The following is a 57,671-nucleotide window of genomic DNA, read 5'->3' as shown; positions in this document are numbered from 1 at the left end:
GATCAAAGAAGAACGCTACAATCGTTTCCTTATGAAAAAAGAAGCGGTTGAAATGGAAAAGGAACGACTGAAATCAAACTTCATCAAACCGACCAAAGAGGTTCAAGAAGTCATTACTGCAAGCGGCGGCAGTGAGTTGAAGGATGGAATCCGTGCCTCCGATTTATTGAAACGGCCTGAAATGGATTATTCCCACATTCAGAAGTTGGCGCCAAGTGATGTCGAACTGAGCGATGAAGTGACGGAACAGGTCGAAATCCAGATCAAGTATGAAGGATATATCGAAAAATCCTTGCAGCAAGTCGATCGCCTGAAAAAAATGGAGAATAAAAAAATTCCAGAGAATATCGATTATGATGCAATTTCTGGTCTTGCAACGGAAGCACGCCAAAAATTAAAGCAGGTCCACCCGCTATCAGTAGCTCAGGCTTCAAGAATTTCAGGTGTGAATCCCGCTGATGTTTCCATTTTGCTTGTATATTTGGAACAAGGTAAGATCGCCAGAGTATCTCAGTAAGGGAAATACCCGAAAAGGATTGAAGCAAACATGAATATTGAACAGTTCCAACAAGCACTGCTGGAGAAAGGGATCGAGCTTTCTCCTCAGCAGCTTGATCAGTTTGACACTTATTATCGATTATTGGTGGAATGGAACGAAAAGATGAACTTAACAGCCATCACTGATAAAGAAGAAGTTTATCTGAAGCATTTTTATGATTCAATCAGTGCAGCCTTCTATTTTGACTTTAATAAATCATATCGAATTTGCGATGTTGGGGCTGGAGCTGGATTTCCGAGTATTCCATTGAAAATTTGTTTCCCTGATATCCACGTCTCGATTGTGGATTCCTTGAATAAGCGAATTTCCTTTTTGAATCACCTTGCGGATTCCTTGCAATTAAAGGGAGTTTCCTTCTACCATGACCGGGCTGAAACCTTCGCCCAAAAACCGGAGCATCGCGAATCCTATGATATTGTCATGGCAAGGGCGGTAGCCAGGATGTCTGTTTTAAGTGAACTATGTTTGCCGCTTGTTAAACCGGATGGGACGTTCATTGCCATGAAAGCGGCTAGTGCACAAGATGAAATGGACAATGGGAAGAAGGCCATTTTTACGTTAGGCGGAGAAATCGAAGAAATTCATCCTTTCACATTGCCAGAGGAAAATAGTGAAAGAAATATCATTACTGTAAAAAAAGTGAAGAAGACTCCTAAAAAATACCCGAGAAAACCAGGGACACCAAATAAACAGCCTATTGAATAATCTTATCAAGAGGAGTATGTTTTCATAGTAAGCGCAGATGATTCAGATATATGGCTGGTACTAGCCCTTCTTTTCTTTTACTATAAATGTATGAACTTATTATTTTCACTCAATACTGCATTTTAGGTACATGTTAAAACGTGTGCCCTGTGCTGGCTGATTCAGGGAAATAGTCTAGGACATGCCGGCCGATATCCTTAATAACTGGCCTTCCATTCCTCATTATTGCCTTGATGGCGCCAGTCGACATGATTTTTACAGTGAAGGGCCATATGTATAACCATGTCGGGAAATGTATGCAGGACTTGTCCTTTAAATAGAGAATATGTTATTTGGGAGTTTTAAAAGGTGGTGTAGGAAGATGAAGCATCCTTTTTCGCGGTTCTTTGGGTTTGGCGAAAAGGAAGAAGAGCAACTAGAGATGGAGACACCTAGCAATAATAATGAAGAGATAAGAAAAATTTCCATTTCTGATATTGTGCCTAATCGATTTCAACCAAGGACCGTTTTTAATGACGATAAAATTGCTGAATTGGCTCAAACGATTCATACACATGGGATCATTCAACCAATTGTAGTAAGGGCTTATGGTCAGGGAAAATATGAAATCATTGCAGGTGAGCGTCGTTTCCGGGCCATGCAAAAGCTTGGCTGGGAATTGGCACCTGCTATAATCAAGGATTTCACCGATACAGAAACGGCTTCCGTCGCGCTGATAGAAAACCTTCAGCGTGAAGAACTGACACCGATTGAAGAAGCTTTGGCTTACGGAAAACTATTGGAGCTGCATAGTTTAACCCAAGAAGCTCTGGCACAAAGACTGGGAATAGGTCAATCTACCGTGGCGAATAAGCTTCGGCTGCTTAAGCTGCCACAGGAGGTTCAGGATGCACTTCTTCAAAAGCAAATTACGGAACGCCATGCCCGCTCGTTGATACCGTTAAAGAGTCCTGAAAAGCAGCTTAAACTGCTTGTGGAAATCATCGAAAAAGGGTTGAACGTCAAGCAGACCGAAGAGCAGGTCGTCAAGCTCCTCACGGGTACTGTGCAGAAGCCGAAACCTAAGCGAAAAGCGTTTAGTAAAGACATGAGGATTGCCGTGAATACCATACGCCAATCACTCAATATGGTTACAGACAATGGAATAAATTTGGATGCAGAGGAAGAAGAATTCGAGGAGTATTATCAGTTCACGATAAAAATACCCAAGAAAAAAACTTGATTCCCTATCCTTAGCCCGCTTGGTAGTCTTCGATTACCAAGCTTTTTTATTTTCTCTCCAAAACTGGCATTTTCCGCCTTGAAAGCATTCAACTTTCCCCGGATTTTTAATGCTTTTAGGTGTATTTGAAATTTTAAGAGGAATTTCAGAAAACGATTTCTTCCAGTAATATTCATGATAAAATAGAAAGAAATAAATGGATTTACGGTACAAATCAATAGATATAGCGTGATGAAGATAGTTGAAAGCAGGTGAATTCGTGGGGAAGATTCTCGCCATTGCCAATCAAAAGGGCGGTGTTGGAAAAACGACAACTTCTGTCAGTCTAAGTGCTTGTCTTGCATATATAGGACAGAAAGTCTTGATGGTCGATATTGACCCGCAGGGAAATGCGACAAGCGGTGCAGGTATTGACAAAGCAGATGTGGAACAATGTATTTATGATGTATTGGTTGATGATGTCGAGGCCAGTACCGTTATCATGGAAACAAAGGTAGAAAACCTATATGCCATACCTGCGACAATTCAACTTGCAGGTGCAGAAATTGAACTTGTTCCAACCATCTCGAGGGAAGTCCGATTAAAAAGGGCGTTAGAAGAGGTGCAAAGCCAATATGATTACATTGTGATTGACTGCCCACCATCGCTGGGTTTGCTTACGCTTAATGCCTTAACGGCCGCTGATGCCGTTTTGATTCCGGTACAATGTGAATATTATGCATTGGAAGGTTTGAGTCAACTATTGAATACGGTCCGCCTCGTCCAAAAGCATTTGAACCATGATTTGAAAATCGAGGGTGTGCTCTTGACGATGTTGGATGCAAGAACAAATCTAGGTCTCCAGGTCATAGAAGAAGTAAAAAAATACTTTCAGGATAAAGTCTATCAAACCATCATTCCCCGCAATGTCCGTTTGAGTGAAGCACCAAGCCATGGAGAACCGATAATTATATATGATCCAAAGTCACGTGGGGCGGAGGTCTATCTAGAACTGGCAAAGGAAGTGGTATCAAATGGCTAAAGGACTTGGCAAAGGACTTAACGCACTTTTCAACAGTGGGGAGATCAGTAAAGATGAAATCGTGCGCGAAATCAAAGTACGGGAATTAAGGCCAAATCCTTATCAGCCCCGAAAGAACTTTCGGCTTGAAGCTATAGAGGAATTAAAACAATCCATCATGGAACACGGGATATTACAGCCGATTATTGCCCGGGAAAGCATTAAGGGATATGAGATCGTGGCTGGGGAAAGGCGTTATCGTGCTGCAAAGGAAGCTGGTTTAAAGACAGTTCCGGTCGTTGTGAGGAAATTGAGCGAACAGCAGATGATGGAACTGGCGATTTTGGAAAACCTGCAACGGGAGGATTTGAATCCGATCGAGGAAGCTGTCGCTTACCAAACGCTTCTTGAAAAATTGGAATTTACCCAGGAGCAGTTGGCCAATCGGCTAGGTAAAAGCCGGCCCCATATAGCAAACCATGTTAGATTACTTTCTTTGCCTGAAGGGATTAGGAGATATATCTCCGACGGGGAAATTTCCATGGGGCATGGACGGGCATTGCTAGGTTTAAAGAAAAAAGAGTTGCTTAAGCCGGTAGCGGATAAAATCCTCAAAGAAGGTATGAATGTCAGACAGCTAGAGCAATATATACATCAATTGAATGATACCGTTTCACGTGAAACCAAACCTAAGAAACAAGAGAAAAAAGATATATTCATAAAGCAACGGGAGACAAGTCTGCGTGAAAGACTAGGAACGAGCGTAACGATAAAGCAAAGCAAGAAAAAAGGAAAAATAGAAATAGAATTCTTTTCAAAAGAAGATTTAGAGAGAATTTTGAACTTGATCGATCAAGAGAACCTTTCCTCATAGATCGCCTTTATGAAAAGATCATGACGACTTATGCAGAAAATTAGGTGGATGAGATGGTATTATTAGGGGCCTTGGTGAATGGTGCCTGCATTTTAATCGGTTCGATTTTAGGAAGGTTTTTACAACATATACCTGAAAAGATAAAAGAAACGGTCATGAGCGGCATCGGTTTGGCTGTCATGGTCTTAGGGTTGCAGATGGGGTTTAAAAGCGATAACTTCCTTGTTGTCATTTTAAGTATTGTCGGAGGGGCTGTACTTGGTGAATGGATGAATCTTGAGGCCAGGCTTAATTCTTTAGGCAATTGGCTTGAACGCAGGATGAAAGCGAAGGAAGGAACTTCGATATCTCAGGGGTTTGTAACGGCTACACTCATATTCGGCATTGGGGCGATGGCCATCATCGGTGCCCTGGATAGCGGCATCCGGAATGATCATGACGTTTTGATAACAAAAGCGATCATCGATGGATTTACGGCATTGGTCCTTGCCAGCACGCTCGGCATAGGTGTACTTTTTTCAGCATTTCCAGTCATTCTTTATGAGGGATTATTGGCGATTTTTGCAAAGCAGGTCAATACGATGATCCCAACTGCTTTAATGGATTCCTTCATATTGGAAATGACGGCAACTGGGGGAGTCATGATTTTGGCAATTGGTTTGAACATTATCGGTCTGACCAAAATAAGGGTGGCGAATCTGCTTCCAGGCATAATGGTCACCGCCATTCTGGTTACTTTCATGTATTATGTATAAAAAAGAAGGAAGGGGATGAACCCTTCCTTCTTTTTTATCATAAGCAAAAATCGTTCAAAGGGTTTTTTCTTGCTTGAATGACCATGTGAAAGGAGTGATGGTAGGTTTTATTGGATAATGATTTTGTGCTTCATGAATCCCCTCGGCAATGGTTTTGGCCATTTTTAGCACAAGGTTAAGGCGAGTGTTCTGCAAGACCATGAATTCCATGAATCCACTTACATTCACGATTCCTGTAATATGGGCATTTCCGACGGAAGGAAGATCTTTATTGACCCCAGCACCTGGCTTCACTGGTCCCTGCCCGATTTGAACGATTCCGACGCTTTTCATTTTCCCTAAGCAAGCATCGATTCCGACTATAAATGGATTGTCATGCAGCTTTTTGATTTCATTTAATTTTTCCTGTAAATTCATCGCATGTATAGGGTCATCCAGAGTACCATAAACATGGAATGAAGAAGAACTGTTTTCAGCTTTTTCAATAAGCAGAGTGCCGACAAGTGGTCCGAGTGAATCGCCTGTGGAACGGTCTGTGCCTATACAGACGATGACGATGGGTTGAAGCTTTCCGGTAGGTAGGAGGTTGATCAATTCCTGGGAAATTTGTTTGGATGCATCCGTATCTTCATGCAGGATGCGACTCAATCTATTTTTATTATTATTAAATAGACTAGAATTCAGATTCATCGGCTCAACTCCTTTACTTTATTTGGTATTACAGTATACGGATAAAAAGAGGAAAATATACGGTATTTAACATAATGGATGAGGGAATTTTTTGTAGAACATGCAAACAGTTGCAGGGGATATGAATCGTCGCTTATCCTCTATCAATTCCTTTCATTTATACTTTCTAGTAAATAATTACTTGAATTTTTGGGAAAAAACTTCTAATTGTTTTACCTATATACCCATAATTTTTTTGTACAGAAACCATTATTTATTGATAAAATAGAGAAAATCTCTCTATTTCATGGTTATCTCCATGGATGAAGGGTAGAGGAATACGTCTAAATGGGTAAAAAACATATGGAAGATATAATAGTTTTGCTGTATTTGCATTAGGCAGGAGGAAAATATGGATCGCATTTATGAGAACGTTACAAAAGAGATATTGGATGAAAAGATATGGCTGCTGATGGGCGAGGGCATCATTAAAATCTTCCTTGTTCTGCTCTTATCGCGTATTATTATTAGAATAGGAAAGACTATTCTGAATAAATTTTTCAAAGCACGTTTAAGGAGTCCCCTTCGGGTATCGGAGCGCAGGGAAGCGACACTCATTAAATTGCTCGAAAATATCATTACCTATGTCTTCAATTTCATTGCCTTGATAATGATTCTGGAAATATTCGGACTTGAAGTAATGCCATTACTCGCTGGTGCCGGTGTTCTCGGTTTGGCCATTGGTTTTGGTGCTCAAAGTTTGGTCAAGGATATAATTACCGGGTTTTTCGTTATTTTTGAAGATCATTTCTCGGTTGGGGATTATATTAAAATCAATACTTTTGAAGGGGAAGTCATTGAGATCGGGCTTCGTACAACGAAAATCAAAAGCGGTGCAGGTGAATTGCACTTCATACCTAACGGCAGCATCATCCAGGTCACGAATTATTCCATTTTAAATAGTATGGCTGTTGTTGATGTGACCATACCTAACGATGGATCGGTCGAGCGTGCCGAGAAGGTGCTGATTTATCTGTTAAACAGTATGGAAGGCAAATATGAGGCCTTGATCAAAACACCTGAATTTTTGGGAATTGAAAAAATCAGTCCTGAAGAAGTCGTCTTTCGGATAAAAGCGGAAACAAAGCCGATGCATCACATTGAAATCAGCAGGATATTAAGAAATGAAATAAGTGCTGCGCTTGATTCATCTGGTATTAAATCTACGTACAATGGCAGCGAGTCATAGGAATTGGGGGGGCTCATGGTAATGGAAGAAAAGGAATTTGCACTTAAGGATATTGTGGAAATGAAGAAACCGCATCCCTGTGGAGTGAATAAGTGGAGAATTATACGGATCGGTATGGATATCCGGATAAAATGTGAAGGGTGCGGTCATAGCGTGATGCTGCCCCGACGTGAATTCGCAAAGAAAATGAAAAAAGTTCTGCAAAAGCATGAGGAGTGATCATGCTTTTTTTTGGGGAGTGAAAGTAGTCCTGCGTTTCTCATGATTTACTTGTCTTTTTAGGAAGCGAAATCTATAATTGGGAAAGGTTTAGGTAATTGGATGGTCTTTATAGAAGATCAGTTCTTTTCCCATATGTACGAATCATCTTGAAGGAGTGAAATATAAATGGCTTTAACAGCTGGTATAGTCGGTTTGCCTAACGTAGGTAAATCCACTTTATTTAATGCAATTACTCAGGCAGGTGCGGAATCTGCCAACTATCCTTTCTGTACGATCGACCCGAATGTCGGGATCGTGGAAGTGCCAGATCACCGTCTGCAAAAATTGACTGAATTGGTAAAACCGAAAAAGACGGTTCCGACAGCATTTGAATTCACGGATATCGCCGGGATTGTAAAAGGAGCAAGTAAAGGAGAGGGATTGGGTAATAAATTCCTTTCCCATATCCGTCAAGTGGATGCCATTTGTCAAGTCGTCCGTTGCTTTGCAGACGATAACATTACCCATGTTTCCGGAAAAGTGAATCCAATCGATGATATTGAAGTCATCAACCTTGAATTGATCCTTGCCGATTTGGAATCAGTTGTCAAACGCATCGACCGTGTCGGAAAAATGGCCAAGCAAAAAGATAAAGCGGCTGTGGCAGAACATGAAATCCTTGTGGCTTTAAAAGAAGCGTTGGAAGATGAAAAGCCTGCACGTTCCGTTGAGTTTACTGAAGAGCAGCAAAAAATCGTGAAGGGCATGCATTTACTTACAGCGAAGCCGACGCTTTACGTAGCGAACGTGAGCGAAGATGAAGTGGCGAATGCCGACGATAATGAATATGTACAGCAAGTTCGTGAATATGCTGCGAAGGAAAATGCCGAAGTAATCGTGATTTGTGCCAAAATCGAAGAAGAAATTGCAGAGCTTGAGGGTGAAGAAAAAGAAATGTTCCTTTCTGAACTTGGCATTGAGGAGTCAGGTCTTGATCAGTTGATCCGTGCTTCTTATAATCTGCTTGGATTGGCAACATATTTTACAGCTGGTGTACAGGAAGTGCGTGCTTGGACATTCCGCAAAGGAATGAAGGCCCCTCAATGTGCAGGCGTCATTCACACGGACTTCGAGCGTGGTTTCATCCGTGCCGAAACGGTTTCTTATACCGATTTACTTGAAGCGGGCAGTCATGGTGCCGCAAAAGAAGCAGGTAAAGTCCGTTTGGAAGGAAAAGAATACATCGTTAACGATGGCGATGTTATCCATTTCCGTTTTAACGTTTAAGTTTCCAAGACCCTACCGTTCCATATGTAGGGTCTTTTTTGAGACTTGAATCATCAGATTACAATTAATTGTAATAAGTCGAACCGTTCGTTGCAAAGCCTCTTTAACTATGCTATAATTTTATCTTGTGAGTAATTATAAATAATTGCTCCTTGCCCAATTGGGCCGCTTAGACCAAAAGGAGGTGACAGTGATGAGAAAATACGAAATTATGTATATCATCCGTCCAAACATTGAGGAAGAAGCTAAAAAAGCTTTAGTTGAACGTTTCAACACAATCCTTTCTGATAATGGTGCGGAAGTAGAAGCAAAAGAATGGGGTAAACGCCGTCTTGCATACGAAATCAATGATTTCCGTGATGGTTACTACATGCTTCTTAAAGTTAACGCTGAAAGTGCTGCGATTCAAGAATTCGATCGTCTTGCTAAAATCAGTGAAGACATTATTCGCCACATGGCTACTAGAGAAGAAGTTTAATTCAATATTTAATATAAATTCTAATCTTGTTTCACATGAAACAAGCTTGAAACCTAGGGGTTGATTCTGATGATGAATCGCGTAGTTTTGGTAGGACGCTTAACTAAAGATCCTGAATTACGATATACACCTAATGGAGTTCCCGTAGCTACCTTTACTTTGGCTGTGAACCGTAGTTTTACGAATCAGCAAGGTGAACGTGAAGCGGATTTCATTAACTGTGTAGTTTGGCGTAAACCGGCAGAAAATGTAGCTAACTTCTTGAAAAAGGGCAGTTTAGCTGGCGTGGATGGACGTGTCCAAACACGTAATTATGAAGGACAAGACGGCAAACGCGTATATGTGACGGAGATTCTGGCTGAGAGCGTTCAATTCCTTGAACCACGAAGCAGTTCAGCGGGTGAAAGAAATGAAGGCGGTTCTTACGGTGGAGGTCAAAGAAGTTATGGCAATAACGGAAATGACAACAATTCGTATGGACAAAATCCTAATCAGAATCAACGGAGCAACAACAACTACACTCGTGTAGATGATGATCCATTTGCAAATGACGGTAAAACAATCGACATTTCAGATGATGATCTTCCGTTTTAAACAGCCGTTTAAAATGAAAATTCAAAAAAGCAGGGAGGGAAATATATTATGGCAATGGGTGGACGTAAAGGACGCGGTAAGCGTAAAAAGGTTTGTTATTTCACATCTAACGGAATCACTAAAATTGATTACAAAGATACAGATCTTCTTAAAAAATTCGTCTCAGAACGCGGTAAAATTTTACCACGTCGTGTAACTGGCACAAGCGCTAAATATCAACGTAAATTAACGATTGCTATTAAACGCTCACGTACTATGGCATTACTACCATACGTATCTGGTGAATAATAAATTGGCACATTGAGGAGTTATCCTTAATGTGCCTTTTTTATAAGTTATCACTTATGCCTGAAAACTGCTGAATTGCGGTTTTTTTTTATTTCAGAAGGAAGTTACACGGGCGTTTTCCTCAGAAAAAATAATCATATCCTAAAAAAGAATGTGATGTTTGAAATATCCTGGCCGTAACGGATACAATATAAAGATGGAGATAAGACATCAATAATAACAGGGGGTGAAATAGAGATGAATAGCGGGAGACGAATTGCCGAGGGCGGAGCACTTCTGGCACTATATTGCATTTTATTGTTCATCACCATTCAAATCCCACCATTGGGTATTTTCACTACTTTCTTTTTACCCATTCCATTCATACTCGTCACAATCAAACAAAAGGTATCATGGAGTCTTGGTTACTTATTTGTAGCCTCGTTATTGTCGATCCTCATCGGGACGATATTGTCTGTTCCGCTGACCTTGCTCATGGGGGCAACAGGAATTGCGATCGGCTATTTTTTGAAAAAGGACAAACCGATGGCACCTATGTTCATAAGCGCAGTCCTTGTCTTTCTGGGGGGCATTTTATTAATGTATGCAGCTTCAGTTTTGATAATGGATGTTAATTACATAGAAGAATCGATGAACATTCTTGAGGGGTCCATAGAAAATTCAATCGGCATCATGGATTCTTTTGGACAGGCACCGACGGAACAAGTCGAAAAGCGGATATACGAATCAATTGATATGATGAACACACTGATGCCAAGTTTGTTCGTTTTGATGTCCGTCATCATGGTATTATTGATTTTCCTTGCGGCGCACCCCATTGTGAAGAGATTCAGTGATAAGGCGTTAAAATGGCCCCATTTTCGAGATCTGCGACTCCCGAAAAGCCTTTTATGGTATTATTTAATTACGATGCTTCTTGCTCTTTTTGTGAATACGGACAAGAACAGTTTTGTATATATGGCCATAACGAACCTATTTTTCATACTGCAGTTCTTCATATTATTACAAGGATATTCCCTGATATTCTATATTGCCCATGTTAAGTCATGGGTTAAGGCGATACCTGTTTTAATCGTGGTTTTTTCTTTGCTTATCCCGATTCCGATTATTACGACGGCCGTCCGATTTTTAGGTATAATAGATTTAGGCTTTCCATTTAGGGAGACAATCAAGAAAAAGGAATAGAAGACTTTTTTGTAAAACAGATGCTTTTAGGAGCTGAAACTATGCCATCTTATTTGAAAGAATACTCGATTAAGTCCCCATTGTATGGGGTGCTCGCCGCGGTCGTTTTACTTTTGGGCGTCTTGGCTTATTATAATTGGGTTATTGCACTTGTTGGATTATTGATTCTTGCTGGTTTATTTTATTTAACATTAAGAATGGTAGAAAAAAAGCAACGGAAGACAGAAGAGTATATAACGACTTTATCTTACCGTTTAAAGAAGGTAGGCGAAGAGGCGTTATTGGAAATGCCGATTGGGATCATGCTCTTTAATGAGGATTATTACATTGAATGGACCAATCCATTCCTGGCTTCTTGTTTTAGTGAAGACTCCTTGGCAGGAAGATCGCTATACGATGTTGCGGACTCGATAGTACCGTTAATCAAGCAAGAAATCGAGACAGAGACACTTACGCTCCACGATCGGAAATTCAAGGTGGTCCATAAGCGTGATGAAAGGCTTCTTTATTTTTTTGATGTGACGGAGCAAGTGGAAATCGAGAAATTATATGAAGATGAGCGAACGGCAATTGCGATCATTCTTCTTGATAACTATGATGATTTGACCCAGGGAATGGATGATCAGCGTAAAAGCAGCATTAATAGCTTGGTTACCTCACTTCTGGATAAATGGGCAAGGGATAATGGCGTTTTCTTTAAACGTGTTTCTTCGGAACGATTCATCGCTGTCTTTAATGAGCATATCCTTCAGCAGCTTGAAAAGGGAAAATTCTCGATTTTGGATGAAATCAGGGAAACGACGGCAAAGCAAAATGTACCATTGACCTTGAGCATCGGCGTCGGCTCGGCAGTGTCATCCTTGCCGGAACTAGGTACTCTTGCACAGTCCAGCTTGGATCTCGCTTTAGGACGTGGCGGTGACCAGGTAGCCATAAAGCAAGCGAATGGAAAAGTGAAATTCTATGGCGGCAAAACCAATCCGATGGAAAAACGCACGAGGGTCCGTGCCCGTGTTATTTCGCATGCATTAAAGGATATAGTACTTGATAGCGATAAAGTCATTGTCATGGGCCATAAAAACCCGGATATGGACGCAATCGGTTCAGCGATCGGCATTTTGAAGGTTGCCCAAATGAATGAGCGTGAAGGCTATATTGTCATCAACACCCAGCAGCTCGATAGCAGCGTCCTTCGTTTAATGGAAGAGATCAAAAATAAAGAAGAGCTGTATGCCCGGTTCATAACACCTGATGATGCATTTGAAATGATTACGGATGAGACCTTGCTGGTTGTGGTTGATACGCATAAACCTTCAATGGTAATTGAAGAGCGGTTATTGAATAGGATCGATAAGGTTGTGGTCATCGATCATCATCGCCGGGGTGAGGAGTTCATCAAAAACTCATTGCTCGTCTATATGGAGCCATATGCATCTTCAACCGCAGAACTTGTGACCGAACTGCTTGAATATCAGCCGAAACGCTCGAAGATTGACATGCTGGAGTCGACGGCGCTTCTTGCGGGTATCATCGTCGATACGAAAAGCTTCACTCTGAGAACGGGTTCACGCACTTTCGATGCGGCCTCTTATCTTAGGGCGCATGGAGCTGATACGGTGCTTGTCCAAAAATTCTTAAAAGAAGACGTGGACACATACATCAAACGTTCGAAGCTCATTGAAGAAGTCATCTTTTATAAAAAGGGTATTGCCATTGCCTCTGCAAAAACCGATCAGGTTCATAATCAGGTGCTCATTGCTCAGGCTGCGGACACCCTATTGACCATGGATGGCGTTGTCGCTTCCTTTGTAATGGCTAAGCGATCCGATGATACAGTTGGCATAAGTGCGCGCTCTCTCGGTGATATCAATGTACAGGTGATCATGGAAATGTTGAATGGAGGCGGACATCTAACAAATGCAGCCACTCAGCAGGTATGCTCCATTGATGAAGCCGAAAGTCGATTGAAAGCAGCTATTGATGAATATTTAGAAGGGGGACATAAAGAATGAAAGTAATATTTCTAAAAGACGTAAAAGGTAAAGGGAAAAAAGGGGAAGTTAAAAATGTTGCAGATGGTTATGCACATAATTTCCTGCTTAAACAAGGATTGGCGGTTGAAGCAAATAATTCAAATGTAAAAACTTTGGAAGCCCAGAAAAATAAAGAAGAATCACTTGCAGCAGAAGAGCTGCAGCAAGCTGAAGAATTAAAGGTGCAGCTGGAGAAGTTAACGGTTGAACTATCTGCCAAAGCCGGTGAGGGCGGGCGTTTATTCGGTTCAATCACGACTAAACAAATTGCCTCGGAGCTTCAGAAAAAACACGGTATCAAGATTGATAAACGTAAAATGGAGCTTGCCGACGGGATCCGTTCTTTAGGGCATACAAAGCTTCCAGTCAAGCTTCATCCTGAGGTCACTGCGACACTGACTGTGCATGTGAAAGAAATTAACTAATTTTAGCTGTTTCATATCTGTGAAAAATTGATAAAATAGAGATAGACGAAAAATGTGATTGGGCATGTTGTCCTTTCACTTTTTTCTTTTTTGCTAGAAACATATAAAAGGTATCCTCTTAGAATGGGAGGTTTTAAGATATGATAGAACAATTTCAGGATAGGATTCCCCCTCAAAATATAGAAGCAGAACAAGCTGTACTGGGAGCCATTTTTCTAGAGCCCTCTTCATTGACCGTTACATCGGAAGTTTTGATTCCAGAGGATTTTTACAGAAGCTCTCATCAAAAGATCTTTAATGTGATGCTTAAATTGAATGACGAAGGAAAAGCTGTCGATTTGATCACGGTGACGGAGGAACTGGCTGCGACAAAAAACCTTGAAGAAGTTGGCGGAGTTTCTTATTTAAGTGAATTGGCCGGATCGGTGCCGACAGCGGCCAATATTGAATATTATGCCCGCATCGTCGAGGAGAAGTCATTGCTGCGCCGTTTGATCAGGACAGCGACCAACATCGCTCAAGAAGGCTACAGTCGCGAGGACGAGGTCGAGGAGCTGCTCGGGGAAGCAGAAAAAACGATCATGGAAGTGGCCCAGCGTAAAAATTCCGGGTCCTTTCAAAATATTAAGGATGTATTGGTTGCGACGTACGATAATATAGAAGTTTTGACTACCCGTAAAGGGGATGTCACGGGAATACCGACAGGGTTTGCTGAACTGGATCGAATGACAGCAGGGTTCCAACGTAATGACCTCATTATAGTGGGTGCCCGTCCTTCGGTTGGTAAAACCGCTTTTGCATTGAATATCGCTCAAAACGTTGCGACCAAAACGGAGGAGAATGTAGCGATTTTCAGTCTTGAAATGGGTGCAGAGCAGCTCGTTATGCGTATGCTCTGTGCCGAAGGGAATATCAATGCCCAGAATTTACGGACAGGTTCTTTAACAGATGAGGATTGGCGTAAACTGACGATGGCGATGGGAAGCTTGTCGAATGCCGGCATTTATATCGATGATACGCCAGGTGTGAGGATTGGTGAAATCCGTTCAAAATGCCGTCGTTTGAAGCAGGAACATGGCCTTGGCATGATATTGATCGATTACCTGCAGTTAATTCAAGGCGATGGTCGTTCAGGCGACAACCGTCAGCAAGAGGTATCCGAGATTTCACGTTCACTCAAAGCGCTCGCCCGTGAACTTAAAGTCCCTGTCATCGCCCTTTCCCAGCTATCGCGGGGAGTGGAGCAGCGTCAAGATAAGCGCCCGATGATGTCTGATATCCGGGAATCCGGGAGTATCGAGCAAGATGCTGATATCGTCGCATTCTTATACCGTGATGATTATTATGATAAAGAATCCGAGAACAAAAATATCATTGAAATCATTATAGCGAAACAGCGTAATGGTCCAGTAGGCACGGTTTCGCTTGCATTCGTGAAAGAATATAATAAATTCGTTAACCTTGAACGCCGCTTCGATGATGATTCGATGTCTCCCGGCGCATAGAAAACTGCCTGCCATTCATGCAATGGCGGGCTTTCTCTGTTTCGGGAAAAAGAAAGGCCGTTATGATAATAGAAAAATAAATCAAAGGGTACAATAATGTTTGACAATCAAAAAACCGGAAAGATATTTCGCATATTTACGAACAAATAATTTATTAAAAAGTATATTGTTCGGATTTTGTATTGACTTCCAGTTTGGATTATTGATAAAATAGGTTTGTTTGATAAGAACCGGTTAATGATCGGTATTACGTGAACCTTTGGAGGTGCTTTATTCAGATGTCATCAGTTGTAGTAGTCGGTACACAATGGGGAGACGAAGGTAAAGGTAAAATAACAGATTTTCTATCCCAGAATGCGGAAGCCATCGCTCGTTATCAAGGTGGGAATAATGCAGGGCATACAATAAAATTTAACGGCGTTACCTATAAACTGCATTTAATTCCGTCAGGGATTTTTTATAGTGATAAGATTTGTGTCATTGGAAATGGTATGGTGGTTGATCCAAAAGCTCTTGTAGAGGAGCTTGCTTATTTACATAGCCATGGGGTGAGTACGGATAATCTTCGTATCTCGAACCGTGCACATGTCATTCTTCCTTACCATATCAAATTGGATGAAGTCGAAGAAGACCGTAAAGGCGCCAACAAAATTGGAACGACTAAAAAGGGAATCGGTCCTGCATATATGGACAAAGCTGCTCGTAACGGAATCCGCATGGCAGACCTTTTGGACCGTGAAATTTTCGAGGAAAAATTGTCTCAAAATCTTGTCGAAAAAAACCGTATGTTTGAACGTTTCTATGAAACGGAAGGTTTCAAAATCGAAGATATCTTGGAAGAATACTATGAGTACGGACAACAAGTGCAGAAATATGTTTGTGATACATCCGTTGTATTGAATGACGCACTTGATGAAGGAAAACGGGTATTATTCGAAGGGGCACAAGGTGTTATGCTTGATATCGATCAAGGAACATACCCATTCGTCACTTCATCTAACCCGGTTGCAGGGGGCGTTACGATCGGTTCTGGTGTAGGCCCTACGAAAATCAACCATGTGGTTGGAGTATGTAAAGCATATACAAGCCGTGTGGGCGATGGTCCTTTCCCTACAGAATTACATGATGAAGTCGGCAACCAAATCCGGGAAATTGGCCGTGAATATGGTACAACTACAGGCAGACCTCGCCGTGTAGGCTGGTTTGACGCTGTTGTCGTTCGCCATGCTCGCCGTGTCAGCGGGATTACCGATTTGTCATTGAACTCGATTGACGTATTATCAGGTCTTGATACGGTCAAAATTTGTGTGGCTTATGACTACAAAGGCGAGATCATTCATGAGGTTCCAGCGACTTTGAAAGCGATTGGCGAATGTAAACCAGTCTATGAAGAGCTTCCAGGCTGGTCAGAAGACATCACAGGCTGCAAATCATTGGACGAGCTTCCAGAGAATGCTCGCCACTATGTAGAGCGCGTATCTCAATTGGTTGGCATTCCTTTGACCACTTTCTCTGTCGGTCCTGACCGTAACCAAACTAATGTCGTGAGAAGCCCTTGGCGTCTAGCGTAATTCATGAAAAAGGAGCTGGCTTTTTTTGCCGGCTCTTCTTTCGTTATTAAGATGCATCATCTGTCACGTTCGGGAGGCCCGGGATACCGAATGAATGGATTAAACTGTAGGGAAAATGAAAAGATAAGAAAAAAATAATTTTATTTCAAAAAACTATTGCCAAAACTATACTAACCATGATATTATCAAAAGCGTCGTCACAATAGAACAAGCCATTAACAAACTGCAGATGGTAAGTTCACATCATGCAAAGAAACATTTCATTAGTACGAGCCATTAGCTCAGTTGGTAGAGCATCTGACTTTTAATCAGAGGGTCGAAGGTTCGAATCCTTCATGGCTCACCATTTTTTCCGGCCCATTGGTCAAGCGGTTAAGACACCGCCCTTTCACGGCGGTAACACGGGTTCGAATCCCGTATGGGTCACTTCTTTACATAAATGCTTTACTGGTCCCGTGGTGTAGCGGTTAACATGCCTGCCTGTCACGCAGGAGATCGCGGGTTCGATTCCCGTCGGGACCGCCATTTTATTTTTATTCTAAAATAGAATATTTGGCTCAGTAGCTCAGTCGGTAGAGCAAAGGACTGAAAATCCTTGTGTCGGCGGTTCGATTCCGTCCTGAGCCATCCTTTTATAAACGCCCTTTCCTTTAGGGCGTTTTTTTGTTTTTCCTTCAAATGTATTTTGAATGAAATCTTGTTAATAGATTGTTAACGATTTGTAACATACCAATTTAGACCAATATGACATATAACTTGCTTTTAACCTTACTGGGCTTAGGTCCACCCCCTTTTCCGCAGTTTATCGAGCCTTCCCCAGAACCAATTTTATTGGTACATGTTGTCACCATTTATACAGTTCTATTACATTATGAAGTCTGTTTCTTGTTTTTTTTCTTAATATGGTAGAGTTATGAGTGATAAAAATCATTATAGCAATCAGTCATGAGCATGTGGATATTTAAATTGGACTAATAAAACTCAAAATAAATTTGATTAGTTTCTTAATTGGTGACTGAGCCGTTAAGGAGGACAATATATGTTTAGCTCAAAAGGTAAGGGGATCATCCTGTTGATGGTTTCCATCATTTTAGTGCTTGCAGGAAATCGGGCAACTGCTGCTGGGCTATCGGAAACTGCAACCATACAGCATGTTTATCTTAACGATGAGTTCGTCGGAAGTGTCACGGATGAAACGGAAATCGAAAAGATCGTAGCCGATAAAGTAGAAGAAGCACAGGAAGATTATCCTGACTTTACATTCGATAAGGAGAAACAGCTGACTTTTGTACCTGAAGAGGTATTCGATGAAGAAGTAAAAGACGATCAGGCTGTTAAGGGAATTCAAGATCAGTTGAATGTGAAAGCAGAGGCGTATGAAATCGACATAGATAATCAGGCGGTCGCTTATGTTGCGTCAAAGGAAGATGCCGAGGACGTTCTGGAGAAAATCACTTTATTATATGTGAATGAAGAGGAATACGCAGGATACGAATCAGGTAAAAAAGAAAGTGAAAAAGAGACGGATCCGTTAAAAGAGCCAGGAAGTAGAATTCTGGACATCGAATTTTCACTTCCAGTCACGTCTATAAAGACAATGGTATATCCAGACGAAGTCAAGAGCGTCGATGATACCCTTTCCATGATAGAAGAAGGAAAGGAAGAAACGACGATCTATGAGGCTAAGGAAGATGAAGATCTTGAAGCCATTGCCACTAGGCATGATATGGACCTGGATCAACTGCTGGAGCTGAATCCGGGACAGGATGAGAACAAAGGGGTTAAAGAGGGCGAGCGTCTCTATGTGACCCAGCGTACCCCCTATGTGAACGTTATGGTAGAAAGAGAAGTATTTAAGGAAGAGAGAATTCCTTTTCAAAAGAAAGTGAAGAAGGATGACGAACTCCTTAAGGGCGAGATCATTACTGATCAAATAGGGAATGAGGGGACTCTTGCGTTCACCTATAATGTATCTGAAACAAATGGAAAGAAAATCAGTGAAACGATCGTAAAAAAAGAAGTCACGGAAAAAGCCAAAACAGAAATCACCAGAAAAGGCACCAAGGTCATTCCTTCACAGGGAAGCGGTACATATTCATGGCCTGCAGATGGGGGCTATATTTCCAGTAAGCAGGGCCAGCGCTGGGGGAAACTTCATAAAGGTATTGATATTGCCCGGCCAACCACCAGGACCATAACGGCAGCAGATCATGGGATAATCGAAACTGCCGGAAACTCCGGAGGATATGGAAATAAGATTACGATCAATCATAATAACGGGTATAAGACAGTGTATGCCCATTTGGATTCAATAGATGTACAAGCAGGACAAAAGATTGAAAAAGGCATGAAAATCGGCATGATGGGTTCAACAGGGCACTCGACTGGTGTCCACCTCCATTTTGAAATATATAAAAATGGGTCTCTCGTTAATCCGCTAAACTATATAAGTCAGTAACCGGTGGAAGTCTTCGAAAAATATTCGAAGACTTCTTCTGCTTCATACATAGATGAGAATAATAGGAAAAAGGTGATTTAATGCCTATAAAATGATAAAGTAGAATAGAGACAATTTGCTTTCATTCCGGTGTTCAGCGCCTTTTATTGGGTATATATATGTAAGTTTGCTGAACTAGGTTGCGAAGATTGGTGCAAGCAGAAGGAAAAGTGAATAAGGTCCCGGATAAGGACACGGTTTTTAATAGATTCAGTTCAGTTATTAAAAAGGAGATAAGTACATGGATAAAAAGATTCTGGTAGTGGATGACGAAAAGCCAATTGCTGATATATTACAATTCAATCTAAAAAAAGAAGGCTATGAAGTTTTTTGTGCCTATGATGGCAATGAAGCCCTCAAAATGGTAGAAGAACGGCAACCTGATTTGATTTTACTGGATATCATGCTGCCGCAGCGCGATGGGATGGAAGTCTGCCGGGAAGTAAGGAAAAAGTATGAAACGCCGATCATCATGTTGACGGCAAAAGATTCAGAGATAGATAAGGTCTTAGGATTGGAGCTTGGTGCAGACGACTATGTGACAAAGCCATTTAGTACCCGGGAAATAATTGCCCGCGTTAAAGCGAACTTAAGACGTCAGCAAGCTGTTCCGGTTCCTGATCAAGAAAATGAACCGAAGGAAATTACGATAGGAACGCTCACAATCCATCCGGATGCTTATGTGGTGTCCAAGCGGGGCGATACGATTGAATTGACGCATCGCGAATTTGAGTTGCTTCATTACTTAGCGAAGCACATCGGTCAGGTCATGACAAGGGAGCACTTATTGCAAACTGTGTGGGGCTATGATTATTTCGGGGATGTACGGACGGTCGATGTAACGGTCAGACGTCTTCGTGAGAAGATTGAAGACAATCCTAGCCATCCTGGCTGGATTGTAACTAGAAGAGGGGTCGGTTATTACCTGCGTAACCCTGAACAGGAGTAGTTTCTATGAAAAAGGTTGGTTTTTTTCGCTCAATCCATTTTAAATTTGTTCTGATTTATGTTTTGCTCATTTTCGTAGCGATGCAAATAATCGGGGTATATTTTGTTGGGGAATTGGAAGAAAATCTTGTTGGGAACTTTACGAAATCAATAAAAGGCCACGTTAACCTGCTTACCTACAGCATTGGTGAAGAGATGGAAAAAGAGAGGGGAGAGGAAGATCCAACCCTCGAAGAAGCGATTGATACGATATTGAGAGACCGGGATAATTCATCGAATGATATTTCGGAAGTACGTGTCATCGACACCCGCAGCAGACGCGTGATCGGAACTTCAGCCCAAGGTAACCAGGATATTGTAGGGAAGAAGACAACAGAGGTCCTTATTAAGAATACGCTCATTTATGGAAAAGAAGATAGTGATATATATCGGGATAAGAAAACAGGCAGGCGGCTCTGGGTCCTTTCGACACCCGTTGAAGCAAATGGGGAGGTCATTGGCGCCGTCTATGTAATAGCTGAGATGGAAAATGTCTTTGAGCAGATGGATGAAATCAATAGCATCTTCATGACGGGTACGGCCATCGCCTTGGTCATTACGGCCATCTTGGGGATCCTGCTCGCACGAACGATCACTAGACCCATGTCTGATATGAGAAAACAGGCACTGGTGATGGCAAAGGGGAATTTCTCCAGAAAAGTCAGGGTATATGGCGATGATGAAATTGGCCAGCTTGCCGTCACTTTCAATAATTTGACCAAAAAGCTCCAAGAATCGCAATCAAGTACAGAAGGAGAGCGACGTAAGCTATCATCTGTCCTTGCCAATATGACGGATGGCGTAATTTCAACGGACAGGCGCGGGCGGGTGAACTTGATTAATGAACCTGCGGCACAATTATTGAATGTCTCGCGTGAAACCGTCATGAATCAACCGATCATTGAGGTTTTGGGTCTTGAAGAAGAATATAAATTTGATGATTTACTGGAAGAGCGAGAGTCCGTAATCCTTGATTACAGCAAAAAAAATCGGCCTTTCATTTTGAGGGGGAACTTTTCGGTCATTCAAAAGGAAACGGGATTCGTTAATGGTTTGATTACTGTTTTGCATGATATAACAGAGCAGGAAAAAATCGAGAGTGAACGCAGGGAATTTGTTGCCAATGTATCACATGAACTGCGAACTCCGCTAACGACGATGAGAAGTTACCTGGAGGCATTGGCTGAAGGTGCATGGAAGGACGAGGAAATCGCTCCATCCTTTTTAAGTGTGACCCAAAATGAAACGGAGCGAATGATCAGGCTTGTTAATGATCTGTTACAGCTTTCGAAAATGGACAGTAAAGATTACAGGCTTAAAACAGGCTGGGTGAATTTCAATAAATTCTATGACCATATCATCGATCGTTTTGAAATGACGAAAAATGATGACATCACGTTTAAGCGTGATTTGCCGAAGGAAGCTTATTTTGTAGATATTGATGAAGATAAAATTACCCAGGTTCTCTATAATGTAATCTCCAACTCATTAAAGTACTCACCTGAAGGGGGTCAAGTGACTTTCCGCGTCAGGGCATCTGATGGCTTTATTATTGTGAGCATTACAGATCAAGGAGTGGGTATCCCGAAAAACGTCATTGATAAAATATTCGACCGCTTCTACCGTGTGGATAAAGCAAGGGCCCGTAACTTAGGCGGGACAGGGCTTGGTTTAGCGATTGCAAAAGAGATGGTCGTGGCGCATGGCGGGAAAATATGGGCGGAAAGTGTGGATGGAAAAGGAACTACCGTGTTCTTTACACTTCCTTACGAACAGGAAGAAGAGGATGATTGGTCATGAATTTTGAACGTGCAAAAAGTATCATACTGATTATTTTGGTTGGGACAAGCATTTTTTTGACATGGAGCATTTGGACTTACGAGCCTGAATATGATCCATTTGAACAATCGTCGGAATTTATAAAGATTAAAAGCGATGTCCAGATCGTCAGTGATGTCATTAAACCAGTCAGTATCCTTTTCCATGGCAATGGGCAGCATTTCCAGACTTCCAATCCGGCAGAAATGAATGAAATGGAAAAAGAATTTTCGCAATGGCGTTTCAGAGGCTTAAAAGAGGTATCCGTAAAAAGGCTGCAAAGGAAATTTGATGATTTTGTCCATGAAGATGGGTCTATTGAAATTGAATTTTCCGATGATATACCCATCACTCTTTATAAAACGGTATTGAATATAACGGATAAGGAAGTGCCTGAATTTTCATTTGATCGAATCATCATTAAACAAAAGGATATCAGCGGTAATGAATCTGCCGTTTACTTTGTTTCCTACGATAAAGAGAGGATTTATCAAGGTATGGTGGACTCTAAAAAACTAAGGAATTTCATGGATTCATTTTATAGGGATTCCTACGATAAGCACCCTGAATACACGGCCGAAACGATAAACGGCAAAAGGACGCTGTTCGTCCCGGAAAACCCGGTGGAGATCAACAGACTTGAATATTATATTGACTATTTGGATATTGGAAACTTGAAAAATGCGTTATTTAATTATCCGAAGTTCGTACGCCAGGAACCCGTTTCGGTCGGTGAGGAATACACGGATGGAACAAGACTAATGACGGTCAATAAAGAGAATTACTTAATTTCTTATATCAATCCGGCACAAAAGAGCAAGGTATTCGACAGTTCCAGTGACCTTCTGCAAAAAAGCATCGATTTCATCAATGATCATGCTGGCTGGGAAGATAACAATTACCGCTTTGCCTATATGTCGGAGAATGAACAACGAGTGGTATTCCGCTTATTCGTGAATGGTTATCCGGCCTTCAATGATTACGGAATGACCGAAATCGAGCAAATTTGGGGGAAAGAAGAAATTTATAGCTATGACCGCCCGTACTTTTCACTTGACTCAGTCCTCCCGTCAGAAGGAGCGGCAGTGACCTTAGCAAGCGGAAAAGAAGTATTGAAACAGCTGAAATCGAAAGATAATATCGATTTCAAAAGCGTGGAGGACATCTCGATTGGTTATAGATTGAATAAATCCCTCGATTCCAAACTTGTGACTCTAGTTACACTCGATCCCACTTGGTATTATCGTGTAGGCGATAAATGGTTTATTGTGCCTTTTGAAGAAGGAGGCGATCAAAGTGGATTGGAATAATACAAAGTCGATATTCATCATGGTGTTCTTTATTTTGAATATTTTTCTTCTTTATCAATTCCTGGAAAAGATTAATGACTCCCAATTGGAAAGCTTTACGGAGCCTCTTACGGATGAACTTTTAAAAGAAGATGAGATTTCAATAGAAACCCCACTTCCGAAACAAAAGTTGAAGGATCAATTCCTGATTGCCCAAAGCAAGACCTTCGAGAAGAAAGATATACAGCACCTAAAGAATCAGAAAGCAAAAATCATCGATGATAAGAAGCTTGTGGGTACATTTAAAGTACCGGTTGGCATGAAAGCGGAAATTAATGCTGCAGACCTTGATATATTCCTAAAGGAGTATATATTAAATGGAAGTGAGTATCATTTTTGGAGCTATGATGAAATAAGCCAGACCATCACCTGCTATCAAGTGGCAGATAAAAAGATGTTTTATAATAATAGTAAGGGGAAGGTCACTTTATATCTGAACAAGAAGGGTGAAATCGTCTCCTATGAACAGATGTATTTAGAGGGGATCGAAAAATTCAACAAACCTAAAGAATTGGTATCTGCTTTAACTGCTATTGGAGCATTGTATGATAATGGTGATATTGATCCCAAAAGCAAAGTCACGAATGTAAAATTGGGTTTTTACAATTCGCTGCAGACGACATCTGTGTCACATTTACTTGTGCCGACATGGTGGGTGGTCATTGATGGCGAAACGGATCTCTTCGTGAACGCTTTTGATGGAGAGGTCATTGAATTGAATACAGAAGAAAAAATACTGGAGTGAGTATAGATGACAATGCATTTTAGTGTTCTCGCAAGCGGGAGTACAGGAAATGCCTTTTTCGTGGAAACGGGGGATCAATCATTCCTTGTCGATGCCGGCTTAAGCGGTAAAGCCCTGGAAGCATTGTTTCAGGATATAGGCCGTGATATGTCAAAGCTATCCGGTATCCTTGTTACCCATGAACACAGCGACCATATTAAAGGTCTTGGAGTGGTTGCCAGAAAACATAAACTCCCGATATATGCGAATGCAAAAACATGGAATGCCATGGATCGATCAATCGGTGAAATTGCAACCGAACAAAAATTCACATTTGAAATGGAACAGGTCAAAACGTTCGGCAGCCTTGATATAGAATCTTTCGGCGTTTCACATGATGCGGCAGAGCCGATGTTTTACGTCTTTCATCATGAAGATAAGAAACTTGTGGTCATTACCGATACAGGGTACGTAAGTGATCGGATGAAAGGAATCATCTCAAATGCCGATGCATATGTATTCGAAAGTAACCATGATGTGTCCATGCTGAGGATGGGAAAATATCCATGGAGCATCAAGCGCCGGATTTTAAGTGATGTCGGACATGTTTGTAATGAAGACGCCGCCCTTGCCATGAGTGAAGTGGCCGGTGATAAGACCAAGCGGATTTACTTGGCCCACTTGAGCCTTGATAACAATATGAAGGATCTAGCAAGAATGTCAGTGGAACAAACGTTAAAGACAAAGGGGATCATTGTAGGTGAACAATTTTCCTTATATGATACAGACCCAAAAAGACCGACGGAACTTGTTACATTATAAATAAAAGGAATGGATGAGGGATACCTTGTCCATTCCTTTTTATTTTTAAAAATTTCGATTCGTAAGTTACGAATCGGATTAAAAGGGGTATCGTTTGGTTAGAACTGTATAGGTAAAAGAAAAATGGCTGTACATTAGTCAATTTTAAGTTTTCCCTTAAATAAAAGCATGCATTTTTTTAGAAAAAATTCGGTAATTGAGTATAATTGAGGGAGGATACCAAACAATAGAATGGCTATAATTCATTCCTAAAATGAGAGGATGGGGCGGTCTTGGGTTATTATGATCAGAATGATGAGAACCAAAATAAACGGAAAAAGAGCCATACGAGCTATTTTCTAGCAGGCTTGGGGGGCGCCATTATCGGGGCCTTACTTATTTTATTAGCCTTTCCGGGAAGTGGACTGTTAAATAATGATGATAACGAAATTACAACGGAAAAATCAACGGGAAGTGAGTCCACGGAGCAGGCTCAGCAAAACCTTACGGTTGATGTAACAAGTGCCGTCACCAATGCCGTCGATAAAGCCAGCGACGCAGTGGTCGGCATCACCAACATTCAGGAAACGAACTTCTGGGGTCAAGGGAGCAACGCCGATGACAGTTCGGCAGAAGCCGGCACAGGTTCGGGAGTCGTCTACAAAAAAGATGGCGGCAAGGCCTATATCGTCACGAATAATCACGTCATTGAAGGAGCTAATGAACTGGAAGTGACATTAAGTGATGGCACTAAATTGCCAGCTGAACTACAAGGCAGTGATCCATGGACAGATTTAGCCGTCATTGTCGTGAATGGTGATAAAATCAAAACCATTGCAGAATTCGGAAAATCCGACAAATTGAAACCTGGTGAGCCTGTAATTGCCATTGGTAACCCACTAGGCCTTCAATTCTCTGGATCGATCACACAAGGAATCATCTCCGGTTTGGAGCGCACGATAGAGGTCGATATCAATGAGGACGGCCAAGTGGATTGGAATGCGGAGGTCATTCAGACCGATGCCGCGATTAATCCAGGTAACAGCGGGGGTGCACTCGTTAATATGTCAGGGCAGGTCATCGGAATAAATTCGATGAAAATTGCAGAAAATGCAGTGGAAGGAATCGGACTTTCGATCCCAATCGATTCAGTTATCCCGATTATTAATGATATAGAGGAATTTGGTGAAGTGAAACGTGCTTTCTTGGGTGTGAACTTGGCATCTGTAGAAGAAATTTCCCAATACCATCAACAAAATACATTAAAGCTGCCAAGGAAAGTTACTTCTGGCGTTGCAATAACAGGCGTTCAAAGCAACTCTCCAGCATCCAAAGCAGGATTGAAGGAATTTGACGTCGTAGTTGGAATGGATAATGAAAAAATCCATGATGTCGTGGAACTAAGAAAATACCTTTACAATGAAAAACAAGTCGGTGATAAAGTTAAAATCACTTATTACCGTGATGGAAAGAAAGAAACTACGGAAGTCACGCTTTCAAGCAGCGAAATTTAAAAGGACAGGGGGCAGAAACTGCCTCCTGTCCTTTCTATTTCCTTGCGCTTTTCTTATTTTTTGTTACGATTACCTGTGGATATATACTGAAATTTAGAATCTCAAGTAGCCTGTGGATAATTGGGAATGGAAGTACTGGGAATAATGAATGGGAAAGGAGATATGAAAGATGAAATTATATTGCTGTCAGGAACACGTGGACATGGCGCTGGATGAAGTGGTATACGAATGTGAAACCTATCCTGTTTTAACGCTGGTTTCTGAAGAAAATCAGTTATCAACAACCTGTGAATATTGTCGAAACGTGGCAATATATCTAGTAGGGAACTAATATTCCCATACAAGATGTGGATAGTTTTTGTGGATATGTGGATAACTTTTGTGGATAACATGTTTGTAACCTGTTCTTAACATTTTCCGAAGAATAAACTGGACGGTTGAATTGTTTAGATCAAACTTTTGGTTCGACGAATAACCAACCATCATTCTATATCGAATCTGAACTAAGTCCAGCCTAAATTCTTCAATATACATTAAAAAATAATGAAAGTTACCGTTGCCGCTTTCAGTGGCAGCGGTTTTTATTTTTGAAAAATTGGAAAGGATATGCTTGTTTTGCTTATAGGTCACTGTAAGGTATGATAATAGGTAGGCAAATCCAACAATTGATAGTAAAAACATTAATGAAAGCTAGAGGATATATATGAAAATAACGATTATAACTGTTGGCAAGCTAAAGGAAAAATACTTAAAGCAAGGAATTGCTGAATATACAAAAAGGTTAAGCGCCTATGCTAATATAGAACTTGTCGAAGTACCGGATGAAAAAGCCCCGGAGAACCTGAGTGCAGCGGACATGGACATTGTAAAGCAAAAGGAGGGTGAACGAATCCTGGCGAAAGTCAGCCCGGACACCTACGTAATAACGCTTGAGATCAATGGAAAACAGCTTACTTCAGAACAGCTGGCCACTCATTTGGATCAGCTTGCCACCTATGGAAAGAGCAAAATTGCCTTTATTATTGGCGGGTCCCTTGGGCTTGGCACTGAGGTATTATCAAGAAGTGATTATGCCCTTTCCTTCTCGAAAATGACCTTTCCGCATCAATTAATGAAACTGGTTCTAGTGGAGCAAATATATCGGGCTTTTCGGATAAATAGAAATGAACCATATCATAAATGATGGAACTAATTCCGGGGGAATTCCCCGTAAGGTTAATGGGTTAACATCTTAAATTTTAATGTAATGAAAAGAGGGTAACGAATGAATAAAGAGTCCATTTATGGTTTAACATTCGAACAATTGACATCATGGCTTTCGGACCATGGCCATAAAAAATTCAGAGCTTCCCAAGTCTGGGAGTGGCTTTATAGAACACGTGTGACGAATTTCTCTGAAATGACGGATGTTAATAAAGAGTGCCTAAAATTACTTGAAGAGCACTTTGTCATCCAAACTTTGACTGAGCACGTTAAGCAAGAATCAGCGGATGGCACGATCAAGTTTCTGTTTAAATTACAGGATGGAAACCTTATCGAAACCGTCATGATGAGGCATAAATACGGAATCTCGGTTTGTGTCACCACCCAAGTGGGCTGCAATATTGGCTGCAGTTTCTGTGCCAGCGGATTATTGGCCAAAAGCCGTGATTTATCCAGCGGCGAAATAGTGGAACAAATCATGAACGTTCAACTGCATCTGGATAAATTGGAACAAGGGGATGTTGTAAGCCATGTAGTTGTAATGGGTATTGGTGAACCATTCGATAACTTTGAAAATATGATAGACTTTTTGAAGGTGCTCATGGACCATAAGGGTCTTGCCATCGCTGCCAGGCGCATTACTGTTTCGACGAGCGGTCTTGCCAATAAGATTTATGAATTCACCGATACCCAATTACAGGTGAATCTGGCCATCTCATTGCATGCGCCGAACAATGAACTCAGGACACGGATCATGAAAATAAATCGCGCTATCCCGATAGAAAAATTGATGAAATCTCTTGATTATTATTTAGAGAAAACGAATAGGAGAATTACGATTGAATATATCCTATTGAAAGATGTCAATGACCACCAAGAAGAAGCAGAGCAACTCGCCAATCTTCTTGAGGACAAAAAACATCGGCTATATGTCAATCTGATTCCATACAATCCTGTAGATGAGCATAGTCAATACCAAAGAAGTGAAAAAGAGTCCGTTCTCTCGTTTTATGATACGCTGAAAAAGAGAGGCGTAAATTGTAAAATCCGCCAAGAGCATGGAACGGATATTGATGCGGCTTGCGGTCAGCTTAGAAGCAAACAAATCAAGAAGGCTGAAGCTAAGTAAATTCATTAAGATAAAACAAAAAGAGGTCGCATATTTTGCGGCCTCTTTTGTCGTGCATTTCATTATTTAGCTATTTCCTTTACCGAGGCGACTTCATACGTTGTAAGCTCGCTGCCTAAGATTGGTGATTCTTTTTTTGCTTCTCCGGAACCTGGTTCAGGCCGTTTATGTGCAGCTTTGAACGCATCGCTATTTCTCCAAGCAGTAAAGTTATCAAGGTTTTCCCAGTACATATTAACGCTCAGTTCATCGTATTCCGACAAATTCTGCGTTAATAGAACTTCAACTTTTACGAAGCCTTCCATAGTATCAAGTGGACCTGGTGCAGTAAATCCTGGGGCCATGACTGCACCCATCCCTTTTTTGACTCTGATTCTATTCGTTACGATTATCATAAATCAGCTCTCCTTTTGGACTTCGGTTTAGAATCTACACCCTATTTTCCGCAATTTCATACATATTTTAGCATATGGAAAGAAGCAGGGTCCATTTTGATTAACTCAGATCATGATATCCAGATGACCCTTGTTTTAAAGAAGACGGATGTTTCATTATAGTGAAAAAAGGCAATTGAATTTGGTTATTACAAGGTTTATCGATGCATTTCGCGTATAATAGTACTCTGTATAAGGAAATTACGATTATGGAAACAATAAGGCAACATACTAAACAACAAAAGAGGCTGTTATATGAATGAATTGAGTTTTACTGACTATACATTAAGCGATGAAATTGTAAGGGCATTAGAAAGCTTGGGATATCAACATCCAACCGAGGTACAGCGTGAAGTGATTCCAGTGGCGCTGAAAAAGCGTGATCTTGTCGTTAAATCGCAAACGGGAAGCGGCAAGACTGCTTCATTCGGCATACCGATTTGCGAAATGGTCGATTGGGAGGAAAATAAGCCTCAGGCGCTTATTTTAACTCCGACACGTGAGCTTGCCGTGCAGGTTAAAGAGGATATTACGAATATTGGCAGATTTAAGAGGATAAAGGCTACTGCGGTTTATGGAAAACATCCATTCGCACTGCAAAAAGCGGAACTGAAACAAAAAAGCCATGTAGTCGTTGGAACCCCGGGACGTGTTCTGGATCATATCGAAAAAGGGACATTCGCCTTGGAACGCTTAACTCATTTAGTTATTGATGAAGCGGATGAAATGCTGAATATGGGCTTCATTGAACAAGTGGAAGCCATTATTAAAGAGCTTCCGAAAGATAGAGTAACCATGCTGTTCTCTGCTACGTTACCTGAGAGTATAAAAAAGCTATGCAAGCAATATATGAAAGATCCTTTGGATATTGAAATCAAAGCAAAGGGATTAACGACGGAGAAAATTGAACATGCTCTTATTGAAGTGAAGGAAGATGATAAGTTTTCCCTGCTTAGAGATGTCACCATCACGGAAAACCCCGATAGCTGCATCATTTTCTGCCGGACGAAAGATAGGGTGGACCAAGTATGTGAACAGCTGCTGGAACTGGAATATCCGTGTGATATGATTCACGGCGGCATGCTTCAGGAAGATCGCCTTGCAGTGATGAATGAATTCAGAAGAGGTGAATTCCGCTATTTGGTTGCGACAGATGTTGCTGCACGTGGAATTGACATCGACAATATAACCCATGTGATTAACTATGACCTGCCATTGGAAAAGGAAAGTTACGTACATCGGACTGGAAGAACGGGACGTGCCGGTAAAAAAGGAAAGGCCATTACTTTTGTGACGCCGTACGAAGACAAATTCCTTGCTGAAATCCAAGGATATATCGGTTTTGAAATCTCTAAGATGCCTGTCCCTTCAAAAGAGGAAGTCTCCAATAAAAAAATGGAATTCGAAGCGAAACTGGAAGCTCGTCCAAAGATCAAAAAAGATAAAAGTGAACAATTGAATAAACAAATCATGAAGCTGTATTTTAATGGCGGCAAGAAAAAGAAACTCAGGGCTGTGGATTTTGTCGGAACCATCGCTAAGATTGATGGAGTGAATGCAGAGGACATCGGGATCATTACGATCCAGGATAATGTTTCTTATGTGGAAATATTGAATGAAAAGGGACCGCTTGTCTTGAAAGTGATGAAAAATACGAAAGTAAAAGGCAAGCTTTTGAAGGTTTCAGAGGCCTTTAAGAACTAAAGATGTTGAATGTAAGGAGCGGTAAGAGCGAAAATCGTTCTTCCCGCTTCTTTTTTATATGTTTTTCTTCCGATCCCCATTGTTTCAAAACTGGGGACGGGAATAATTCGACCTATGTCTTAAAGAATTCGACCTATCTCAGACATAATTCGACCTATGTCTTGAAGAATTCGACCTATCTCAGACATAATTCGACCTACCCCAGGCAGACCTACACCGTTAAGAATCTTTCTCTAAATTCTGTTTAACCGTCAAAATAGAGTGGTATATGAGGAAGGATAACGCAGTTATTTCAAATCAAATAAATACATACAACACGATTTAATCTGAATTCTTACACACGGAGGGGAAAAAGTGGGATGACAAAAGCAAATGAAAGCGGAAGAATCGATGAGCAAAGTAAGCAGCGGCAGCTGGATCAATATCGAGTGGACGATAATGGGAAAAAGATGACGACTAACCAAGGTTTGCGTGTTTCTGAGGATGAGCATTCTTTGAAAGCGGGAACCCGGGGGCCAACTTTGATGGAGGATTTTCATTTTCGTGAAAAAATGACTCATTTTGACCATGAGCGTATTCCCGAACGGATTGTCCATGCGCGTGGATCTGGAGCACATGGATATTTTCAGGTATATGAACCGATGACCGAATATACAAAAGCCAAGTTTCTTCAAGACCCTTCAGTCAAGACACCAGTATTCGTTCGCTACTCCACGGTGGCAGGTTCCCGCGGATCGGCCGACTCGGTCCGTGATGTAAGGGGATTCTCTACAAAGTTTTATACGGAGGAAGGAAACTATGATTTGGTCGGAAATAATATTCCGGTATTTTTTATCCAGGATGCCATTAAGTTTCCGGATTTAATTCATGCGGTTAAACCGGAGCCTCATAATGAAATACCTCAGGCCGCGTCTGCCCATGATACTTTTTGGGACTTCGTCGCCAACAATGAAGAAACGGCACATATGGTCATGTGGCATCTATCCGATAGGGCCATACCGAGAAGTTTCCGGATGATGGAAGGGTTTGGTGTCCACACATTCCGTTTTGTAAATGAGCAGGGTGTGGCCCATTTCGTTAAATTCCATTGGAAGCCTGTACTGGGAGTTAAATCCCTTGTCTGGGATGAGGCACAGAAAATTGCAGGGAAGAATCCTGATTTTCATCGCCAAGATCTGTGGGAAGCGATAGATACAGGAAATTATCCTGAATTTGAATTTGGCGTGCAAATGATCAAAGAAGAAGATGAATTCAAATTCGACTTTGATATCCTCGATCCTACTAAACTATGGCCGGAAGAACAAATCCCGGTGAAAATAATCGGGAAAATGGTTTTGAACCAAAATACGGATAACTTTTTTGCAGAGACGGAACAGATAGCATTCCATCCGGGGCATGTTGTGCCGGGAATTGACTTTTCAAATGATCCGCTGCTCCAGGGACGTTTATTCTCATACACCGATACGCAGCTATCCCGGTTGGGAGGACCGAATTTCCATGAGCTTCCGATTAATAGGGCAGTTGCCCCCGTTCATAATAATCAACGCGATGGCATGCACCGCATGTCAATAAATCCAGGGCCGGTCAGCTACCACAAAAATTCCCTTGCAGGCAACTCTCCTGAACCTGCTTCAGAAGAGGAAGGCGGCTATGCACATTACCAGGAAAAAGTCGATGGCAGGAAGGTCCGGCAGCGCAGTGAAAGCTTCAAGGATCATTACAGCCAGGCTAAACTATTTTGGAATAGCATGACGGAAGTGGAGAAGGAGCATATTATTCAGGCTTTCCACTTTGAAGTGGGGAAAGTGAAAAATAAGGACGTTCAGCAGCAAATCGTCGAGATGTTCAGCAATGTGGATGTCGAACTGGCTAAAACGATCGCTAAGGGAGTGGGCGTGAAGCCTCCAGTCAACAAAAGTGAGGTTAAAATGGACTTGGCTTCTCCGGCTTTAAGCCAGGAGCAAATGAAAGTGAATACGGCGGCAACAAGGAAAGTGGCGATCTTGGCTGCAGATGGTTTCAACGGGCTGGAGGTCAATCAAGTCTTGGAATCATTTAAATCTGAAGGGATAACCGCTGAAATCATCAGCATAAATCGCGGGGTGATTACAAGTTCTGAAGGACAGCAGGCCGAGGTGAATCAGACATTCCTGACAGCCGATTCGGTACTTTTCGATGCTGTATATGTGGCAGGAGGCCAGGAGAGTGTAGATGCCCTAAAGGCATCCAAGGAACCCATATACTTTGTTGATGAAGCCTACAATCATTTCAAAGCGATTGGTGCGGGAAAAGAAGGAGCCGAGATCTTATCGAAGGCAGGCATCGTTTCCAATGATCCAGCCTCAGGCATCGTAGCTGTTACGGATAAAAATAGTGGTTCTGCCTTTATCGAGGCAATTGCCAAGCACAGGCACTGGAAACGCGCTTAATATCATATTTAAAAACCCCTAGACTTGAAGTCAGGGGGTTTTTAATAGATATTTCGTAACAAGCTACTTTGCTTTTTCTTCGAAAAGTGATGCAATGCCAACGATCACCTTAGTGGCCAGTATCATATTATCAACGGAAATAAATTCATATTTGCCATGAAAGTTCTCCCCGCCCGTAAAGATGTTGGGTGTAGGCAGGCCCATATACGATAATTGGGAACCATCCGTACCACCTCGTATTGGTGAGGTTTTTGGTTTTATATCGAGTTTCTCCATTGCTTCATGGGCAATATCCACGATTTCCTTCACGGGCTCAATTTTTTCCTTCATGTTGAAGTATTGGTCGTGTAATTCAAGCTCGATCCGGTTTTGACCATACTTTTCTTTTAAATCCTCGATTACTTTCGTTATATATTCCTTGCGTTCATTGAATTTTTGGCGATTGAAATCCCTGATGATGTAAGAAAGCTTGGTCTCTTCCACATCACCGTGAAACGAAAGCAGATGATAAAATCCTTCGTAGCCCTCCGTATATTCCGGTGCTTCTGCTGCTGGGAGCAAATCATGCAATTCCATGGCGATTTTCGCCGAGTTCACCATTTTTCCTTTAGCCGTACCAGGGTGAATATTCGTCCCTTTGATCAGGATTTTGGCTGATGCTGCATTGAAGCTCTCATATTCAAGTTCTCCAAGTGGGCCGCCGTCCACGGTGTAGGCAAATTGGGCATCAAAGGCATCTACATCAAACTTATGGGGTCCCCTTCCGATCTCCTCATCGGGAGTAAAAGCAACACGGATTTTTCCATGCTTGATTTCCGGATGCTGGATCAAATAATCCATGGCAGTCATGATTTCGGCAATTCCAGCCTTATTATCAGCTCCCAACAGGGTTGTCCCATCCGTTGTAATCAAGGTATGCCCTTTATAGTTCCTAAGCGAAGGAAAATCATCAGGTGAAAGAATGACATCCAATTTTTCATGTAATGTAAGATCTTTGCCATCATAGTTGTCAACGATTTGCGGTTTTACATCTTTTCCAGTGAAATCCGTTGCTGTATCGACATGCGCCAAGAAACCGATTGTCGGGACATCCTTATTTGAATTGGCCGGCAAGGTTGCCATGACATAGCCGTTCCCATCAATTGTCACATCCTTCATCCCAATGGATTGAAGTTCCTTGACCAATGCATTTGCCAAGGTCAACTGTCCGGGTGTAGAGGGGCATGAGGGATTTTCTTCATTCGATTGGGTATCCACTTTCACATAAGAAGTGAATCTTTCAATGATTTCATTTTTCACTTTTCCTTCAACTCCTTTTTCCCTTATCTTACCATGATTAGCTGGAATGGAAAAATTATCTTTTTTCAAATTTTTTAGGTTGATGTCATCAGCAAAGAACGGCATATCTGCAAAAGACATGCCGTTCCTTGCTATCTCTTTTTAGAGTGGATTATTCAAGGCCCATACGGATACGCTTTTCCCGTGAACGGGGAATGTCGCGAATCCATCTTCTTCAATGGTAATGTGGTCATCTCTATGACAAGTTAAATCACTCCAGATTTCACCAGCCCGATGTTCACCGACGAACATCCTTTTTTCACTGTTGTGATCTCCATTAGAGATAATGACCGCACACCCCGAGCCTTCTAGCTCTTCAACTCCGTGCCGGACCCAGCCTATCGTATTTGGATCATCAAAGTAGTCGGTCTGTTCTCCGTAAGCTTTTTCATACCTAGCATATAATAGTCGATCCAGAATCTCCTTTTTCCCAGGCACCGGAGAAGGTCCGCCGATTCCATAATAGTCCCCGTAAAAGACACATGGATAACCGCAAAGTCTAAGCAAGGTAAGTGCATATGCCGATGGCTTGAACCAGTCCTTTACCCAAGACTCCAGTGATTCATGAGGCTGGGAGTCATGGTTATCGACAAAAGTGACAGCCTCTGCTGGATTGGTTTGGACGAGGGTATCATCAAAGATGGTTGAGAGGTCGAAGTCTGTTCCTGCGTTTGAAGCCTCATGAAATTTATAATGCAGGGAAACATCGAACAAGTTGAGGTCATGATTGGTTTGCTCTAAGTATGTTTGACAGGCTTTAACATCTGCCTTCCAGAATTCGCCGACCATGAAAAAATGTTCCTTTGTATAAGGGATGAGTTCTTGGAGAAATTCATTGATGAATTCATAATCGATATGTTTAACGGCGTCCAAACGAAAACCATCACACTTTAACGTATCAACCATCCATTTTCCCCAGCTAATCATTTCCTGACGAACTTCCGGCAGGCTGTAATCGATGTTGGCAAACATTAAATAATCATAGTTCCCGAATTCATCGATGACATGCTTATTCCAGTGCTTATTTTCGCCTGTGATTCGATATACGCCCATTTTGTCGTTTTCGGCATCATAGTCTGTACCATTGAAATGAGTATGGTTCCACTTAAAGTCAGAGTATTTATTTTTACGTCCCGGAAAATCGAATTTTGTCCAGCCTTCCATTTCGAATGGTTCTGAGATATCTTCCATACGGTTGTCTGGATTGACTTCAATCACCTCGAATTTTTCGGTTCCGTCAGCTCCTGCCTTATGGTTCATGACTAAATCGATATAAACGCAAAGTCCATAGTTATGACAGGTGGCTATTGCTTGCAGCAATTCATCTTTGGTCCCGTATTTGGTACGAACGGTTCCTTTTTGGTCAAATTCCCCCAAATCGTAACCGTCATATATTCCATATCCATTATCCCCAACGGATTGCCCTTTGGTGACTGGCGGAAGCCAAACGCAGTCAATTCCTATGTCCTTCAACTTGGAGGCCGCATATTTCAATCTTTCCCAATGAGAACCATCTGCCTCTAGATGCCACTCAAAAAATTGCATCATCGTATGATTTCTTTTCATCCGTTCCCCCCCTGACACCGACCTGTTTTTAACAAAAGTGAAACTAATGCGATCGGATAAAGTAATAATGGAAATCTTTACCCACTAAAATCAAATGATAAACAAGTGAACAATCCTCAGGATAGAGGTTCATCTACCTCCCTCTATTTTACTATTTTATACCAAATAAGGGTATTTTATATTGATTAGCAGCTAAAAATAATTCAAATGTGCAGGAATAGCCCGGAAAAGGCATAGGCTGCATCAATAAAAAAGGCATCCCGATTAAATGGGGATACCTCAGACTGTAGTTAAACTCGATGAAAATCAAGTTTGCCCACAGTTTTTTTATCGCTTTTACAATTTGACCGTTGATTACCCCTCTAGGAACTCGCTTTTTACGGGCGGTCCGGGAGCCTTTCCCGCAGGAGTCTCGCACTTTTTTATAAAATTTAGATAGAACCTCTTTTGCCTACAAACTAAGGTATCCTGAATATTTTGAAATACCTTTTTCGTATTGAGGGGGATAGTCTATTATCCTTTTTTACCTCTCCGTTTAAAGAAGTGGGCGAAAGCCATTGCACCTAATAATAAGATTAGAAGCATGGAAGATAGAATGATCGTATCCTTTGAGGAGCTGCTGTTACCTGCCCCCTTTTGGGCCATGTTCCCGGTTATACCAGGAGGTGCACCATTCCCGCCCCGGTCCATGTCAGGAGGCTGCATCGCCGCCCCATTCTCGCCGCCCATGTTTGGTGGTCGCTGACCTGCATTTGCGTCATCGCCGATATTTGGAGCTCCGCCGCCCATACTGCTTTCTGTCTCGGCTTCCACGACCAGGTCTCCTGAAAGCTGTGCCAAGATTGATTCGGCACGTTTGACAGCGAAGTCAACCAGGGTTTCCTCGCCTGAAGTTGCTTCTGTATACTCGTCCATTGTATAAAACTTGGTCGGGTCCTTTTTCACATATGGTGTGATCAATTTAGAAATTTCAGTGGTCATTGCTGTCATATTTTCTTCAGAGAAAAAATCTGTGGCAATGTCATTTAGATCATCATAATATTTTTCACGGTACTCGTCGTTGGAAAGCAGGGCATTCAATAAAGGGCGCTCTTCTAGGGTCGTACCTGAAACAGGCTCGGTAATGCTGAAGTTGATATTACTTTCATTCATGAAATTTGAACTCATATCCATCATTCCGCCACCGTTCATATTCGGTGCCTCTCCAAGGATTTCCTTGTCATCCTGCTTAGCAGTATCGGCGTTACCCTCAGCAGCCGTTCCATCTTTTTGGTCAGCGGTTGCTTGATCAGGGTCGCCCGCCAGTCGCCCGCCGCCTCCGGAATAACCGCCAAATGACATATTATAGTCCCAAGGCAATATCGAAAAGACCCCGTTCTCTTCATACAGGTAGTAATTGTGCTTTTTATCTCCTTGATAGTGATCGAGGTTGACAAGGGCAGTATTGGCTGCGAAATAGCGCAGCATTTCATCGACATCCAGGACTTCCTCCAGATTCCCGCCATTATTGATGCTATCAAGCATTTTGATCATGGCGGATTGGTCCGAATTATCGTTTGTTTTCAAGTTTAATCCTGTGTAGTCATCAATGTCTTCACTGATCCACTTTAAATCGCTTCCCGTACCATCCGGATAATAGAGATCGCCTGTGCCATCAGTGAAGTTGGTGTTTAGAAAGGTTTCTTCTATAGCTTCCACCCCTAGATAAAGGCCCCATTCCTTTCCGTTGATGGTCAAGTACATATAGGAATGTCCAGGAGTCGCTATGCCCATCTTGTCCATTAATTCATAGGAAAGGTATTCTCTCATATAGGTTGGGTCACTGTAATTATTGTTTAGGGCCAACTTCTTCAGGCCGTGTAAATCTTGATCTTCCTGATAATAATCAAAGTCTAGCTTCCAGCTGTAACGATCGGAATCTCCCATTTGAACAACGGAATTCAAGGAAAGGTTTCCCTTGGTACGAAATCCCACGTTTTTAACCGTCTCCCCATCTATCGTTACATCGGCATTTACGATCTCCTTTTCAGTGGGGTTTTCCAGGATGGAATCCAAATCCTCATCAGCCAATGTTATATCAACGGTTGTCACCTTACTTTGATCAAATACAGATTCTGTATAAGTATTTCCTTTAGTGGCTTTTTCAACTTGAAGATTGGGAAGGAAAAATAGCACTGCTATAAAAATCATCATCAATAAACCAATGGTCGCTACTACATATCTTGTTTTTAACATGCCTTGGCTCCTTCCTCCTGTAGTCTTATATAGAGGGGTGGGCATGGATTTTTATGTCCGCCATCTATCTTAAGCTGTGAAGTTGCCATCATAACTTAACATGATGGCAGAGTGAACGCTGTTCATATCCTTGACTTGATTAATGAATTCCGCATTGTTATCTTTTAATCGAATTTCATATGTCACTTCGAGGTTATTATCCGCCATGACGGATTTCGATTTGACGGAATGTTTTTTCACCTTGTTGGATATCATTTCTTCTAACGTTTTTTCAATTGATGCATCTGAATATTTAATGATTAATAAAAATGGATTTTCAACAGTGATCCGATTGGCAAATATGAGCATCACAATACCTATTAAAATGGCACCTATGATAACCAGCGGAATTAGTCCTGCCCCGCATAAAATCCCGGATGCCGCTGCCCAGAATAGGAAGACCAAGTCCATGGGATCTTTGATGGGCGTTCTGAATCGTACGATGGAGAGGGCACCGACCATACCAAGGGAGATGACGATATTTGTCGATATGCCCATGATAATCAAAGCCGTGGCCATTGTCATGATGATGAGGGAAATATTGAAATTGTGTGAGTACATCACACCGGAAAAGGTCTTCTTATAAATGACGTAAATGAACAATCCGATGGCAAATGCCAACAGTAATCCAATTAGGGAGTCAATGATTGAAAAGCTCTCGGTCTTGTCCAAAAAGCTTGATTTGAAAATATCATTAAAAGTGGTGCTGGTTGTCGTCGTATCCATTTACTATTCCTCCAAATATTATGTGTTTGCTGCAATCAGCCGTATCTTCTGCTTAGTTGGTATTTTGAAAAAGCTGTTTTTCTAGTATCGATGATGGATAACAATTGTTTGATGATATCGGGAAGAAATTCGTCAAACTTTATTTCCAGGATGACGCAATTTGGGTCTAAAGCATCAACCATGATTAATTCGGGATTCAGGAAATCCGTATCCCGATAGCTCGTTTTCACATGACTGTCAAAGGTGACCCGCACATTTCCATACTCATAGATGAATACCTCCCTATCATAGTCAACGACGGTTGTCGGCTTGATTTGGAAAAGGGTCATTTGAACGTATAAGTCCCTGAGTATATCCCTTGAATCCCCGGACATCCAATCTATATCCCCAGAACGGATCCGTTCGTATTCTCTAGCAGAAAGCCTGCACTTCTGTTTATAGGTAAGGTTATTCCGCTTACTCTTTTTTTCTAGATTGATGAAATCGGTATTATGATCATAAAGTCTGGCCCTGAACTTATCCCTGTGATAGAATCCCTCTGTTTTTTGCCGCAGGATTTTATTGTCAAAGTTATCGAAATAGACACTTCGAATTAAATATTTCCCATCCAGCCCATGCGGATCCAGCCTCATGAAGTTTTGCAGATTTTTTCTTAATAAATGACAATCCGCTTTGGTAATTGCATGTTTGAGTTCCCGCCTTCCCTTTAAACCATTCATTGTTGTTCCTCCTTTTCCTTGATTTTTGACTGCATTCAGCTTATTAACAGAATCTTAATAAAACCTTAACAACATTTTTATATTCAATAGACAAATAGAGAATAGGCCCCAGTTTTAACCTTTTCTTAATTTTATTGGAATTTACTAGAAGAAAAATGAGTGAATTTACTCATTGAGAATAATTATCATTATCATTAGAATAAGGTCCATGATAATGATAATTATTCTCAATTAATTCAATACATGGAGGTTCACTATGGTAACGAATATGCTTACAAAAAATGATCAACTATTGGAACAACAAAATACAAGAGAATCAAATGCACGATCTTATCCTAGAAGATTACCCATGGCAATCGATCAAGCGGAGGGAATTTACCTAACAGACATGGATGGAAAACGATATATTGATTTTCTTGCCGGGGCTGGAACATTAGCGCTTGGACACAATCATCCGGCTGTGCTTGAAGCAATGGAAAAAGTTCTTAAGGATAAACGTCCTTTACATACATTGGACTTTACGACGCCGATCAAAGAGCAGTTCGTCGATGAAATTTTTGAATGCCTGACTGAAGAATTCAGGAAAAATGCAAAAATTCAATTCTGTGGTCCTACTGGTGGAGACGCCATTGAGGCAGCACTTAAACTGGTAAAAACAGCGACAGGTAACAGAAGCATTTTATCCTTCCAAGGAGCTTACCACGGGGCAACGCATGCAACGATGTCAATCAGCGGCAATACAAAACCAAAAGAAAAAATACAAGGGCTAATGCCGGATGTACAATTCCTGCCGTATCCCTACCAATATCGCTGTCCCTTTGGAATAGGCGGAGAAGAAAGCCATAAAATCAGCAGCCAGTATATTGAAAATCTATTGAACGATCCCGAATCAGGATTATTAGCACCTGCAGGAATGATTTTGGAGGCAGTGCAAGGCGAGGGAGGTTCCATTCCAGCTCCAATACCATGGCTTAAGGAAATCAGGAGAATAACGAAAGAGAAGGGCATTCCGCTAATTATCGACGAAGTTCAATCAGGTATCGGCCGTACAGGGAAAATGTTTGCATTTGAACATGCAGGAATCGTTCCGGATGTTCTTGTACTATCCAAAGCAATAGGCGGAAGTCTTCCATTATCGGTGGTGATTTATAACAAAGAGCTGGACCTATGGTCACCAGGTGCACATATCGGTACGTTCCGCGGAAATCAAATGGCGATGGCAGCAGGAACGGCTACTTTAAAATACATGAAAGAGACGAACCTTGTGGAGCATGCCGCTAAAATGGGAGATATCTTAATGGATATTCTTAAAGATTTGCAAAAAGATATTAAGCAGATCGGTGATGTCAGGGGCCGGGGATTAATGGTCGGTGTGGAAATGATCAATCATGAAGAACCGCAAAATGCGAATGGAAGCCATCCCGCTAATTCGCAGCTTGCCAGTGCCATTCAACAGGAGTGCTTTCAAAGAGGATTGATACTGGAAGTAGGCGGCAGACATGGAAGTGTAGTGAGGTTCTTACCTCCATTGATCGTATCAGAATCCCAGCTTCGCGAAGCCACTGCAATTTTTGAACAAGCTGTTCGTGCAGCTGTTGCAAGAGGGTGAATGATCAATGATCGAAATGATGAATAAAACGGATTTTGCTTATTCTCAATTGTTCTTGAATAACGAAGAGGGCTTCAATAACTACAGCCAGTCATTAAAAATCATTGAAAAAAAGCTGACTGACTTTTTAAAAGGCAACGATTCACCATACTCTGGGAAAAAACCGTATGAAATCGAGGCAAGATTAAACGAACTGTCCCTTGCTTCTCTAAAAGGGAAGACAATGGAAGCGGTAGCGGATGAGCTGGCAGAGTTTGTTATTAACGACAGCATCAATGTTCACAGCCCCACTTGTATCGGACATTTGCATTGCCCGACATTAATACCTGCCGTGGCTGCCGAAATGATTATAGGTACGTTGAATCAATCCATGGATTCATGGGACCAAAGCTCGGCGGCCACCTTCGTTGAAGAGCGTTTAATAGATTGGCTGTGCAGCCAGGTGGGGTTACCTGAACAAGCGGATGGGATTTTCACAAGCGGCGGAACCCAATCTAATTATATGGGACTGCTATTGGCGAGGGATGCTTATTGTAAGCGTGTCTGGGGTGTGGATGTTCAGCAGCAAGGCTTGCCAGTCGAGGCGAAAAAATTGCGGATCTTATGCTCCGAGGCTGCCCACTTTACAGTCCGTAAATCAGCGGCACAGCTGGGGCTTGGTGAACAGGCTGTAGTCACGATTAAAACGGATTCAAATCACCGTCTGTCCATAGCTGAATTAAATCATCAAATGTCGATTTTAGAGGAACAGGGTCTACTGCCATTTGCCATCGTTGCAACTTGTGGAACAACGGATTTTGGTTCAATCGATCCATTACACGAATTGTCGGAAGCTGCAAGGGAAAATGGGATATGGCTGCATGTGGACGCCGCATATGGAGGCGCGATGATTTTAAGTAACGATTACAAAGAGTTAATCAGTGGAATTGAACGGGCCGACTCGATTACGGTTGATTTTCACAAATTATTCTATCAACCCATCAGTTGTGGTGCTTTTCTTGTCTCTGACAGCAACTCATTTCAATATATCCAGCATCACGCCGATTACTTGAATCCTCAGGAAGATGAAGCCGAGGGCATGGTTCATTTAGTCAACAAATCGGTTCAAACGACGAGAAGGTTCGACGCATTGAAACTCTGGATGTCATTGAAGGTCGTTGGACTGGATACCTTTGCTGAAATGATCGACTATACTTGTCATCTTGCACGTGAAGTGGCAGCGAAGATCGACAAGGAGAAAGGGTTCACAGTATTAAATAAAGAACCTGAATTGAATGCGGTTGTATTCCGTTATAGTCCTGAGGGAGAAAGTGATCCGTTAGTAAATCTATTAAATAAGCAGATTCAGCAAGAATTATTGAAAAGCGGGCGGGCATTTTTGGCAAAAACGCGTTTTGACGGACAGGTATATTTAAAAATGACACTATTGAATCCAATGACAAGCCTTGAACACATAGAGGGAATTTTAGACGAAATCCGAGTATTGGGTGAAATGTTCAAGATAATGGAGGAATGAATATGAATGGTAAGCAAATAGCTGAAAGGGCGACAATGCAAAGCTTTCTGAATTGTTATTTCCGGGAAACCGGAAATGGCAGTTTAGAAGAAACGAAAAACTGGCCGAAATTAGAAGGATCCATTTCGGATTCATTAATGGTCAGTAAGCTCATGTCCCAAGATATTGCATTGCTTGTTCCGCTTACATATTGGTCGGAAACGGGGCGTCATATTTTCAACTTCCCGATTTACTATCAAACGGCATCCAAGCAAGTACATGAATTAGATTACGTGACATTGGTCTCGATCATTTCTAAAGAATTATTGAATGAGCAGGGCCGGACGGATAGTGAAGATGAATTGATGCTGCGTGTCATCCTAAGCAGCCAAAATATTCAACGGTATGTTGAAGCAAGGTCGGAAGATGTTGATGCACTTCAAAGTCCTGATTTCACCTATATCGAAGCAGAGCAGTCGCTTTTGTTCGGACACCTGTTCCACCCGACACCGAAAAGCAAGCAGGGCATTTCCGAAAAAGAAGAATGGATCTATTCACCTGAATTAAAAGGGGAGTTTCAGCTGCACTACTTCCTGGCAGAGCCTTCGATTGTCATCCAGGATTCCAGTGATGCCCAATCGGCAAGTGAGATCATTAAACAGGAATTAGCCGGTGACTTGGAGATTTCCAGTGAATTCCGTCGAACGTATTGCCAAAAGGAAAGCAAATTTATCATCATCCCGGCACACCCGCTCCAGGCAAAAGTGCTTATCGAAAAAGAAGAGGTCAAGAGGCTGATCGAGCAAGGATCACTAGTTTATGCTGGACCGCTTGGGAAAAAATTCACGGCCACCTCTTCATTTAGAACGGTATATAGTGCCACATCAAGATATATGTACAAATTTTCGGTTCCGGTTAAAATCACGAATTCCTTACGTGCAAATTTGCAAAAAGAATTAGATCGTGGTGTGGAAATTGCTAAATTAATAGATTCTAAAGTGGGCGACGATTTAAAAGAACGGCACCCCTCCTTCCGTATCATCAAGGACCCTGCTTACCTAACGATCAAAACAGGCGAGCAAGAATCGGGATTCGATGTCGATATCCGGGAAAACCCTTTTTATGAAAACGATAAACAAGCGAGCCTGATTGCCGGATTATGTCAGGATAATGCCTATGGTGCACCATCAAGGCTTGGAGCGATCATCCGCAAATTATCAGCTGAAGAAAACCGCAGTACCGAAGAAGTAAGTAAGGATTGGTTCAAAACCTATCTGTCAATGACATTAAAACCGATGCTTTGGCTTTTTGAAGAGTATGGAATTGTTTTGGAAGCCCATCAACAAAATTCCATCATTCAACTTCAAGATGGTTATCCAGCCACTTTTTATTATCGTGATAATCAAGGGTATTACTATTGTGAATCCAAAGTGGACAGGCTGCTGAAGTTCTTGCCTGAACTAAGTGAAAAAAGCTTCACGATTTGTTCTGATGAAGTCGCTGAAGAAAGACTGCAATACTATTTCTTCTTTAATCACTTATTAGGCTTAATCAATAATTTTGGTACGGAAGGATTAGTGTCAGAGAATAAACTGTTACAGCTCGTTCAGGAACAGCTGGATACATGCAGCACGGAAAGCGAAGATGAAGGGGTGAATCGAGTTGTTTCAAAGTTGCTTCATGCCCGGGAATTATCGTGTAAGGCTAATTTACTGACAAGATTCCATGATATGGATGAGCTTGTTGGTTCACTTGAGACACAATCCGTTTATACAACAATTGATAATCCGTTCGCGCAGGGGGTTATGGCCGTCCATGAAAAATAGTTATGAAGAAATGCTGAAGGACCGTAATCAACAGCTTTCATTTGTCAAAGTTGAATTTGAGAGGGATTTGGATACATTGCATAAATGGATGCATGAAGATCATGTGATTCCCTACTGGAATTTGAATTTCACAAAAGAAAAGTTCGCCGTTCATTTAAAAAAGGCATTGGCTGACACACACCAAACACTCTATTTAGGCTGTCTGGACTCCATTCCCATGAGCTATTGGGAATCGTATTGGGTAAAAGGCGATATCATCGAAGATTATTATGAATCCGAAGAGGGAGATCAAGGCATTCATTTACTCATTGGTGATCCGGATTATCTAGGAAAAGGACTGGCTTTGCCGTTTTTACGTGAAATGGTGAAATTCCAACTACTGACTTCAACAACAAACAAAGTGATGGCTGAACCGGATATTAGAAATGCAAAGATGATTCATTTATTTGAAAAGTGCGGGTTTACCCCAATTAAAGAGATTAAGCTCCCAGACAAAACAGCATTGCTAATGTCATGTACACGGGAGAATTTCGAGAGGAAGTGGAACTATGGAGAAGCAACAATCTATCTATGACCTGGTAGGGATAGGGATAGGTCCCTTTAATCTTGGACTTGCGGCCCTTTTGGAGAAAACCCCGGAGCTGAATGCCGTCTTTTTTGAGAAAAAGCGTGAATTTAATTGGCATGAAGGGATGCTGTTGGAAGGGACAACTCTGCAAGTACCTTTCTTTGCCGATCTGGTTAGCATGGCAGATGTGACAAGCCCATATAGTTACCTGAATTATTTACAGCAGCATGATCGGCTTTATCATTTCTACTTCCTTGAAAAATTCTTGATTCCACGAAAAGAATATAACGATTATTGCCGCTGGGCTGCCCGCCAACTTGATAGCTGCCGTTTTGGAAAAGCGGTGGAGGCGGTTGAATATATAGGGGATCAAGATGAACCCTGCTATCAAATCAGTGTAAGGGATGCACAATCACAAAAGATCGAAGTCTATTATAGCCGGCATGTAGTCATGGGAATTGGCAGCGCCCCGACTATTCCATCGGCCTTTCAGCCATATTTGGGGGAGAGCATCCTGCATTCGGCCGATTATTTACGGAATAAAGAAAATGTCTTAAAGAAAAAATCCGTAACGGTTGTCGGATCTGGACAGAGTGCAGCTGAGGTCTTTCTGGATCTGCTTAATGAGCAGGAGGAAAATGGCTACCAGCTAAACTGGTATACAAGATCCAAGGGATTTTTCCCTATGGAATATTCAAAACTCGGGTTGGAATACTTCACGCCGGATTACCTTGATTTCTTTTATCGGCTGCCGCAGGAAAAGAAGGATGAAATCCTGCCGAAACAGGATTTATTGTATAAAGGCATCAGCGCCACTACAATCGCAGCAATTTTTGACAAGATGTATGAAAAATCGATTGGAAATGCCGAACTGTCCATTGAACTTCGGGCCATGACGGAAGTTGCGGCGGTTACCCCTGCTGAAAATGGCTGGGAATTGAAATGCCGACAGTGGGTAGAAGATAGCGAATTTGATGTGGATACAGAGGCGGTCGTTTTTGGGACGGGCTATAAATCAACCCTTCCGGCATTCCTTGAAACCATGGAGGACCATTTAGTCCGCGATGACTTGGGGCGCCTTACCATAACGAAAGACTATCGGGTAGGAACGGCCATCCCTACACCGAATCACCTTTTTATTCAAAATGGCGAGATGCACACACATGGTGTGGGTGCTCCGGATCTAGGCTTAGGAGCATTCCGAAATTCTATTATCATCAATCAATTGGCCGGTAAAGAAGTTTATCCATCCGAGCCAAAGGGTGCATTTCAGTCATTCCGTGTAAAAACACCCGTCATGGCTTACTAAGAGAAGGGAAGGCGAGAATATATGCAGTTCATAAATGAAGTGGAACAGGCAGTTTCAGAAAACAATTGGTCGATAGTAAACCAAAACCTGCTGGCCAAGATGATTTCTGAATATATGTATGAAGATATGATCCATCCAGCTGTTCTGAACGAAAATACAGCAGGAAACTTATATGAGTTAAAGATAAATGAGGGGAAATCTTATCGATTTTTGGCATCGCCCCGTCTTTTTGACAGCTATGAAGTACAGGCCGAGTCGATCCAGGTAAGTGAAACGGATGCCTTTACACAGGCCAAGGATGCCATTCAATTCATTTTGGACATCCAACCGTTAATTGGGATGACGGCAGAAACAACAGGACATTTAATCAAAGAATTCCATCATACGCTGCTTGCGGATCTCCAATTGCTTTCCAAACCTGAACAAGATGCGGATGATTTAGTCGAACTGGATTATGCATTACTTGAAGGAGAAATGAGCGGTCACCCTTGGATTGCTTATAACAAGGGAAGAATCGGTTTCGGTTATGATGATTATTTGCAGTTCGCTCCAGAAAACCAGAAGGAAGTTCCGTTATCTTGGATTGCCGTCCATAAAACGAGGGGTGAGTTCAACTCAGTCGAAACGTTATCCTATAAGCAATTGATGGAGAATGAACTGGATGGGGAAACCCAAAAATCTTTTGCAAAGATATTGACGGAAAAAGGGCTGAACGAAGAAAACTATTACTACCTCCCAGTCCATGAATGGCAGTGGAAGAATATAATCATCCAGAACTTTACCGATGACTTGGCTAAAGGGCTGATCGTAGCTTTGGGAAATGGTCCTGATAGGTATCTGCCGCAACTATCCATCCGGACATTCGTTAATGTATCGAATAAGGATAAACACCACGTCAAGCTGCCGATGAGCATTTTAAATACGCTAGTATACCGAGGATTGCCAGCTGAACGCACGGTCATTGCCCCAAAAATCACAACGTATATAAAGGACATTTATGAAAATGATTCATTCCTGAAAGAACAATGCAAAGTAGTGCTTCCTGGTGAAGTGGCCAGTTTAAATGTTGATCACCCGTATTATTCCAAGCTAGAGAACGTACCGTATCAATATTTAGAGATGCTGGGGGGGATTTGGAGAGAAAGCATATACAGGTATATGGAAGAAGGCGAAAAGCCCATTACGCTTGCATCCCTTTTACATGTGGACAGCAAAGGGAAACCATATGTGGAAAGCCTTATTGAAAAATCGGGATTGACTGCAGAAGCCTGGACAGCTCAATTATTCGATGTCATCCTATCACCATTATTACATTTTATCTATCAATATGGATTGGTCTTCTCGCCGCATGGTCAAAATACCATTTTAGTGTTGAAGGATTACAAGCCTCACCGCTTGGCCATCAAGGATTTTGTAGATGATGTAAATGTCAGTGATCAGCCGCTTCCTGAATTAAGCAGCCTTCCTGATGATTTAAGGAAAGTACTACGAAGTGAGACTCCCGAAGGGCTGGTTCAATTCATTTTCACGGGACTGTTCATCTGTCATTTCCGATACTTGTCAACACTTTTGATGAAGAGGTCCCTTTTGGATGAGAATGCTTTCTGGGAAGGCGTCGCACAAACGATCCTGACACATCAGAAAAAATTCCCTATGCTGCAGGATCGTTTCGATACATTCAATTTCTTTGCGCCAAAATTAACAAAGCTCTGCCTGAATAGAAATCGGATGCTTCAATATGGATATAGCGATGGTGAAGACCGTCCGCATGCATCTGAGTTTGGGCATGTGAATAATGCCCTTTATGAAAAGTTACCTGCAAAAACGCTATAAAGTTAAACTGGCTCAGACTTTGGGCCAGTTTTCTTATGGCTTTAAAATTTGAACGATGATTTCCGCTCTAGGCCCTCGCTTTCCGCGGGCGGTCAGGAAGCCTCCTCGGCTGCGCCTGCGGGGTCTCCCCTAGACACGCTTTTCCCGCAGGAGTCTCGACACCCGTTCCAATCAACTTTATTAAAAAATTTATAAAGCGATAATAGTTAACAAAAGGGTTATTTTATCCTTTTTGGTTCAAATTTCTCAAAAATTATCTTTGGAATAGGGCTTGCCGTTCATTTAAATTGGTGATAAGCTATGTGTAAACGGTTACACAAAATTATTGAGGGTGATATATTGGCAACTATTCGGGATGTGGCAAAGGAAGCTGGGGTTTCTGTGGCAACGGTTTCCAGAGTTATGAATGGCAGTGGTTATGCACATGAGGACACCAAAAAGGTGGTCATGGCAGCTGTTGAGAAATTAAATTATAAACCGAATGAAGTGGCAAGATCCCTCTACAAACGTAAATCCAAATTGGTTGGTTTGATTTTGCCGGACATTACGAATCCTTTCTTCCCGGAAATGGCAAGAGGTGTGGAGGACTGTCTGCAGCAATTTGGTTATCGGTTAATTTTTGGAAATAGTGATGAAAAGAGAGATAAAGAAATAGAATATATCGACACATTCCTGCAAAATAATGTAGTGGGCATGATTGCTTCAACTAGTGAAGAAGCCAATGAAAATTTCGATAATCTGGATATTCCAGTTGTCCTTCTCGACCGTACAGCTGAGAAATTACCAGCTGTTTATTCCGATCAAAAGACAGGCGGTAAGCTGGCAGCACGCGTATTGCTGGATAGAGGCAGTAAGAATATCGTCCTCATTAGGGGGCCAGTCGAAATAAAGCCTGTATATGAACGGTACATGGCAGCATACGAAGAATTGAAACAAGCAAAAGTGAACGTGCAAGTCATGGATTCATCCCTAACTCTTCAGGGCGGGCAAACTTGCGTGAAGCAGCTGTTCGAGCAATATCCGGAAACGGATGGAATCATCGCTTGTAATGATATTGTTGCAGCCGCCGCACTTCAAGAGATTTTAAAACGGGGAATACGGATACCGGAAGACATACAATTGATCGGCTATGATGATATCGCCTTCACAGCGTTATTGCACCCGCCGTTATCGACAATTCGGCAGCCAGCCTATGAGATGGGGGCACAAGCGGCGGAAATGCTAATTAAAAGGATCAATCAAGAAGAAGTGGAAGTAACACATGAAAAGCTCCCTGTTTCTTTTGTGGAGAGACAAACAACGAGAAGGAAGGCGGAGAAGACATGATTAGAATTGCAGTAGTGGGAAGTTCTTCAATGGACTTAGTGGTGACATCAGCCAAGCGGCCAATGGCTGGTGAAACGGTTTTAGGGGAGTCCTTTATTACGGTTCCCGGCGGAAAGGGAGCTAACCAGGCTGTTGCAGCGGCACGTCTTGGTGCAGAAGTGTCGATGGTTGGATGTGTAGGAGATGATGTCTATGGAGAGATCATCTTAGATAACCTGAAAAAAAATCATGTAAACACGAAGTATGTGGAACCGGTTACAGATTCCGCTTCCGGGACAGCACACATTACCCTTTCGGAAGGTGATAACAGCATTATTGTTGTAAAAGGTGCGAATGATTTCATTACTCCTGATTATGTAAAAAAGGCGAAAAAGGTAATTGAGGAATCGGATATCGTGTTGGTTCAGCAGGAAATACCTGAGGAAACGGTGGAATATCTGGCTGAGTTGTGCAGCACGCTTCAAAAGAGATTGCTTCTGAACCCAGCTCCCGCCCGCAAACTAAGCGAGGCTGTCATTCAACAGGCATCATACCTTACTCCGAATGAACATGAATTCGAAATACTATTCAATGGGAGAGATAGAACGGAAGTTTTGACTGAGTATCCCAATAAATTATTCATTACTGAAGGAAAAAATGGCGTCCGTTATTTTGACGGACATGAAGAAAAAGTAGTTCCAAGCTTTGAAGTGGAGGCGGTGGATACGACAGGCGCAGGGGATACTTTCAATGCTGCCTTTGCCGTGGCTGTTGCAGAAGGAAAAAGTTTTGACGAATGTTTGTTATTCGCAAACCGGGCAGCATCCATTTCCGTGACGAAGTTAGGGGCCCAAGGCGGCATGCCTCAAAGGATAGAGGTCGAGAGGGGCTTTGAAGCATGAAACGTCAAGGAATCATCAATAGTTCAATAGCCAAGGTCCTGGTTGACCTTGGTCATACCGATTATATTGTCGTAGGTGATGCCGGGCTGCCGGTGCCGCCTGGAGTTTGCAAGATAGATTTAGCATTGACGCCTGGAACACCATCATTTCAAGATGTCGTCCGGGCGATTCACGAAGATATGGTTGTTGAAAAAGTTATCGCTGCCACTGAAGTGAAGATTAAAAATCCGGAACAGCATCAATATATGGAGCAGCAATTCGGCGCAGCGATTGAATATGTTTCCCATGAGGATTTTAAAAGGCTGACAAGTAATGCGAAAGCAGTAATCCGGACCGGTGAGACGACGCCATATTCAAATTGCATATTGCAGTCTGGGGTATTCTTTTAAAGAAATGAGATGATGAGCATGCAAATCGAAATGCACAATATTTATAAAGCATTTGGTCAAAACAAGGTATTGGAAGGTGTTCATTTTTCTTTAGAGGCTGGGGAAGTACATGCGCTAATGGGGGAAAATGGTGCGGGGAAATCAACCTTGATGAACATTTTGACCGGGCTGCATAAACAAGATCAAGGGACGATTGAGATTAACGGTAAAGAAACCTCATTCAAGGATTCAAAGGAAGCGGAAGAGGCAGGAATGGCCTTTATTCGTCAGGAATTGAATATTTGGCCAGAAATGACCGTGCTGGAGAATCTATTTATCGGCAGGGAAATGGTGAATGCCTTCGGTGTCCTCAAGACGAAACAAATGAAAGCGCGTGCAAACGAGATTTTTAAAACACTTAATATTTCCCTTCCTTTTGATAAGGAAGCCGGATTTTGTTCTGTGGGGGAACAGCAAATGATTGAAATTGCTAAGGCGCTCATGACGGATGCCGAAGTCATCATCATGGACGAGCCCACGGCAGCTTTAACTGATAGGGAAATAGAGAAGCTTTTTGAAGTGATGAAGGGACTTACCAAAAAGGGTGTATCGCTTGTTTATATTTCTCATCGGATGGAAGAGATATTCGCCATTTGTGACAGGATCACCGTAATGCGTGACGGAAAAACCGTCGATACGAAAAGAATTGCAGATACAAATTTCGATGAAGTCGTTCAAAAAATGGTAGGGCGGGAGCTGGAGGATCGTTTTCCTCATCGTGAAGCGAATCCTGGCGACATAGTCCTTGATGTAAAAGGTTTAACTAAAAAGGGGCTTTTTGAAGATATCCATTTCGCTGTTCGCCAAGGTGAGATTGTCGGTGTCGCCGGATTGATGGGAGCAGGAAGAACAGAAATAATGCGCGCCCTTTTTGGTGTCGACCAAATAGACAGGGGTGAAATCACCATTGAAGGCAAGAAGGTTTCCATACGAAAACCAACGGATGCAGTTCGACACGGCCTGGCTTTCATTACGGAAAATCGTAAAGAAGAGGGGTTGATCCTGGACTTTTCTGTAAGGGAAAATATCGGCTTGCCGAATCTCAAAAGTTTTGCTCCTAACGGAATCGTAAAAACGGAAGATGAGATGAACTTTGCCGAAATGATGATTAAGCGACTTCATGTAAAGACATCTTCTGCTGAAACGGTCATCGGCAATCTATCCGGAGGAAATCAACAGAAGGTGGTAATAGCCAAATGGATCGGCACTTCCCCTAAAGTTTTAATTATGGATGAACCGACCAGAGGCATAGATGTTGGCGCAAAACGTGAAATTTACGAGTTGATGAATGAATTGACGGAACGGGGCATCGCCATCATCATGGTTTCGTCAGAGCTTCCGGAAATCATTGGTATGAGTGATAGAATCCTTGTCGTTCACGAAGGTGGGATTGCTGGGGAATTGTTAAAGCAGGAAGCGACGCAAGAAAAAATTATGGCATTGGCGACAGGAGGGAACTAGGATGAAACTTGAAGCTACAGGGAAAAGCGGGATTTGGCAGAAATTCGGTCCGTTACTCGCCCTGGTACTTTTATTTATCGTAATAACCGTTTTAAATCCATCATTCATGGAACCGAATAATATTTTGAATTTATTGCGTCAAACCTCCATCAATGCACTTATTGCATTTGGAATGACCTTTATCATATTGACAGGCGGCATCGACTTGTCCGTCGGTTCCATTTTAGCTCTATCCAGCGCACTTATGGCTGGTATGATGGTCTCGGGATTAGATCCGATTTTAGCAATATTAGTAGGCATCCTACTAGGAGCAATAATGGGTGTAATCAATGGGATACTCGTTTCAAAGGGAAAAATGGCCCCTTTCATCGTGACACTGGCCACCATGACGATTTTCCGGGGATTAACGCTTGTGTATACGGATGGAAAGCCGATTACCGGAATTGGCGATTCCGTTATGTTCCAGATGCTTGGGAGAGGTTACTTCCTTGGAGTGCCAGTACCGGCCGTTGTAATGGTCATCGCTTTCTTAATCCTATGGTTCCTGCTTCATAAAACATCCTTTGGCCGTAAAACTTATGCCATTGGAGGAAATGAAAGGGCTTCCCGCATTTCGGGGATTAAAGTTGACCGGGTCAAGGTGGCCATCTATGGTCTGGCCGGTACGATGGCGGCCATTGCCGGTGCCATTTTGACATCCCGTCTGAATTCGGCACAGCCGACGGCAGGCCAATCCTATGAAATGGATGCCATCGCAGCCGTGGTGCTGGGGGGAACGAGCCTTTCAGGCGGTAAAGGACGCTTGTTCGGTACGCTGGTCGGTGTCCTGATCATAGGTACTTTGAATAACGGCATGAATTTACTTGGTGTATCTTCTTTTTACCAGCAAGTGGTAAAAGGTGCAGTTATATTAATCGCGGTCTTACTTGACCGTAAAAAATCATAAGAAGAGGTGTAATCAATGAAAAAAATAGTATCGATCATCATGGTTCTTTCTTTAATGGTCTTGGCTGCCTGTTCAATGGATTCTGGTCTAAAAGATGATAAAAAAGAAAAGAAAGACTCCATGAAAGACGTGAAAGTCGGAGTCAGCATCTCTACTTTAAACAATCCATTCTTCGTTTCCTTAAAAGATGGTATTGAAAAAGAAGCAAAAGAAAAAGGCATGAAAGTCACAGTTGTCGATGCCCAAGATGATACGGCAAAACAAATCAGCGGAATTGAAGATCTAATCCTTCAAAAGGTTGATGTCCTACTTGTGAATCCTACTGACTCTGCGGCAATATCTTCAGCCGTTCAATCAGCTAATGAAGCGGGCATTCCCGTTATCACGATTGACCGCTCTTCAGACGAAGGAGACATTGAAACGTTCATCGCTTCCGACAATGTGGCTGGCGGGGAAATGGCTGCAGAATATCTAGTTAAGGAGCTTGGCGAAAAAGCGAAAGTAGTGGAACTTGAAGGGGTATCTGGTGCATCTGCAACTCGTGAACGCGGGAAAGGTTTCCACAATATTGCGGACAAGCAGTTAGATGTCCTGACAAGCCAAACGGCTGAATTCGACCGGACAAAAGGGCTTAACGTCATGGAAAATATCCTGCAAGGCAATAAAGATATCCAAGCGGTATTCGCCCATAATGATGAAATGGCACTAGGAGCCATTGAAGCAATCAAGGCAGCTGGAAAAGACATCATCGTCGTTGGTTTTGACGGAAATGATGATGCATTGAAAGCAGTTGAAAACGGTGAATTAAAAGCTACGATTGCCCAACAACCGTCACTTATCGGTGAAGAAGCGGTTAATGCGGCTGAAAAGATCTTAAAAGGCGACAAAGTGGATGACACAATATCCGTTCCATTGAAATTGGTCACCAAAGAATGATTGCCATACAAACAATGAGGGTGCCGGAACTTTTCCGGCACTCCTTTTTTTAATTTCGTTGATGTTATCTGATTGTGGATATTCAGCTTGAATTGGTATGAATGAGAGAGTGTAAGAAAGTGAGATCATTCTTTTACAAAAGTAAGGCGGCCCATGTCGGACCGCCTCCTAAATCAACTGATTGCTAGAGTATACCTTGAGTCAGCATCGCATCCGCCACTTTAAGGAATCCGGCAATATTGGCCCCTACAACTAAGTTGCCAGGCTCACCATATGCTTCTGCAGCCTCTACACTGTTTTTATAGATGTTCTTCATGATTTCATGCAGCTTGGCATCGACTTCTTCGAAAGTCCAAGGCATTCTGGCGCTGTTTTGGGCCATTTCGAGTGCAGACACGGCTACACCGCCTGCATTGGCCGCTTTTGCTGGTCCAAAAAGGATGCCGTTATTAAGGAAAACGTCAATGGCCTCAAGGGTTGAAGGCATATTAGCACCCTCGCCGACTGCCTTCACATTATTTTTTACCAGTAATTTTGCTGCTTCTTCATCGATTTCATTTTGTGTGGCACAAGGCAATGCGATGTCACATGGTACAGACCAAATGCCGTAGCTTCCTTCATGGTATACAGCTTCAGGGTGCGCATCGACATACTCGCTCAAGCGTTTTCGTTCCACTTCTTTTAGGCGTCGTACTGTATCCAGGTTCAGACCATTTTCATCATATATGTAGCCATTGGAGTCGCTGCATGCAACCACTTTCGCGCCTAGCTGTGCAGCCTTTTCAATGGCATAAATGGATACATTGCCAGATCCGGAGATAACGACGGTGCTGCCATGGAATTGTAACCCTTTGTCTTTTAGCATTTCTTCAACAAAGTAAACCGTTCCATATCCAGTCGCTTCTTTACGGGCCAAGCTTCCGCCATAACTAATGCCTTTACCAGTTAGAACACCGGCATGGTAGCTGCCTTGCATCTTTTTATATTGACCGAACAGGTAACCAATCTCTCTTGCACCGACTCCGATGTCACCAGCTGGTACGTCTGTATCAGGGCCGATATAGCGAGATAGTTCCGACATGAAGCTTTGGCAAAAACGCATGATTTCTGCGTCCGATTTTCCTTTTGGATCGAAGTCCGACCCGCCTTTTCCCCCACCGATCGGCTGGCCAGTAAGAGAGTTTTTAAAGATTTGCTCGAAACCAAGAAACTTTATGATGCTGGAATTGACAGTGGGATGGAATCGGAGACCGCCTTTGAATGGTCCGATTGCACTGTTGAATTGCACACGAAAACCACGGTTTACTTGAACATTGCCCAGGTCATCAACCCAAGAAACACGGAAGGTGATCATTCTTTCAGGTTCGACCAGCCTCTCCAATATTCCGTTTTTCATATATTCAGGATGTTTTGCAAAAACGGGGATCAGTGAAAGGAATATCTCCTTTACAGCTTGATGGAACTCATTTTCGTGAGGATTACGCTCCTTTACCTGTGCGTATACTTGACTTACGAACTCTTTGGCGACTTGTAATTCCTCATGCTCGACTTCTTGTGAAGTGGTCATTGTTCTCTCTCCCTTAAGGTAATATAGTGGTTTTAAAATATTAATTGAATAAGATATCGGTTTTTAGATGATACTTTCATGATATAATTTAAAAATAAAACAAACAATCTGAATATTAGATAAGTAGCATGCTGTTTTGATATGGAAGAGGGAGCTTAGAGTGGAATTAAGGCAAATCGAATATTTCATTGAAGTGGCAAAGCGTGAACATATGACGGAAGCAGCAGTGAACTTGCATGTTGCCCAGTCAGCTGTCAGTCGTCAAATCTACAATTTAGAAGAAGAATTGGGCGTACCACTATTTATTAGGGATGGCCGAAAGATTAGATTGACGCCTATCGGACATACCTTTTTAGCGAATATGGAGCAAGCTATGGATATAATCGATCGTGCCAAGCGTGAGATGGCTGAAAGCCTGCACCCAGAAAAAGGGACAATCCGGATTGGCTTTCCCAGCAGTTTAGCTTCTTATGTATTGCCAAGGGTCATTTCCGACTTCAGGGAAGGTTATCCGCAGGCAAAATTCACATTGAAACAAGGTTCATATCGATACCTGATAGATTCGGTAATAAAAGGTAACATTAACATGGCCTTGATCGGTCCTCTGCCGATGAATGAAAAGAAAATCAAAGGTGAAACGCTATTTATTGAGAAGTTAGTCGCCCTTTTACCGGAAAGTCATCCTTTGGCCTTGAAGAAATCACTATTCTTGAATGAGCTTCAAGGAAACCCGTTCATCCTATCTCCAAAGGGTTATGTATTAAGGGATCTCGTTATGAAAGCCTGCAAACTGCATGGCTTTGAACCGGAAGTGGCATTTGAAGGAAAAGATACTGATGCCATAAAAGGCCTGGTGGCAGCAGGTCTGGGTATAACCTTGATACCTGAGATTTGTTTGATCGATAGCTTGCCGCGTTTTACGGTTAAATTGCCGCTGGAGGAACCTTCTGTTACCAGGGCTGTAGGTGTCATCGTTCCAACTGATAGGGAACTGATGCCAACGGAGAAATTGTTTTACCAATATTTGAAGGACACTTTCGCAAAATTGGAAGGTTTTCAAAAATAGGATGGTATCTATTAGAAAAGTCGTAAATCCAGCTAATGAAAGAATCCCTAACCGGGTTCTTTTTTTTGTCGCACATGTACCGAAATATCCCCAAATAGACATCTTACAATGGGGATAAATTATTTTTAAATAATAAATTATTGGTTCTTATTGGATAGTAATGTGTTAAATCTTTATTTTTGAAAGCGCTTTTATTTTATTAGAATAAAAATATCACTTACATTATCAGAAAATTCATGTTATTATACGGGAAGACATTAGCAGACATTTAGGTAGCGGTACGATATACTTAATAGGCTTTTTTTAAATGAAAACCTTTATTTTTTTTGATTTTTCTAAATTGAATATTCTGATAACTAACGAGGAGTGGAGATAAAGTGAGCAGGAAAGAATACATCAGCGATCGAATGTACAAGGCATCAACAGGGATAGCCAACGCTGTCTTGGTTACATTAGGGATCGGGTTATTGTTTGAATCCATAGGGGGCTATTTAGGCTGGGAGGTCTTCATGGCAATAGGCGGGGCCGCGAAGGTCTTGCTAGCGCCAGCTTTAGGAGCAGGTATCGCATATCAGCTTGGTGGAAATTCATTAATTATCTTTAGCGCC

Annotated in this window: 51 protein-coding genes and 4 tRNA genes (2 of these 55 only partly in view); 47 read left to right on the top strand and 8 right to left on the bottom strand. The window is 42.0% G+C overall.

What is annotated here, in order from left to right:
• The 6 genes from mnmG to MPH60_RS21205 all read left to right on the top strand — a co-directional run.
• Window positions 1-517, top strand: partial view of a tRNA uridine-5-carboxymethylaminomethyl(34) synthesis enzyme MnmG gene (gene mnmG, locus MPH60_RS21230; protein WP_241589434.1) — the 3' end only. It extends 1,370 nt beyond the left edge of the window; 517 of the gene's 1,887 nt are visible here — the last part of the coding sequence; the start codon falls outside the window, past its left edge; it ends in the stop codon at window positions 515-517.
• 30 nt (window positions 518-547) lie between these two features.
• The gene (gene rsmG / locus MPH60_RS21225) at window positions 548-1,264 is read left to right on the top strand and encodes a 16S rRNA (guanine(527)-N(7))-methyltransferase RsmG (RefSeq protein ID WP_241589435.1); all 717 of its coding nucleotides are present in this window, start codon (window positions 548-550) and stop codon (window positions 1,262-1,264) included.
• 361 nt (window positions 1,265-1,625) lie between these two features.
• Window positions 1,626-2,486, top strand: coding sequence for a nucleoid occlusion protein (noc, locus tag MPH60_RS21220; protein ID WP_101223976.1), 861 nt, complete (start codon window positions 1,626-1,628; stop codon window positions 2,484-2,486).
• A 259-nt stretch (window positions 2,487-2,745) separates the two neighbouring features.
• Entirely contained in the window at window positions 2,746-3,507 is a 762-nt protein-coding gene (locus tag MPH60_RS21215; protein WP_034316249.1) for a ParA family protein, read from the top strand.
• Window positions 3,500-4,360, top strand: a complete 861-nt coding sequence (locus tag MPH60_RS21210) for a ParB/RepB/Spo0J family partition protein (protein WP_241589436.1) — start codon at window positions 3,500-3,502, stop codon at window positions 4,358-4,360. Before MPH60_RS21215 ends, MPH60_RS21210 begins: the two co-directional genes overlap by 8 nt.
• Window positions 4,361-4,413: 53 nt before the next feature.
• Window positions 4,414-5,115 carry a DUF554 domain-containing protein gene (locus MPH60_RS21205; protein ID WP_241589437.1) on the top strand — a complete coding sequence of 234 codons (702 nt, stop codon included), beginning with the start codon at window positions 4,414-4,416 and terminating at the stop codon, window positions 5,113-5,115.
• A 54-nt stretch (window positions 5,116-5,169) separates the two neighbouring features.
• Here MPH60_RS21205 and yyaC read toward each other — a convergent pair whose 3' ends face one another.
• A complete protein-coding gene (gene yyaC, locus MPH60_RS21200; RefSeq protein ID WP_241589438.1) occupies window positions 5,170-5,805 on the bottom strand; it encodes a spore protease YyaC in 636 nt (211 codons plus the stop codon).
• 391 nt (window positions 5,806-6,196) lie between these two features.
• Here yyaC and MPH60_RS21195 point away from each other — a divergent pair, with 391 nt between their 5' ends.
• The 25 genes from MPH60_RS21195 to rlmN all read left to right on the top strand — a co-directional run bounded on the left by MPH60_RS21195 (window position 6,197) and on the right by rlmN (window position 28,622).
• Window positions 6,197-7,033 carry a mechanosensitive ion channel family protein gene (locus tag MPH60_RS21195; RefSeq protein ID WP_241589439.1) on the top strand — a complete coding sequence of 279 codons (837 nt, stop codon included), beginning with the start codon at window positions 6,197-6,199 and terminating at the stop codon, window positions 7,031-7,033.
• Between the two features lie 21 nt (window positions 7,034-7,054).
• Entirely contained in the window at window positions 7,055-7,252 is a 198-nt protein-coding gene (locus MPH60_RS21190; protein WP_076368501.1) for a DUF951 domain-containing protein, read from the top strand.
• 168 nt (window positions 7,253-7,420) lie between these two features.
• A complete protein-coding gene (gene ychF, locus MPH60_RS21185; protein WP_034316156.1) occupies window positions 7,421-8,521 on the top strand; it encodes a redox-regulated ATPase YchF in 1,101 nt (366 codons plus the stop codon).
• A gap of 193 nt (window positions 8,522-8,714) precedes the next feature.
• Window positions 8,715-8,999: a 30S ribosomal protein S6 gene (gene rpsF, locus MPH60_RS21180; protein ID WP_034316153.1), complete on the top strand. Its 285-nt coding sequence runs from the start codon at window positions 8,715-8,717 to the stop codon at window positions 8,997-8,999.
• A 69-nt stretch (window positions 9,000-9,068) separates the two neighbouring features.
• A complete protein-coding gene (ssb, locus tag MPH60_RS21175; protein ID WP_057278276.1) occupies window positions 9,069-9,593 on the top strand; it encodes a single-stranded DNA-binding protein in 525 nt (174 codons plus the stop codon).
• Window positions 9,594-9,641: 48 nt separating this feature from the next.
• On the top strand, window positions 9,642-9,881 hold the full coding sequence (gene rpsR, locus MPH60_RS21170; RefSeq protein WP_053348323.1) for a 30S ribosomal protein S18: 240 nt from the start codon (window positions 9,642-9,644) through the stop codon (window positions 9,879-9,881).
• Window positions 9,882-10,118: 237 nt separating this feature from the next.
• Window positions 10,119-11,066 (top strand): YybS family protein, encoded by a 948-nt coding sequence (locus tag MPH60_RS21165; protein WP_241589440.1) that lies wholly within the window; start codon window positions 10,119-10,121, stop codon window positions 11,064-11,066.
• 41 nt (window positions 11,067-11,107) lie between these two features.
• Window positions 11,108-13,078, top strand: a complete 1,971-nt coding sequence (locus MPH60_RS21160) for a DHH family phosphoesterase (RefSeq protein ID WP_241589441.1) — start codon at window positions 11,108-11,110, stop codon at window positions 13,076-13,078.
• Window positions 13,075-13,524: a 50S ribosomal protein L9 gene (gene rplI / locus MPH60_RS21155; protein ID WP_101223970.1), complete on the top strand. Its 450-nt coding sequence runs from the start codon at window positions 13,075-13,077 to the stop codon at window positions 13,522-13,524. The genes MPH60_RS21160 and rplI overlap by 4 nt, the downstream gene beginning before the upstream one ends.
• Window positions 13,525-13,664: 140 nt before the next feature.
• Complete coding sequence (gene dnaB / locus MPH60_RS21150) at window positions 13,665-15,029, top strand: replicative DNA helicase (protein WP_063234298.1); 1,365 nt, start codon at window positions 13,665-13,667, stop codon at window positions 15,027-15,029.
• A 278-nt stretch (window positions 15,030-15,307) separates the two neighbouring features.
• Entirely contained in the window at window positions 15,308-16,600 is a 1,293-nt protein-coding gene (locus MPH60_RS21145; RefSeq protein ID WP_076368493.1) for an adenylosuccinate synthase, read from the top strand.
• Between the two features lie 270 nt (window positions 16,601-16,870).
• Window positions 16,871-16,946, top strand: a tRNA-Lys gene (locus MPH60_RS21140).
• 8 nt (window positions 16,947-16,954) lie between these two features.
• A tRNA-Glu gene (locus MPH60_RS21135) sits at window positions 16,955-17,026 on the top strand.
• Between the two features lie 23 nt (window positions 17,027-17,049).
• Window positions 17,050-17,125 (top strand) — tRNA-Asp (locus tag MPH60_RS21130).
• 29 nt (window positions 17,126-17,154) lie between these two features.
• A tRNA-Phe gene (locus MPH60_RS21125) sits at window positions 17,155-17,227 on the top strand.
• A gap of 412 nt (window positions 17,228-17,639) precedes the next feature.
• The gene (locus MPH60_RS21120) at window positions 17,640-19,058 is read left to right on the top strand and encodes a peptidoglycan DD-metalloendopeptidase family protein (RefSeq protein WP_241589442.1); all 1,419 of its coding nucleotides are present in this window, start codon (window positions 17,640-17,642) and stop codon (window positions 19,056-19,058) included.
• A 280-nt stretch (window positions 19,059-19,338) separates the two neighbouring features.
• Window positions 19,339-20,046 (top strand): response regulator YycF, encoded by a 708-nt coding sequence (yycF, locus tag MPH60_RS21115; protein ID WP_034316131.1) that lies wholly within the window; start codon window positions 19,339-19,341, stop codon window positions 20,044-20,046.
• Window positions 20,047-20,051: 5 nt separating this feature from the next.
• Entirely contained in the window at window positions 20,052-21,884 is a 1,833-nt protein-coding gene (walK, locus tag MPH60_RS21110; RefSeq protein WP_241589443.1) for a cell wall metabolism sensor histidine kinase WalK, read from the top strand.
• Window positions 21,881-23,212, top strand: a complete 1,332-nt coding sequence (locus MPH60_RS21105) for a YycH family regulatory protein (protein ID WP_241589444.1) — start codon at window positions 21,881-21,883, stop codon at window positions 23,210-23,212. The genes walK and MPH60_RS21105 overlap by 4 nt, the downstream gene beginning before the upstream one ends.
• Window positions 23,199-23,996: a two-component system regulatory protein YycI gene (locus MPH60_RS21100; RefSeq protein WP_241589445.1), complete on the top strand. Its 798-nt coding sequence runs from the start codon at window positions 23,199-23,201 to the stop codon at window positions 23,994-23,996. Before MPH60_RS21105 ends, MPH60_RS21100 begins: the two co-directional genes overlap by 14 nt.
• A gap of 6 nt (window positions 23,997-24,002) precedes the next feature.
• Complete coding sequence (locus MPH60_RS21095; RefSeq protein ID WP_241589446.1) at window positions 24,003-24,797, top strand: MBL fold metallo-hydrolase; 795 nt, start codon at window positions 24,003-24,005, stop codon at window positions 24,795-24,797.
• Window positions 24,798-25,069: 272 nt separating this feature from the next.
• The gene (locus MPH60_RS21090; protein WP_241589447.1) at window positions 25,070-26,290 is read left to right on the top strand and encodes a S1C family serine protease; all 1,221 of its coding nucleotides are present in this window, start codon (window positions 25,070-25,072) and stop codon (window positions 26,288-26,290) included.
• A 169-nt stretch (window positions 26,291-26,459) separates the two neighbouring features.
• Entirely contained in the window at window positions 26,460-26,621 is a 162-nt protein-coding gene (locus MPH60_RS21085; protein ID WP_101223962.1) for a CxxH/CxxC protein, read from the top strand.
• A 372-nt stretch (window positions 26,622-26,993) separates the two neighbouring features.
• On the top strand, window positions 26,994-27,473 hold the full coding sequence (gene rlmH, locus MPH60_RS21080) for a 23S rRNA (pseudouridine(1915)-N(3))-methyltransferase RlmH (protein ID WP_098370309.1): 480 nt from the start codon (window positions 26,994-26,996) through the stop codon (window positions 27,471-27,473).
• Between the two features lie 81 nt (window positions 27,474-27,554).
• Window positions 27,555-28,622, top strand: a complete 1,068-nt coding sequence (gene rlmN, locus MPH60_RS21075) for a 23S rRNA (adenine(2503)-C(2))-methyltransferase RlmN (protein ID WP_241589448.1) — start codon at window positions 27,555-27,557, stop codon at window positions 28,620-28,622.
• Between the two features lie 62 nt (window positions 28,623-28,684).
• Here rlmN and MPH60_RS21070 read toward each other — a convergent pair whose 3' ends face one another.
• Entirely contained in the window at window positions 28,685-29,017 is a 333-nt protein-coding gene (locus MPH60_RS21070) for a heme oxygenase (RefSeq protein WP_241589449.1), read from the bottom strand.
• Between the two features lie 294 nt (window positions 29,018-29,311).
• Here MPH60_RS21070 and MPH60_RS21065 point away from each other — a divergent pair, with 294 nt between their 5' ends.
• Window positions 29,312-30,760: a DEAD/DEAH box helicase gene (locus MPH60_RS21065; RefSeq protein ID WP_241589450.1), complete on the top strand. Its 1,449-nt coding sequence runs from the start codon at window positions 29,312-29,314 to the stop codon at window positions 30,758-30,760.
• A 359-nt stretch (window positions 30,761-31,119) separates the two neighbouring features.
• Window positions 31,120-33,189, top strand: coding sequence for a catalase (locus MPH60_RS21060; protein WP_241589451.1), 2,070 nt, complete (start codon window positions 31,120-31,122; stop codon window positions 33,187-33,189).
• 63 nt (window positions 33,190-33,252) lie between these two features.
• Here MPH60_RS21060 and pepT read toward each other — a convergent pair whose 3' ends face one another.
• From pepT to MPH60_RS21035, 5 genes are all read right to left on the bottom strand, one after another.
• Complete coding sequence (gene pepT / locus MPH60_RS21055) at window positions 33,253-34,488, bottom strand: peptidase T (protein ID WP_241589668.1); 1,236 nt, start codon at window positions 34,486-34,488, stop codon at window positions 33,253-33,255.
• Window positions 34,489-34,629: 141 nt separating this feature from the next.
• On the bottom strand, window positions 34,630-36,093 hold the full coding sequence (locus MPH60_RS21050) for an alpha-amylase (protein ID WP_241589452.1): 1,464 nt from the start codon (window positions 36,091-36,093) through the stop codon (window positions 34,630-34,632).
• Between the two features lie 513 nt (window positions 36,094-36,606).
• On the bottom strand, window positions 36,607-38,328 hold the full coding sequence (locus tag MPH60_RS21045) for a CotH kinase family protein (protein ID WP_241589453.1): 1,722 nt from the start codon (window positions 38,326-38,328) through the stop codon (window positions 36,607-36,609).
• Between the two features lie 69 nt (window positions 38,329-38,397).
• Window positions 38,398-39,093: a DUF4956 domain-containing protein gene (locus MPH60_RS21040; protein ID WP_241589454.1), complete on the bottom strand. Its 696-nt coding sequence runs from the start codon at window positions 39,091-39,093 to the stop codon at window positions 38,398-38,400.
• Between the two features lie 35 nt (window positions 39,094-39,128).
• Window positions 39,129-39,812, bottom strand: a complete 684-nt coding sequence (locus tag MPH60_RS21035) for a polyphosphate polymerase domain-containing protein (RefSeq protein ID WP_241589455.1) — start codon at window positions 39,810-39,812, stop codon at window positions 39,129-39,131.
• Window positions 39,813-40,068: 256 nt separating this feature from the next.
• On the opposite strand from MPH60_RS21035, the gene MPH60_RS21030 reads away from it, so the two are divergent.
• The 12 genes from MPH60_RS21030 to rbsB all read left to right on the top strand — a co-directional run bounded on the left by MPH60_RS21030 (window position 40,069) and on the right by rbsB (window position 54,430).
• Window positions 40,069-41,421, top strand: a complete 1,353-nt coding sequence (locus MPH60_RS21030) for an aspartate aminotransferase family protein (protein WP_241589456.1) — start codon at window positions 40,069-40,071, stop codon at window positions 41,419-41,421.
• Between the two features lie 7 nt (window positions 41,422-41,428).
• On the top strand, window positions 41,429-42,937 hold the full coding sequence (locus tag MPH60_RS21025) for a pyridoxal phosphate-dependent decarboxylase family protein (RefSeq protein WP_241589457.1): 1,509 nt from the start codon (window positions 41,429-41,431) through the stop codon (window positions 42,935-42,937).
• A gap of 2 nt (window positions 42,938-42,939) precedes the next feature.
• Window positions 42,940-44,742 (top strand): IucA/IucC family protein, encoded by a 1,803-nt coding sequence (locus tag MPH60_RS21020; protein ID WP_241589458.1) that lies wholly within the window; start codon window positions 42,940-42,942, stop codon window positions 44,740-44,742.
• Window positions 44,732-45,316, top strand: a complete 585-nt coding sequence (locus MPH60_RS21015) for a GNAT family N-acetyltransferase (protein WP_241589459.1) — start codon at window positions 44,732-44,734, stop codon at window positions 45,314-45,316. The genes MPH60_RS21020 and MPH60_RS21015 overlap by 11 nt, the downstream gene beginning before the upstream one ends.
• Window positions 45,291-46,619 (top strand): lysine N(6)-hydroxylase/L-ornithine N(5)-oxygenase family protein, encoded by a 1,329-nt coding sequence (locus tag MPH60_RS21010; protein WP_241589460.1) that lies wholly within the window; start codon window positions 45,291-45,293, stop codon window positions 46,617-46,619. Before MPH60_RS21015 ends, MPH60_RS21010 begins: the two co-directional genes overlap by 26 nt.
• A gap of 21 nt (window positions 46,620-46,640) precedes the next feature.
• The gene (locus MPH60_RS21005; protein ID WP_241589461.1) at window positions 46,641-48,452 is read left to right on the top strand and encodes an IucA/IucC family protein; all 1,812 of its coding nucleotides are present in this window, start codon (window positions 46,641-46,643) and stop codon (window positions 48,450-48,452) included.
• A 339-nt stretch (window positions 48,453-48,791) separates the two neighbouring features.
• Window positions 48,792-49,778 carry a LacI family DNA-binding transcriptional regulator gene (locus MPH60_RS21000; RefSeq protein WP_241589462.1) on the top strand — a complete coding sequence of 329 codons (987 nt, stop codon included), beginning with the start codon at window positions 48,792-48,794 and terminating at the stop codon, window positions 49,776-49,778.
• Window positions 49,775-50,659: a ribokinase gene (rbsK, locus tag MPH60_RS20995; protein WP_241589463.1), complete on the top strand. Its 885-nt coding sequence runs from the start codon at window positions 49,775-49,777 to the stop codon at window positions 50,657-50,659. Before MPH60_RS21000 ends, rbsK begins: the two co-directional genes overlap by 4 nt.
• On the top strand, window positions 50,656-51,048 hold the full coding sequence (gene rbsD / locus MPH60_RS20990; protein ID WP_241589464.1) for a D-ribose pyranase: 393 nt from the start codon (window positions 50,656-50,658) through the stop codon (window positions 51,046-51,048). The genes rbsK and rbsD overlap by 4 nt, the downstream gene beginning before the upstream one ends.
• Window positions 51,049-51,066: 18 nt before the next feature.
• Complete coding sequence (locus MPH60_RS20985) at window positions 51,067-52,548, top strand: sugar ABC transporter ATP-binding protein (RefSeq protein ID WP_241589465.1); 1,482 nt, start codon at window positions 51,067-51,069, stop codon at window positions 52,546-52,548.
• A 1-nt stretch (window position 52,549) separates the two neighbouring features.
• Window positions 52,550-53,494, top strand: coding sequence for an ABC transporter permease (locus MPH60_RS20980; protein WP_101223945.1), 945 nt, complete (start codon window positions 52,550-52,552; stop codon window positions 53,492-53,494).
• A gap of 15 nt (window positions 53,495-53,509) precedes the next feature.
• The gene (gene rbsB / locus MPH60_RS20975; protein ID WP_241589466.1) at window positions 53,510-54,430 is read left to right on the top strand and encodes a ribose ABC transporter substrate-binding protein RbsB; all 921 of its coding nucleotides are present in this window, start codon (window positions 53,510-53,512) and stop codon (window positions 54,428-54,430) included.
• Between the two features lie 184 nt (window positions 54,431-54,614).
• Here rbsB and gdhA read toward each other — a convergent pair whose 3' ends face one another.
• A complete protein-coding gene (gene gdhA, locus MPH60_RS20970; protein ID WP_241589467.1) occupies window positions 54,615-55,997 on the bottom strand; it encodes an NADP-specific glutamate dehydrogenase in 1,383 nt (460 codons plus the stop codon).
• 160 nt (window positions 55,998-56,157) lie between these two features.
• Between gdhA and MPH60_RS20965 the strand changes: the two genes are divergently transcribed.
• Entirely contained in the window at window positions 56,158-57,063 is a 906-nt protein-coding gene (locus tag MPH60_RS20965) for a LysR family transcriptional regulator (RefSeq protein WP_241589468.1), read from the top strand.
• Between the two features lie 407 nt (window positions 57,064-57,470).
• Window positions 57,471-57,671: the beginning of a PTS transporter subunit IIC gene (locus MPH60_RS20960; RefSeq protein ID WP_101224027.1), read on the top strand. Its footprint extends 792 nt past the window's final position; the window shows 201 of its 993 coding nt (coding positions 1-201); it begins with the start codon at window positions 57,471-57,473; its stop codon lies off the right edge, out of view.

The sequence above is a fragment of the Peribacillus sp. Aquil_B1 genome (assembly GCF_022603275.1).
Lineage (GTDB): Bacteria > Bacillota > Bacilli > Bacillales > DSM-1321 > Peribacillus.
The sequence above is the reverse complement of the archived record's forward strand: the minus strand, read 5'-3'. Positions and strand labels throughout refer to the sequence as shown.

Bases quoted from the DNA above. Each gene is read 5' to 3' on its own strand.
- rsmG (WP_241589435.1), top strand. From the start codon at position 548: ATGAATATTGAACAGTTCCAACAAGCACTGCTGGAGAAAGGGATCGAG.
- noc (WP_101223976.1), top strand. From the start codon at position 1,626: ATGAAGCATCCTTTTTCGCGGTTCTTTGGGTTTGGCGAAAAGGAAGAA.
- MPH60_RS21210 (WP_241589436.1), top strand. From the start codon at position 3,500: ATGGCTAAAGGACTTGGCAAAGGACTTAACGCACTTTTCAACAGTGGG.
- MPH60_RS21205 (WP_241589437.1), top strand. From the start codon at position 4,414: ATGGTATTATTAGGGGCCTTGGTGAATGGTGCCTGCATTTTAATCGGT.
- yyaC (WP_241589438.1), bottom strand. From the start codon at position 5,805: ATGAATCTGAATTCTAGTCTATTTAATAATAATAAAAATAGATTGAGT.
- MPH60_RS21195 (WP_241589439.1), top strand. From the start codon at position 6,197: ATGGATCGCATTTATGAGAACGTTACAAAAGAGATATTGGATGAAAAG.
- MPH60_RS21190 (WP_076368501.1), top strand. From the start codon at position 7,055: ATGGAAGAAAAGGAATTTGCACTTAAGGATATTGTGGAAATGAAGAAA.
- ychF (WP_034316156.1), top strand. From the start codon at position 7,421: ATGGCTTTAACAGCTGGTATAGTCGGTTTGCCTAACGTAGGTAAATCC.
- rpsF (WP_034316153.1), top strand. From the start codon at position 8,715: ATGAGAAAATACGAAATTATGTATATCATCCGTCCAAACATTGAGGAA.
- ssb (WP_057278276.1), top strand. From the start codon at position 9,069: ATGATGAATCGCGTAGTTTTGGTAGGACGCTTAACTAAAGATCCTGAA.
- rpsR (WP_053348323.1), top strand. From the start codon at position 9,642: ATGGCAATGGGTGGACGTAAAGGACGCGGTAAGCGTAAAAAGGTTTGT.
- MPH60_RS21165 (WP_241589440.1), top strand. From the start codon at position 10,119: ATGAATAGCGGGAGACGAATTGCCGAGGGCGGAGCACTTCTGGCACTA.
- MPH60_RS21160 (WP_241589441.1), top strand. From the start codon at position 11,108: ATGCCATCTTATTTGAAAGAATACTCGATTAAGTCCCCATTGTATGGG.
- rplI (WP_101223970.1), top strand. From the start codon at position 13,075: ATGAAAGTAATATTTCTAAAAGACGTAAAAGGTAAAGGGAAAAAAGGG.
- dnaB (WP_063234298.1), top strand. From the start codon at position 13,665: ATGATAGAACAATTTCAGGATAGGATTCCCCCTCAAAATATAGAAGCA.
- MPH60_RS21145 (WP_076368493.1), top strand. From the start codon at position 15,308: ATGTCATCAGTTGTAGTAGTCGGTACACAATGGGGAGACGAAGGTAAA.
- MPH60_RS21120 (WP_241589442.1), top strand. From the start codon at position 17,640: ATGTTTAGCTCAAAAGGTAAGGGGATCATCCTGTTGATGGTTTCCATC.
- yycF (WP_034316131.1), top strand. From the start codon at position 19,339: ATGGATAAAAAGATTCTGGTAGTGGATGACGAAAAGCCAATTGCTGAT.
- walK (WP_241589443.1), top strand. From the start codon at position 20,052: ATGAAAAAGGTTGGTTTTTTTCGCTCAATCCATTTTAAATTTGTTCTG.
- MPH60_RS21105 (WP_241589444.1), top strand. From the start codon at position 21,881: ATGAATTTTGAACGTGCAAAAAGTATCATACTGATTATTTTGGTTGGG.
- MPH60_RS21095 (WP_241589446.1), top strand. From the start codon at position 24,003: ATGACAATGCATTTTAGTGTTCTCGCAAGCGGGAGTACAGGAAATGCC.
- MPH60_RS21085 (WP_101223962.1), top strand. From the start codon at position 26,460: ATGAAATTATATTGCTGTCAGGAACACGTGGACATGGCGCTGGATGAA.
- rlmH (WP_098370309.1), top strand. From the start codon at position 26,994: ATGAAAATAACGATTATAACTGTTGGCAAGCTAAAGGAAAAATACTTA.
- rlmN (WP_241589448.1), top strand. From the start codon at position 27,555: ATGAATAAAGAGTCCATTTATGGTTTAACATTCGAACAATTGACATCA.
- MPH60_RS21070 (WP_241589449.1), bottom strand. From the start codon at position 29,017: ATGATAATCGTAACGAATAGAATCAGAGTCAAAAAAGGGATGGGTGCA.
- MPH60_RS21065 (WP_241589450.1), top strand. From the start codon at position 29,312: ATGAATGAATTGAGTTTTACTGACTATACATTAAGCGATGAAATTGTA.
- MPH60_RS21060 (WP_241589451.1), top strand. From the start codon at position 31,120: ATGACAAAAGCAAATGAAAGCGGAAGAATCGATGAGCAAAGTAAGCAG.
- MPH60_RS21050 (WP_241589452.1), bottom strand. From the start codon at position 36,093: ATGAAAAGAAATCATACGATGATGCAATTTTTTGAGTGGCATCTAGAG.
- MPH60_RS21045 (WP_241589453.1), bottom strand. From the start codon at position 38,328: ATGTTAAAAACAAGATATGTAGTAGCGACCATTGGTTTATTGATGATG.
- MPH60_RS21040 (WP_241589454.1), bottom strand. From the start codon at position 39,093: ATGGATACGACGACAACCAGCACCACTTTTAATGATATTTTCAAATCA.
- MPH60_RS21035 (WP_241589455.1), bottom strand. From the start codon at position 39,812: ATGAATGGTTTAAAGGGAAGGCGGGAACTCAAACATGCAATTACCAAA.
- MPH60_RS21030 (WP_241589456.1), top strand. From the start codon at position 40,069: ATGGTAACGAATATGCTTACAAAAAATGATCAACTATTGGAACAACAA.
- MPH60_RS21025 (WP_241589457.1), top strand. From the start codon at position 41,429: ATGATCGAAATGATGAATAAAACGGATTTTGCTTATTCTCAATTGTTC.
- MPH60_RS21020 (WP_241589458.1), top strand. From the start codon at position 42,940: ATGAATGGTAAGCAAATAGCTGAAAGGGCGACAATGCAAAGCTTTCTG.
- MPH60_RS21015 (WP_241589459.1), top strand. From the start codon at position 44,732: ATGAAAAATAGTTATGAAGAAATGCTGAAGGACCGTAATCAACAGCTT.
- MPH60_RS21010 (WP_241589460.1), top strand. From the start codon at position 45,291: ATGGAGAAGCAACAATCTATCTATGACCTGGTAGGGATAGGGATAGGT.
- MPH60_RS21005 (WP_241589461.1), top strand. From the start codon at position 46,641: ATGCAGTTCATAAATGAAGTGGAACAGGCAGTTTCAGAAAACAATTGG.
- rbsK (WP_241589463.1), top strand. From the start codon at position 49,775: ATGATTAGAATTGCAGTAGTGGGAAGTTCTTCAATGGACTTAGTGGTG.
- rbsD (WP_241589464.1), top strand. From the start codon at position 50,656: ATGAAACGTCAAGGAATCATCAATAGTTCAATAGCCAAGGTCCTGGTT.
- MPH60_RS20985 (WP_241589465.1), top strand. From the start codon at position 51,067: ATGCAAATCGAAATGCACAATATTTATAAAGCATTTGGTCAAAACAAG.
- MPH60_RS20980 (WP_101223945.1), top strand. From the start codon at position 52,550: ATGAAACTTGAAGCTACAGGGAAAAGCGGGATTTGGCAGAAATTCGGT.
- rbsB (WP_241589466.1), top strand. From the start codon at position 53,510: ATGAAAAAAATAGTATCGATCATCATGGTTCTTTCTTTAATGGTCTTG.
- gdhA (WP_241589467.1), bottom strand. From the start codon at position 55,997: ATGACCACTTCACAAGAAGTCGAGCATGAGGAATTACAAGTCGCCAAA.